57 protein-coding genes and 1 riboswitch (2 of these 58 running past the window's edge) are annotated in these 55,665 nt (G+C 65.3%); of the genes, 27 read left to right on the forward strand and 30 right to left on the reverse strand.

The features are described from left to right. Positions 1-386 carry the 5' portion of a SufE family protein gene (locus tag EPB08_RS16690; RefSeq protein ID WP_130620247.1) on the reverse strand. It extends 49 nt beyond the left edge of the window, so 386 of the gene's 435 nt are visible here — the first part of the coding sequence; the start codon lies at positions 384-386; the stop codon falls past the left edge of the window. Between the two features lie 69 nt (positions 387-455). Then, entirely contained in the window at positions 456-1,841 is a 1,386-nt protein-coding gene (cysS, locus tag EPB08_RS16695; RefSeq protein WP_130620248.1) for a cysteine--tRNA ligase, read from the reverse strand. A 227-nt stretch (positions 1,842-2,068) separates the two neighbouring features. Here cysS and EPB08_RS16700 point away from each other — a divergent pair, with 227 nt between their 5' ends. From EPB08_RS16700 to EPB08_RS16755, 12 genes are all read left to right on the forward strand, one after another. Next, the gene (locus EPB08_RS16700) at positions 2,069-2,608 is read left to right on the forward strand and encodes a glycine zipper 2TM domain-containing protein (RefSeq protein ID WP_130620249.1); all 540 of its coding nucleotides are present in this window, start codon (positions 2,069-2,071) and stop codon (positions 2,606-2,608) included. A 313-nt stretch (positions 2,609-2,921) separates the two neighbouring features. After that, complete coding sequence (locus tag EPB08_RS16705) at positions 2,922-3,929, forward strand: N-acetylornithine carbamoyltransferase (protein WP_130620250.1); 1,008 nt, start codon at positions 2,922-2,924, stop codon at positions 3,927-3,929. Between the two features lie 10 nt (positions 3,930-3,939). Beyond that, positions 3,940-4,566, forward strand: a complete 627-nt coding sequence (locus EPB08_RS16710; protein WP_130620251.1) for an FMN-binding negative transcriptional regulator — start codon at positions 3,940-3,942, stop codon at positions 4,564-4,566. Beyond that, complete coding sequence (locus EPB08_RS16715; protein ID WP_130620252.1) at positions 4,563-5,042, forward strand: OsmC family protein; 480 nt, start codon at positions 4,563-4,565, stop codon at positions 5,040-5,042. The genes EPB08_RS16710 and EPB08_RS16715 overlap by 4 nt, the downstream gene beginning before the upstream one ends. Positions 5,043-5,082: 40 nt before the next feature. Continuing rightward, positions 5,083-6,276 (forward strand): argininosuccinate synthase, encoded by a 1,194-nt coding sequence (locus EPB08_RS16720; RefSeq protein ID WP_130620253.1) that lies wholly within the window; start codon positions 5,083-5,085, stop codon positions 6,274-6,276. A 129-nt stretch (positions 6,277-6,405) separates the two neighbouring features. Next, on the forward strand, positions 6,406-7,503 hold the full coding sequence (locus EPB08_RS16725) for an acetylornithine deacetylase (protein WP_130620254.1): 1,098 nt from the start codon (positions 6,406-6,408) through the stop codon (positions 7,501-7,503). A 3-nt stretch (positions 7,504-7,506) separates the two neighbouring features. Then, positions 7,507-8,823: an acetylglutamate kinase gene (locus EPB08_RS16730; RefSeq protein WP_130620255.1), complete on the forward strand. Its 1,317-nt coding sequence runs from the start codon at positions 7,507-7,509 to the stop codon at positions 8,821-8,823. Positions 8,824-8,826: 3 nt separating this feature from the next. Continuing rightward, positions 8,827-9,783, forward strand: coding sequence for an N-acetyl-gamma-glutamyl-phosphate reductase (gene argC / locus EPB08_RS16735; protein ID WP_130620256.1), 957 nt, complete (start codon positions 8,827-8,829; stop codon positions 9,781-9,783). Between the two features lie 70 nt (positions 9,784-9,853). Beyond that, positions 9,854-11,149 carry an argininosuccinate lyase gene (gene argH, locus EPB08_RS16740; RefSeq protein ID WP_130620257.1) on the forward strand — a complete coding sequence of 432 codons (1,296 nt, stop codon included), beginning with the start codon at positions 9,854-9,856 and terminating at the stop codon, positions 11,147-11,149. 14 nt (positions 11,150-11,163) lie between these two features. Next, a complete protein-coding gene (locus tag EPB08_RS16745) occupies positions 11,164-11,523 on the forward strand; it encodes a cupin domain-containing protein (protein WP_130620258.1) in 360 nt (119 codons plus the stop codon). Continuing rightward, positions 11,520-12,680 carry a glutamate 5-kinase gene (proB, locus tag EPB08_RS16750; RefSeq protein ID WP_130620259.1) on the forward strand — a complete coding sequence of 387 codons (1,161 nt, stop codon included), beginning with the start codon at positions 11,520-11,522 and terminating at the stop codon, positions 12,678-12,680. The genes EPB08_RS16745 and proB overlap by 4 nt, the downstream gene beginning before the upstream one ends. Further along, a complete protein-coding gene (locus tag EPB08_RS16755) occupies positions 12,677-13,942 on the forward strand; it encodes a glutamate-5-semialdehyde dehydrogenase (protein ID WP_130620260.1) in 1,266 nt (421 codons plus the stop codon). Before proB ends, EPB08_RS16755 begins: the two co-directional genes overlap by 4 nt. A gap of 75 nt (positions 13,943-14,017) precedes the next feature. Here the strand turns inward: EPB08_RS16755 and EPB08_RS16760 are convergent, their stop codons facing one another. The 4 genes from EPB08_RS16760 to EPB08_RS16775 all read right to left on the reverse strand — a co-directional run bounded on the left by EPB08_RS16760 (position 14,018) and on the right by EPB08_RS16775 (position 17,562). Next, positions 14,018-14,512 carry a nuclear transport factor 2 family protein gene (locus tag EPB08_RS16760; RefSeq protein WP_229238382.1) on the reverse strand — a complete coding sequence of 165 codons (495 nt, stop codon included), beginning with the start codon at positions 14,510-14,512 and terminating at the stop codon, positions 14,018-14,020. A gap of 155 nt (positions 14,513-14,667) precedes the next feature. Then, positions 14,668-15,948 carry a kynureninase gene (kynU, locus tag EPB08_RS16765; protein WP_130620261.1) on the reverse strand — a complete coding sequence of 427 codons (1,281 nt, stop codon included), beginning with the start codon at positions 15,946-15,948 and terminating at the stop codon, positions 14,668-14,670. A gap of 52 nt (positions 15,949-16,000) precedes the next feature. Further along, positions 16,001-16,507, reverse strand: a complete 507-nt coding sequence (locus tag EPB08_RS16770) for a hypothetical protein (protein WP_130620262.1) — start codon at positions 16,505-16,507, stop codon at positions 16,001-16,003. Then, on the reverse strand, positions 16,504-17,562 hold the full coding sequence (locus EPB08_RS16775) for an amidohydrolase family protein (RefSeq protein ID WP_229238383.1): 1,059 nt from the start codon (positions 17,560-17,562) through the stop codon (positions 16,504-16,506). Before EPB08_RS16775 ends, EPB08_RS16770 begins: the two co-directional genes overlap by 4 nt. Before the next feature lie 115 nt (positions 17,563-17,677). On the opposite strand from EPB08_RS16775, the gene EPB08_RS16780 reads away from it, so the two are divergent. Beyond that, complete coding sequence (locus EPB08_RS16780) at positions 17,678-18,052, forward strand: YciI family protein (protein ID WP_130620263.1); 375 nt, start codon at positions 17,678-17,680, stop codon at positions 18,050-18,052. A 40-nt stretch (positions 18,053-18,092) separates the two neighbouring features. Here EPB08_RS16780 and EPB08_RS16785 read toward each other — a convergent pair whose 3' ends face one another. Together EPB08_RS16785 and EPB08_RS16790 are read right to left on the reverse strand one after the other, a co-directional pair. Then, a complete protein-coding gene (locus tag EPB08_RS16785; protein ID WP_130620264.1) occupies positions 18,093-19,307 on the reverse strand; it encodes a beta-ketoacyl-[acyl-carrier-protein] synthase family protein in 1,215 nt (404 codons plus the stop codon). Positions 19,308-19,326: 19 nt separating this feature from the next. Then, complete coding sequence (locus tag EPB08_RS16790) at positions 19,327-19,581, reverse strand: acyl carrier protein (RefSeq protein WP_130620265.1); 255 nt, start codon at positions 19,579-19,581, stop codon at positions 19,327-19,329. Positions 19,582-19,809: 228 nt separating this feature from the next. On the opposite strand from EPB08_RS16790, the gene EPB08_RS16795 reads away from it, so the two are divergent. From EPB08_RS16795 to EPB08_RS16805, 3 genes are all read left to right on the forward strand, one after another. Beyond that, on the forward strand, positions 19,810-20,868 hold the full coding sequence (locus EPB08_RS16795) for a GNAT family N-acetyltransferase (protein WP_130620266.1): 1,059 nt from the start codon (positions 19,810-19,812) through the stop codon (positions 20,866-20,868). Further along, on the forward strand, positions 20,855-21,730 hold the full coding sequence (locus EPB08_RS16800) for an arginase family protein (protein WP_130620267.1): 876 nt from the start codon (positions 20,855-20,857) through the stop codon (positions 21,728-21,730). The genes EPB08_RS16795 and EPB08_RS16800 overlap by 14 nt, the downstream gene beginning before the upstream one ends. Before the next feature lie 102 nt (positions 21,731-21,832). Continuing rightward, complete coding sequence (locus EPB08_RS16805) at positions 21,833-22,666, forward strand: CPBP family intramembrane glutamic endopeptidase (RefSeq protein WP_130620268.1); 834 nt, start codon at positions 21,833-21,835, stop codon at positions 22,664-22,666. On the opposite strand, the gene EPB08_RS16810 is transcribed toward EPB08_RS16805, so the two are convergent. The 11 genes from EPB08_RS16810 to crcB form a co-directional block, all read right to left on the reverse strand. Beyond that, complete coding sequence (locus EPB08_RS16810) at positions 22,663-23,862, reverse strand: DegT/DnrJ/EryC1/StrS family aminotransferase (protein WP_130620269.1); 1,200 nt, start codon at positions 23,860-23,862, stop codon at positions 22,663-22,665. The two genes, EPB08_RS16805 and EPB08_RS16810, sit on opposite strands and share 4 nt — an antisense overlap. A gap of 1 nt (position 23,863) precedes the next feature. Beyond that, positions 23,864-24,301 (reverse strand): DMT family transporter, encoded by a 438-nt coding sequence (locus EPB08_RS16815; protein WP_130620270.1) that lies wholly within the window; start codon positions 24,299-24,301, stop codon positions 23,864-23,866. Between the two features lie 4 nt (positions 24,302-24,305). Continuing rightward, complete coding sequence (locus EPB08_RS16820) at positions 24,306-24,671, reverse strand: EamA family transporter (RefSeq protein WP_130620271.1); 366 nt, start codon at positions 24,669-24,671, stop codon at positions 24,306-24,308. 9 nt (positions 24,672-24,680) lie between these two features. Further along, entirely contained in the window at positions 24,681-25,520 is an 840-nt protein-coding gene (locus tag EPB08_RS16825) for an alpha/beta hydrolase (RefSeq protein ID WP_130620272.1), read from the reverse strand. A 221-nt stretch (positions 25,521-25,741) separates the two neighbouring features. Continuing rightward, positions 25,742-26,257: a hypothetical protein gene (locus EPB08_RS16830; RefSeq protein ID WP_130620273.1), complete on the reverse strand. Its 516-nt coding sequence runs from the start codon at positions 26,255-26,257 to the stop codon at positions 25,742-25,744. A gap of 259 nt (positions 26,258-26,516) precedes the next feature. Further along, complete coding sequence (gene parC, locus EPB08_RS16835) at positions 26,517-28,754, reverse strand: DNA topoisomerase IV subunit A (protein ID WP_130620274.1); 2,238 nt, start codon at positions 28,752-28,754, stop codon at positions 26,517-26,519. 264 nt (positions 28,755-29,018) lie between these two features. Continuing rightward, positions 29,019-29,894, reverse strand: coding sequence for a TraB/GumN family protein (locus EPB08_RS16840; protein ID WP_130620275.1), 876 nt, complete (start codon positions 29,892-29,894; stop codon positions 29,019-29,021). Between the two features lie 20 nt (positions 29,895-29,914). After that, on the reverse strand, positions 29,915-30,958 hold the full coding sequence (locus tag EPB08_RS16845; RefSeq protein WP_130620276.1) for a proline iminopeptidase-family hydrolase: 1,044 nt from the start codon (positions 30,956-30,958) through the stop codon (positions 29,915-29,917). 63 nt (positions 30,959-31,021) lie between these two features. Next, on the reverse strand, positions 31,022-32,140 hold the full coding sequence (gene cfa, locus EPB08_RS16850) for a cyclopropane fatty acyl phospholipid synthase (protein ID WP_130620277.1): 1,119 nt from the start codon (positions 32,138-32,140) through the stop codon (positions 31,022-31,024). Between the two features lie 88 nt (positions 32,141-32,228). Further along, positions 32,229-32,567 carry a DUF190 domain-containing protein gene (locus EPB08_RS16855; RefSeq protein WP_130620278.1) on the reverse strand — a complete coding sequence of 113 codons (339 nt, stop codon included), beginning with the start codon at positions 32,565-32,567 and terminating at the stop codon, positions 32,229-32,231. 8 nt (positions 32,568-32,575) lie between these two features. Then, positions 32,576-32,962, reverse strand: a complete 387-nt coding sequence (crcB, locus tag EPB08_RS16860) for a fluoride efflux transporter CrcB (protein ID WP_130620279.1) — start codon at positions 32,960-32,962, stop codon at positions 32,576-32,578. 64 nt (positions 32,963-33,026) lie between these two features. Continuing rightward, a riboswitch (Fluoride riboswitch) is annotated at positions 33,027-33,109 on the reverse strand. 89 nt (positions 33,110-33,198) lie between these two features. On the opposite strand from crcB, the gene EPB08_RS16865 reads away from it, so the two are divergent. Then, the gene (locus EPB08_RS16865) at positions 33,199-34,464 is read left to right on the forward strand and encodes a multidrug effflux MFS transporter (protein ID WP_130620280.1); all 1,266 of its coding nucleotides are present in this window, start codon (positions 33,199-33,201) and stop codon (positions 34,462-34,464) included. Positions 34,465-34,530: 66 nt separating this feature from the next. On the opposite strand, the gene EPB08_RS16870 is transcribed toward EPB08_RS16865, so the two are convergent. Beyond that, entirely contained in the window at positions 34,531-36,537 is a 2,007-nt protein-coding gene (locus tag EPB08_RS16870; RefSeq protein WP_130620281.1) for a S1 family peptidase, read from the reverse strand. A 192-nt stretch (positions 36,538-36,729) separates the two neighbouring features. Between EPB08_RS16870 and EPB08_RS16875 the strand changes: the two genes are divergently transcribed. The 3 genes from EPB08_RS16875 to EPB08_RS16885 all read left to right on the forward strand — a co-directional run bounded on the left by EPB08_RS16875 (position 36,730) and on the right by EPB08_RS16885 (position 39,517). Beyond that, entirely contained in the window at positions 36,730-37,608 is an 879-nt protein-coding gene (locus tag EPB08_RS16875; protein ID WP_130620282.1) for a pseudouridine synthase, read from the forward strand. Positions 37,609-37,736: 128 nt separating this feature from the next. Continuing rightward, entirely contained in the window at positions 37,737-38,807 is a 1,071-nt protein-coding gene (locus EPB08_RS16880) for a class I SAM-dependent methyltransferase (RefSeq protein WP_130620283.1), read from the forward strand. After that, entirely contained in the window at positions 38,804-39,517 is a 714-nt protein-coding gene (locus EPB08_RS16885; protein ID WP_130620284.1) for a pseudouridine synthase, read from the forward strand. Before EPB08_RS16880 ends, EPB08_RS16885 begins: the two co-directional genes overlap by 4 nt. A gap of 22 nt (positions 39,518-39,539) precedes the next feature. Here EPB08_RS16885 and EPB08_RS16890 read toward each other — a convergent pair whose 3' ends face one another. Continuing rightward, positions 39,540-39,737 carry a hypothetical protein gene (locus tag EPB08_RS16890; protein ID WP_130620285.1) on the reverse strand — a complete coding sequence of 66 codons (198 nt, stop codon included), beginning with the start codon at positions 39,735-39,737 and terminating at the stop codon, positions 39,540-39,542. Between the two features lie 240 nt (positions 39,738-39,977). Between EPB08_RS16890 and EPB08_RS16895 the strand changes: the two genes are divergently transcribed. Then, entirely contained in the window at positions 39,978-41,537 is a 1,560-nt protein-coding gene (locus tag EPB08_RS16895; RefSeq protein WP_130620286.1) for a protein adenylyltransferase SelO, read from the forward strand. A gap of 10 nt (positions 41,538-41,547) precedes the next feature. Here the strand turns inward: EPB08_RS16895 and trxC are convergent, their stop codons facing one another. Next, complete coding sequence (trxC, locus tag EPB08_RS16900; protein ID WP_130620287.1) at positions 41,548-41,985, reverse strand: thioredoxin TrxC; 438 nt, start codon at positions 41,983-41,985, stop codon at positions 41,548-41,550. A gap of 77 nt (positions 41,986-42,062) precedes the next feature. Here trxC and EPB08_RS16905 point away from each other — a divergent pair, with 77 nt between their 5' ends. Continuing rightward, positions 42,063-42,530: a hypothetical protein gene (locus EPB08_RS16905; protein WP_130620288.1), complete on the forward strand. Its 468-nt coding sequence runs from the start codon at positions 42,063-42,065 to the stop codon at positions 42,528-42,530. Between the two features lie 7 nt (positions 42,531-42,537). On the opposite strand, the gene EPB08_RS16910 is transcribed toward EPB08_RS16905, so the two are convergent. From EPB08_RS16910 to EPB08_RS16925, 4 genes are all read right to left on the reverse strand, one after another. Next, positions 42,538-43,950: a tetratricopeptide repeat protein gene (locus EPB08_RS16910; protein WP_130620289.1), complete on the reverse strand. Its 1,413-nt coding sequence runs from the start codon at positions 43,948-43,950 to the stop codon at positions 42,538-42,540. Beyond that, positions 43,947-45,347 (reverse strand): glycosyltransferase family 2 protein, encoded by a 1,401-nt coding sequence (locus EPB08_RS16915; protein ID WP_205746379.1) that lies wholly within the window; start codon positions 45,345-45,347, stop codon positions 43,947-43,949. The genes EPB08_RS16910 and EPB08_RS16915 overlap by 4 nt, the downstream gene beginning before the upstream one ends. A 352-nt stretch (positions 45,348-45,699) precedes the next feature. Then, the gene (locus EPB08_RS16920) at positions 45,700-46,497 is read right to left on the reverse strand and encodes an SH3 domain-containing protein (protein WP_130620290.1); all 798 of its coding nucleotides are present in this window, start codon (positions 46,495-46,497) and stop codon (positions 45,700-45,702) included. 122 nt (positions 46,498-46,619) lie between these two features. Then, positions 46,620-48,491: a DEAD/DEAH box helicase gene (locus EPB08_RS16925; protein ID WP_130620291.1), complete on the reverse strand. Its 1,872-nt coding sequence runs from the start codon at positions 48,489-48,491 to the stop codon at positions 46,620-46,622. A 150-nt stretch (positions 48,492-48,641) separates the two neighbouring features. On the opposite strand from EPB08_RS16925, the gene EPB08_RS16930 reads away from it, so the two are divergent. Next, positions 48,642-49,109 (forward strand): VOC family protein, encoded by a 468-nt coding sequence (locus EPB08_RS16930; RefSeq protein ID WP_130620292.1) that lies wholly within the window; start codon positions 48,642-48,644, stop codon positions 49,107-49,109. On the opposite strand, the gene EPB08_RS16935 is transcribed toward EPB08_RS16930, so the two are convergent. Then, the gene (locus EPB08_RS16935) at positions 49,106-50,035 is read right to left on the reverse strand and encodes an oxygenase MpaB family protein (protein ID WP_130620293.1); all 930 of its coding nucleotides are present in this window, start codon (positions 50,033-50,035) and stop codon (positions 49,106-49,108) included. The genes EPB08_RS16930 and EPB08_RS16935 overlap by 4 nt on opposite strands. 247 nt (positions 50,036-50,282) lie before the next feature. Between EPB08_RS16935 and EPB08_RS16940 the strand changes: the two genes are divergently transcribed. Beyond that, positions 50,283-51,380, forward strand: a complete 1,098-nt coding sequence (locus EPB08_RS16940; protein WP_130620294.1) for a 3-deoxy-7-phosphoheptulonate synthase — start codon at positions 50,283-50,285, stop codon at positions 51,378-51,380. 37 nt (positions 51,381-51,417) lie between these two features. Here EPB08_RS16940 and EPB08_RS21170 read toward each other — a convergent pair whose 3' ends face one another. Together EPB08_RS21170 and EPB08_RS16955 are read right to left on the reverse strand one after the other, a co-directional pair. Beyond that, entirely contained in the window at positions 51,418-52,266 is an 849-nt protein-coding gene (locus tag EPB08_RS21170) for an intradiol ring-cleavage dioxygenase (protein ID WP_205746380.1), read from the reverse strand. Between the two features lie 111 nt (positions 52,267-52,377). After that, the gene (locus tag EPB08_RS16955) at positions 52,378-52,803 is read right to left on the reverse strand and encodes an OsmC family protein (protein ID WP_130620295.1); all 426 of its coding nucleotides are present in this window, start codon (positions 52,801-52,803) and stop codon (positions 52,378-52,380) included. Positions 52,804-52,956: 153 nt separating this feature from the next. Here EPB08_RS16955 and EPB08_RS16960 point away from each other — a divergent pair, with 153 nt between their 5' ends. Beyond that, complete coding sequence (locus tag EPB08_RS16960) at positions 52,957-53,232, forward strand: GNAT family N-acetyltransferase (protein ID WP_130620296.1); 276 nt, start codon at positions 52,957-52,959, stop codon at positions 53,230-53,232. A 99-nt stretch (positions 53,233-53,331) separates the two neighbouring features. Continuing rightward, positions 53,332-54,018 (forward strand): DUF1345 domain-containing protein, encoded by a 687-nt coding sequence (locus tag EPB08_RS16965; RefSeq protein WP_130620297.1) that lies wholly within the window; start codon positions 53,332-53,334, stop codon positions 54,016-54,018. 47 nt (positions 54,019-54,065) lie between these two features. Here the strand turns inward: EPB08_RS16965 and EPB08_RS16970 are convergent, their stop codons facing one another. Next, positions 54,066-54,548, reverse strand: coding sequence for a YajQ family cyclic di-GMP-binding protein (locus EPB08_RS16970; RefSeq protein WP_130620298.1), 483 nt, complete (start codon positions 54,546-54,548; stop codon positions 54,066-54,068). A 106-nt stretch (positions 54,549-54,654) separates the two neighbouring features. Between EPB08_RS16970 and EPB08_RS16975 the strand changes: the two genes are divergently transcribed. Beyond that, positions 54,655-55,665: the 5' portion of a BaiN/RdsA family NAD(P)/FAD-dependent oxidoreductase gene (locus tag EPB08_RS16975; protein WP_130620299.1), read on the forward strand. It continues 168 nt past the right edge of the window; 1,011 of the gene's 1,179 nt are visible here — the first part of the coding sequence; it begins with the start codon at positions 54,655-54,657; its stop codon lies beyond the right edge, outside the window.

The raw sequence follows: 55,665 nt of genomic DNA on the forward strand, positions 1-55,665 counted from the left end.
GCGGCGAGGCCGTTCGAGCGCGTAGGCGACAGGTGCTTGGCAAGGCCAATGGCTTCGATGAAACGCGGCTCGGTGGCGACGATCTCGCGCGCCGATCGATCTGAATAGACGCGCAGTACGAGCGCGATGAGGCCCGAGACGATGGCCGAGTCGCTGGCCGCCTGGAAGTGCAGCTTGTCCGCGTTGCCGCTGGGGATCAGCCAGACCATCGACTGGCATCCGTGCACGCGGTAGTCCTCGGTCTTCAGTTCCTCGGGCAAGGGCGGCAACTGCTTGCCCAGGTCGATCAGGTACTGGTAACGCTCGGTCCAGTCACCAAAGAAGGCGAATTCGTCGACGATGTCCTGCTGCGCCTGCTCGGCGCTGGATGTGGCAATAGCATTCATATCGTCATTATCGCGCGTTTTGCCGAATGGCCGCTGATGCCCCCCGCCGTCGGCGAGAGGGTACGTGGCTCAGCCCTTGGCGACGCTCCACCGCGTTCCCTGCGCGCCGTCTTCGATGACGATGCCCATGGCCGTGAGTTCTTCGCGGATTTCGTCGGCTCGCTTGAAGTCACGGGCGGCTCGCGCGGCGCGGCGTTCTTCCAGCAGGGCTTCGACACGCGCCTCGTCGACGGCCTCGTCGCCCGATGCCTGCTTGAACCAGGCTTCTGGATCGTGCTGTAGCAGGCCGAGCAGGGCACCCGCACCCAGCAGCGCGGATTTCGCGGCGCGGCGGGCTTCGGCGTCGCTGGCCTGGCGTGCCGTGTCGGCGAGCTGGGACAGTTCGGCCAGGGCTTGTGGCGTATTGAGGTCATCGCACAGCGCGGCCTCGACGGTCGCCGGCACGGGCAGAGTCGCGTCCGCTTCGACATCCGTCAGATCACGCAGCACGCGGTACCAGCCGTCCAGCGTGCTGATGGCCTGGGTGATGGCGCCTTCGGACCAGTCCAGCGGCTGGCGGTAGTGGCCGCGCAGCAGCAGCAGGCGCAGCGCCTCCGGCGGATGCGCCTTGAGCAGTTCATGCACCAGCATCACGTTGCCCAGCGACTTGGACATCTTGCGACCGCTGAAGGTCAGCATGCCGTTGTGCAGCCAGTAGCGCGCGAACACCTTGCCGCCATGGGCGCAGGTGGACTGGGCGATCTCGTTCTCGTGGTGCGGGAACTGCAGGTCCACGCCGCCGGCGTGGATGTCGATGGTCTCGCCCAGGTGGGCCGCGCTCATCGCCGAGCACTCGATATGCCAACCGGGGCGCCCGCGGCCCCAGGGGCTGTCCCAGCCCGGCAGTTCCGGCGTAGAGGGCTTCCACAGCACGAAATCGCCAGGGCTCTTCTTGTACGGCGCCACTTCGACGCGTGCGCCGGCCAGCAGTTCTTCCGGATCGCGGCCCGACAGGGCGCCATACGACGGAAACGAATCGACCTCGAACAGCACATGGCCTTCCGCCGCGTAGGCATGCCCACCGGCGATCAGCTGTTCGATCATCGTGATGATCTGCGGGATATGCGTGGTGGCATGCGGCTCCACGTCCGGCGGGGCGATGCCCAGCGCCGCCATGTCTTCGCGGTAGGCCTCGGTATAGCGCCCGGTGATGCTTTCGATGCCCACGCCCAGTTGGATGGCAGCGGTGTTGATCTTGTCGTCCACGTCCGTGATGTTGCGGGCGTACACCACATGCGGGTAATGACGGCGCAGCAGCCGTACCAGCACGTCGAAGACCACCGGGCCGCGCGCGTTGCCGATATGCACGTAGTTGTAGACCGTGGGTCCACACAGGTACATCGTCACCCGGTTCGGATCGAGCGGGGCGAACGGTTCGACGCGGCGCGTCAGGCTGTTGTGGAGCGAAATGGGCATCGGTCGGGAGGTCCGGACGGTGGAAGCAGGCGCGAGGCAGCGCAAGCCGGTCGCGCATCTTAACAAGCCGCCGGGCTGGCCGCGTGCGTTTTCCAGCCCATCAGGCGAAGTACGGCCGGCAACTGCCCGACTTTAGGCAGGGTTCTAAGCGTCGATTCAGAGTGAATTTGCTGCAATGGATGCTAGTGGTGCAAAGATGCGCCCGATTGCCGTAAGCGGAGGCCGAAGTGACCCGATGGTTGTTCCCCGCGCTGGTGCTGTCCTTGGTGACCGCCGGCGTGTCTGCACAGGATGCGAGGTACCAGCAGTACCAGAATGACGACAACACCCATTACGGGTGGGCCGATGTGCTGCGTGTCGATCCTGTGTATGGCGTGGCCCGTACCGAGGTACCGCGCCAGGAATGCTATGACCAGCAGGTGGTGCGCTCGGCGCCGCCGCAGGGCAGTGCGGCCGGGACCATCCTGGGCGCCGTGGTCGGTGGCGTGCTGGGCAGCACCGTCGGCAAGGGTGATGGCCGCACGGCCGCCACGGTGGCCGGTGCCGTCGCGGGTGGCGCCGTGGGCAACAGTGTGTCCCGCACGGGCGGTGGCGAGTACGAGAGCACCGAGACCCATTGCCGCCAGGTCAGCGCGGTGAGCGAGCAGCGCCGGATCATGGGTTACGACGTGGAATACCGCTATCGCGGCGAAGTCTACGTATCCCGCCTCAACTACGACCCGGGCGAGCGCCTGAGGGTGCGGGTGAGCGTTTCTCCCGCCGACTGAGATTGCAGAACGCCGCCCTCGGGCGGCGTTTTTTCATGGCTGCCCCACATCTTGTTGCATGGCAGCGAAAATCCCGTCATGATTAAGGTTCTACCACCCGGAACACCCATGTCCGCAGCCGTCTATACCGCTACTGTCCTTACCAGTGCCCGCATGGCCGCTGGGATGACGTCGCGTGCTCGCCGACCGCTGGTCCGACATCTGGCCGGGTAGGCTGTCGCACGCGTTTCATGTGTATCGACGACAAAACCCGGCCTGCAGCCGGGTTTTTTTGTTTCCGGAATCCGAAGTTTCGACCAGGACACTCACCAACATGACCCTCCGCCACTTTTTGACCACCCAGGACTACAGCCGCGCCGAGATCGATGCGTTGCTTGAACAGGCCGCCGCCTTCAAGCGCTCGCCTCGCGGCCAGCAGCTGGCCGGCAAGTCGGTGGCGCTGATGTTCTTCAACCCGTCGATGCGCACGCGCACCAGCTTCGAGCTGGGTGCGTTCCATATGGGTGGCCACGCCATCGTGCTGGCGCCGGGCAAGGACGCGTGGCCGATCGAGTTCGAGGTCGGTACCGTGATGGACGGCGATACCGAAGAGCACATCGCCGAAGTGGCGCGCGTGCTGTCGCGCTATGTGGACCTGATCGCCGTGCGCGCCTTCCCGAAGTTCCAGGACTGGTCGGTGGATCGCCAGGACAACGTGATCAAGGCGTTCGCCAAGTACGCCACGGTACCGGTGATCAACATGGAAACCATCACCCATCCGTGCCAGGAACTCGCGCACGCCATGGCGATGAAGGAACACCTGGGCAGCCTGCAGAACAAGAAGTACGTGCTGACCTGGACCTATCACCCGAAGCCGCTCAACACCGCTGTGGCCAACTCGGCGTTGCTGATCGCCACCAAGATGGGCATGGACGTGACCTTGCTGTGCCCGACGCCGGACTACGTGCTCGATGAGCGCTACATGGAGTTTGGCTACCAGAACGCCAAGGAAAACGGCGGCTCGCTGAAGGTCAGCCACAACATCGAAGAGGCCTACAGCGGCGCCGACGTGGTCTATGCGAAGAGCTGGGGCGCGCTGCCGTTCTTCGGTCGCTGGGATCAGGAAAAGCCGATCCGTGACGCGCACAAGCACTTCATCGTCGACGAACAGAAGATGGCGTTGACCAACAACGGCCTGTTCAGCCACTGCCTGCCGCTGCGCCGCAATGTGAAGGCCACCGATGCGGTGATGGATTCGCCCGCCTGCATCGCCATCGACGAAGCCGAGAACCGCCTGCACGTGCAGAAGGCGGTGATGGCGTCGCTGATCGGCCAGCGCTGAGCCCGGCGCCATGTACCTGCCCACGCACTTCAAGGAAACGCGCAGCGAGATGTTGCACGCGCTGATGCGTGAGTACCCGTTCGCCACCGTGATCGCGCAGGGCGAGCGTGGTGTATCCGCCAACCACCTGCCGCTGGAACTGGTGAGCGACACGCAGCTGCACGGACACGTAGCGCGTGGCAACGAACTGGCGAAGCTCGACGGTGCCGAGGTGCTGGTGATTTTTCGCGGTCCGGACGGCTACGTGAGTCCGAACTGGTACCCCAGCAAGCGCGAAACCCATCGCGAGGTGCCGACCTGGAACTACGCGGTGGTGCATGTCCATGGCCGCCTGCGCATGACCAACGATGCCGTATGGCTGCGCCGCCTGCTGGAGCGCCTGACCGATCGCCATGAGGCCGGGCAAGCGGAGCCATGGCACGTGTCCGACGCGCCGGAAGATCACATCGAGAAGATGCTCAAGGCAATTACCGGCCTGGAGATCGACATCGAGCGCATCGAAGGCAAGTTCAAGCTGAGCCAGAACCACCCGGCGGCCAATCGCGCCGGTGTCGTGGCGGGCCTGCAGGAGCGCGCCCGCCGTGCTGATGCGGAACTCGTCGATCTCATGTCGCAACAGGAAGAGGGCAGGTCATGAGCAGGGCGCACCAGCATAAGTACCAGGTCGAAGTGACCTGGACCGGCAACCAGGGCAACGGCACCAAGACCTATCAGGGCTATGGTCGCGACCACGATATCCGCATCACCGGCAAGCCGGTGCTGGCGGGCTCGTCCGATCCGCTGTTCCGCGGTGACGCCGGCAAGCACAACCCCGAGGACATGCTGGTCACGGCGCTGTCCACCTGCCACATGCTGTCCTACCTGCACCAGGCGGTGCTGGCGGGCGTGGTGGTGACCGGCTACGTCGATCATGCCGAGGGCACCATGGAAACCGACGCCCATGGCGGCCGTTTCCTCGAAGTGGTGCTGCGCCCTGAAGTAACCATCACGGCCGGCAGCGACCCGGCCAAGGCGGAGGCCGCGCATGAACCTGCGCACCACGCCTGCTTCATCGCCAACTCCGTGAACTTCCCCGTGCGCTGCGAACCGCGCATCATTGTCGAATCGGTTTGACCGTCTACCGTTTAGCCATCCAAATCAGGATCTGCAAGCCATGAGCAAAGACATCGTCCTCGCCTTCTCCGGCGGCCTCGACACCAGCTTCTGCGTCCCCTACCTCAAGGAGCGCGGCTGGGCTGTGCATACCGTGTTCGCCGACACCGGCGGCGTGGACGCCGAGGAGCGCGCCTACATCGAGCAGCGCGCCAAGGAGCTGGGCGTGGCCAGCCACGTCACCGTGGACGGTGGCCCGGCGATCTGGGCTGGCTTCGTGAAGCCCTTCGTGCAGGCCGGCGAGGCCTACCAGGGCCAGTACCCGCTGCTGGTATCCGATCGCTACCTGATCGTGGACGCCGCCATCGCGCGCGCCAAGGAACTGGGCACCAAGGCCATCGCCCACGGCTGCACCGGCATGGGCAACGACCAGGTGCGTTTTGACCTGGCGGTGAAGGCGCTGGGCGACTATGAGATCGTCGCGCCGATCCGCGAGATCCAGAAAGAGCACACCCAGACGCGTGCCTACGAGCAGGCCTACCTGGAAGAGCGCGGCTTCGAAGTGCGCGCCAAGCAGAAGAGCTACACCATCAACGAGAACCTGCTGGGCGTGACGCTTTCCGGCGGCGAGATCGACCATTGGAAGACGCCGGGCGAAGGCGCCCGCGGCTGGTGCAAGCCACGCGCCGAATGGCCGTCCGAGAAGCTGTCGGTGACGATCGGCTTCGAGCAGGGCGAGGCGGTTTCGCTCAACGGCGAGAAGCTGCCGGGCGCCAAGCTGCTGGCCAAGCTCAACGAGCTGTTCGCGCCGTACGGCGTGGGCCGCGGCATGTACACCGGCGACACCACCATCGGCCTCAAGGGGCGCATCGTGTATGAAGCGCCGGGCCTGATCTCGCTGCTCGCCGCACACCGTGCGCTGGAAGAAGCCGTGCTGACCAAGCAGCAGAACCGCTTCAAGCCGGAAGTGGCGCGCAAGTGGGTGGAGGTTGTGTACGAAGGTTTCTACCACGACCCGATCAAGACCGACCTCGAGGCGTTCCTCGCTTCCAGCCAGTCCTGCGTGAACGGTGAAGTGGTGCTGGAAACCAGCGGCGCCATGGTCACCGCGGTGGAAGTGCGTTCCCCGCACATCCTCAACGCCAAGGGCGCGACGTACGCGCAGTCGGCCGACTGGGGCGTGGCCGAGGCCGAGGGCTTCATCAAGCTGTTCGGCATGAGCAGCACGCTGTGGGCCGAGGTCAACCGCAGCTGACGCCCGTCATCCCGGCGGAGGCCGGGATTCAGTGACTTTCGCCGCAAGGTGCAAAGGTGCTGGATTCCTGCTTCTGCGGGAATGACGCACAACGAAAGCCTGAGGCAATCACCCCACCAGACGGATCGCATGAGCGCACTACTGGACGACACCCTTCGACATCTTCGCGCGCTGGTCAGCCATGACACGCGCAATCCGCCGCGCGAGATCGGCACGGGCGGTATTTTCGATTACCTGCGGGACAACCTGCCGGGTTTCGACGTCAGCGTGACCGATTACGGCGCGGGCGCCGTAACGCTTTACGCCGTGCGCGGCAATCCCAAGGTGCTGTTCAACGTGCACCTGGACACCGTGCCGGACTCGCCGCACTGGACGGCCAGTCCGCACGAGCTGCGCGTGACCGAAGACCGGGCCATCGGCTTGGGCGCCTGCGATATCAAGGGCGCCGCCGCTGCGCTGGTGGCCGTGGCCAACGTCACCGACGGTGACATGGCGCTGCTGCTGTCCACGGACGAAGAGGCGAACGATCCGCGTTGCATCGCCGGCTTCCTCAAGGACAAGCCGGCCTACGACGCCGTGATCGTGGCCGAGCCCACCAAGGGCGAGGCGGTGCTGGCGCATCGCGGCATCCATTCGGTGCACATGCGCTTCAAGGGCAGTGCAGGGCACGCTTCGGGCGAGCAGAAGCCGAGCGACAGCGCGGTCCATCAGGCCATTCGCTGGGGCGGCGCCGCACTCGATTACGTCGAGAAGCAGGCGCATGAACGCTTCGGGGGGCTGACCGGCCTGCGCTTCAACATCGGCCGCGTGGACGGTGGCATCAAGGCCAACATGATCGCGCCCGCGGCGGAGGTCCGTTTCGGCTTCCGTCCGCTGCCCACCATGCATCCCGACCAGTTGCTGGAGACCTTCCGCACGCTGGTGGAGCCGCAGCCTGTCGAGTTCGCCGAGCTGTTCCGCGGCGATTCGCTGCCGGCCGGCGATACGGCCACGGCCGAGGCACGCCGGCTCGCGGCGCGTGACCTTGCCGACGAATTGAACATCCCGATCGGCAACGCCGTCGACTTCTGGACCGAGGCGGCGCTGTTCTCGGCCGCGGGCTACATCTGCTTCGTCTACGGCCCCGGCGACATCGCGCAGGCGCACACCGCCGACGAGTGGGTCTCGCTCGAACAACTGAAGCATTACGCAGAAACCATTTACCGCATCATCGACAAGAGCAAGTAAAACGTGGAAGCCCACAAGCACACCAGGAAAACCATCGTCCGCCTGCTTTCGAGCATGGGTAGCGCGAAGGAGATCCAGCAATACCTCAAGCGTTTCTCGCAGCTGGACGCCAAGCGCTTTGCCGTGGTGAAGGTCGGTGGCGCGGTGCTGCGCGATGACCTGCCGGCACTGACCTCGTCGTTGACCTTCCTGCAACAGGTGGGCCTCACGCCGATCGTGCTGCACGGCGCCGGTCCGCAGCTGGACGAAGAGCTGTCCGCCGCCGGCATCGAAAAGCACACGGTGAACGGCCTGCGCGTGACCACGCCTCAGGCGCTGGCGATCGTGCGCAAGGTGTTCCAGGAGCAGAACCTGCGCCTGGTCGAGGCGCTGCAATCCATGGACACGCGCGCCACCTCGGTGCTGTCGGGCGTGTTCACGTCGACCTATCTGGATCGCGATACCTACGGCCTGGTGGGCAAGGTCAGCAGCATCAACCTGGCACCGATCGAGGCGAGCCTGCGCGCGGGCTCGATCCCGGTGATCGCCAGCATGGGCGAGACGGAAGAGGGCCAGATCCTCAACGTCAACGCCGACTTCGCCGCCAACGAACTGGTACGCGTGCTGCAGCCGTACAAGATTGTGTTCCTCACCGGCACGGGTGGCCTGCTGGATGACCAGGGCCGCATCATCGACTCGATCAACCTCAGCACCGAGTTCGAACATCTCATGTCGCAGCCGTGGATCAACGGCGGCATGCGCGTGAAGATCGAACAGATCGCCGATCTCCTGAACGACCTGCCGCTTACCTCGTCGGTGTCGATCACCCAGCCATCGGAGCTGGCCAAGGAGCTGTTCACTCACAAGGGTTCGGGCACGCTCGTGCGCCGTGGCGAGAAAGTGAAGCGCTTCGAGTCGTGGGAAGGCATCGACCTGGCGCGCATGCGCGAGCTGATCGAGTCGAGCTTCGGCCGCACGCTGGTGCCGGACTACTTCGAGCGCACCAAGCCGTTCCGCGTGTATGTGAGCGAGAACTATCGCACGGCGATGATCCTCACCCTGGAAGACGGGCTGCCCTACCTGGACAAGTTCGCCGTGCTGGACGACGCGCAGGGCGAAGGCCTGGGTCGCGCCGTGTGGCAGGTGATGCGCGAGGAGAATCCGCAGCTGTTCTGGCGGTCGCGCCACGGCAACAACGTCAACCATTTCTACTATGCCGAATCCGATGGCTGCCTCAAGCAGCCGCGCTGGAAGGTGTTCTGGTACGGCATCGAAGACTTCGAGACGATCACGCGCTGCGTGGCGCATTGCGCCCAGCGCCAGCCGACCCTGGTGGATTGAATCATGAGCACGACCAAGCATCGCATCGGCATCGTCGGCGCACGCGGCCATACGGGCGCCGAAGTGATCCGGCTGGTGGCAGCGCATCCGGCGCTGGAACTGGCCTTCGTTTCCTCGCGTGAGCTCAACGGGCAGCGCGTGGCCGACCAGGTGGAAGGCTTCCAGGGCGAGTTGCGCTACGCCAGCCTCGATCCCGAGGCCGTGGCGGCGCAGAGCGCCGACGTGGTGGTGCTGGCCCTGCCGAACGGCAAGGCGGAGCCGTACGTGGAAGCGATCGACAAGGCCAAGCCGGAGACGCTGGTCGTCGATCTGTCCGCCGACTATCGCTTCAACGAGAAGTGGTACTACGGCTTGCCCGAGCTCACCCGCGGACGCTGGCGTGGCGAGAAGCGCATCAGCAATCCAGGTTGCTATGCCACGGCGATCCAGCTATCCATCGCTCCGCTGAAGGACTTGCTGGCGGCGCCCCCGGTGAGCTTCGGCGTGTCGGGCTACTCGGGCGCGGGCACCACCCCCTCGGACAAGAACGACCCGGAAAAGCTGCGCGACAATTTGATGCCGTATTCGCTCACGGGGCACATGCACGAGAAGGAAGCGAGTCGCCATCTCGGCGTGCCGGTGGAGTTCATGCCGCACGTGGCACCGCATTTCCGCGGCCTTACGGTCACCACCAACCTGTATCTGTCGCGCCCGGTGAAGCGTGAGGACATCGTCAGCCGCTTCCATGGTGCCTATGACGGCGAGAAGCTGGTGCGTGTCGTCGACGAGGCGCCCTGGGTGAGCCAGATCGCGCACAAGCACCATGTCGACATCGGCGGTTTCGCCGTATCCAACGACGGCAAGCGCGTGGTGGTGGTGGCGACGCTGGACAACCTGCTGAAGGGTGCTGCGACGCAGGCCATGCAGAACATCAACCGCGCCATCGGCGTGGACGAGTACACCGCGATTCCGCTTGCCTGATCGTCATCTCTGCTTTCGCAGGGATGACGAGCTCAAATCCGGCGCTCTATTCCATTTGTAGGGAACCCAAATGACCCAGCCTCTCTGGCAAAAATCCAACATCAAGATCGATGCCCGCATCATGAAGTTCCTCGCGGGCGACGACGTGCTGCTGGATCGCGAGTTCTTCCTGCACGACATCACCGCCAGCAAGGCGCATGTCGAAGGCCTCGCCAACATCGGCGTGGTCAGCGTGGACGAAGCGGCCGCGCTGAAGCGCGAGCTCGACGTGCTGGCCGAGGACTTTCGTGCCGGCAGCTTCGTGCTGGACGAGCGTTATGAAGACGGCCACTCGGCGATCGAGGCGCGCCTGACCGAGCGTCTGGGCGATGCCGGGCGCCGCGTGCACACGGGTCGCAGCCGCAACGATCAGATCCTGGTTGCCACGCGCCTGTGGCTGAAGGAGCAGCTGGCGGCGCTGGAGCAGCACTGCAAGGCCATCGCCCAGGTCTGCCTCGACCGTGCAGCGCAGCCACCGATTCCGCTGCCGGGCTATACGCACCTGCAGCGCGCAGTGGTGTCGTCCACGGGCATGTGGTTTGCCGGCTTCGCCGAGGGCTTCATCGACAACGCTTTGCGCGCGCGGCAGACCGCTGCGCTGATCGATGCCAATCCGCTGGGTACCGCCGCGGGTTATGGCGTCAACCTGAAGCTCGACCGCGAACACACCACTGAGGCGCTGGGTTTCGCGCGCATGCAGGTGTCACCGATCTATGCCCAGCTCTCGCGCGGCAAGTTCGAGATGGCCGTGCTGGAGGCGATCGCGGGCGCGCTGCTGGATGTTCGCCGTCTGGCCTGGGATCTCTCGTTGTTCACCACGGCCGAATTCGATTTCGTGAAGCTGCCGTCCGAGTACACCACCGGCAGCTCGATCATGCCGAACAAGCGCAACCCCGACGTGGTGGAACTGCTGCGTGCCAGCTACGCCAGCGTGGCCGCAGCGCGCACCGAGATCGAGCAGCTGCTGTCGCTGCCCTCGGGCTACCAGCGCGACCTGCAGTTCTCCAAGGGCTCACTGTTCCACGGCTGCCGTCACGGCCTGGCCGCACTCGAACTGGTCCCGGACCTGCTTGCCCGCCTGGCCTGGAACGAGCCGGCCATGCGCGCCGCGATCGAGCCGGCCATGTATGCCACCGATGTGGCGATCGAGCAGGCTGCGGCGGGCGTGCCTTTCCGCGACGCCTACCGTGCAGCGGCGGACGCCGCGGCATCGGCCAGCGAAGGACGTACACCCGAGGGCAGCCTTGAGGCCCGCGTCTCACCCGGTTCGGGCAACGACCTTCGCCTGGGTGACCTGCGCGATCGACTAAGCCGTCTGGACGGCTAAACAGGAGTTTCGGCATGGGGACTGTCAGTACAGGGAATGCCGAACACTACACATGGGGACAAGGTTGCGATGGTTGGCACCTGCTGGCCAGTAGCGACCTCAGCGTGATCGAGGAGCGCATGCCGGTCGGCACGGCCGAGCGCCGCCACCTGCATGCCCATGCACGCCAGTTCTTCTACGTGCTCGAAGGCGAGCTCGCGATCGAGCTGGAGGGCGAGACGTACCGGTTGCGGGTAAGGGAGGGATTGCATGTTCCTCCCGGCATGGCCCATCAGGTCCGAAACGATGCGGCTGTCGATGCGCGGATGCTGGTGGTCTCCTCGCCGCGTAGCCATGGCGATCGAATCGACGCACCGGTTGAGGTCGCCACATGAGCCCCGCAGCGATCGCGACCCAGGCCTTGCCCTCGTGGCGTCGTGCCGTGCTCAAGGTGGGAAGCAACCTGCTGGCCGCCGATGGTGGCGGTCTCACGGCGCGCTATGCCGAGGCGATAGCGGCATTCATCAGTGCCAGTCGGGCGTCGGGTCGGCAGGTCGTACTCGTCTCTTCCGGTGCCGTGGCGGCGGGCCGGGCACAACTGCGCGCGCATGCCCCCTCGGGCGGCGACCTGGCGGCACGGCAGGCGCTCGCGGCGTTGGGACAGGCGCCGATGATCGCGCTCTGGCAGTCGCTCAGTCCGCGTCCGGTGGCGCAGGTGCTGCTCACCCATGACGACCTGCGCAATCGCCGCCGGTATCTCAACGCACGCGCCACGCTGCGCGAGCTTCTCGCGCTCGATGTGCTGCCCGTGGTGAACGAGAACGACACCGTGGCGGTGGACGAGCTGAAGCTCGGCGACAACGACAACCTGGCCGCCATCGTGGCAGCGCTGGTGGATGCCGACCTGCTGCTGATCGCTTCGGATATCGATGCGCTGTACAGCGCCGATCCGAGGCGCGATTCGGGCGCTGTGCCTATCGCGCGGGTGGATGCGCTGACGCCTGAGGTGCTCGCCATGGCCGGCGGCAGCGGTAGCGCAGTCGGCACCGGTGGCATGCATACCAAGCTGGAGGCGGCGGCCAAGGCGGCCGCTGCCGGTATCCCCACGGCGTTGTTCAGTGGCCGGGAACAGGCCGCTGTCGGTCTGCTTGGGCAGAACCAGCTTCGCGGCACGCTGTTCGCTTCCGGGCGCAGCCGTATGCAGGCTCGAAAATACTGGTTGCGGCACGCACCGGCCGCACCTGGGCGCATCCATGTGGATGCCGGTGCCGTACGGGCCCTGGTCGGTGGGCGGGCCTCGCTGTTGCCGGGTGGCGTGCTCGAGGTCAGTGGCGATTTCCATCGCGGCGATCTGGTCGAGATCGTCGATGACGCCGGAAGGCACGTCGCTCGCGGCCTCAGCCAATACGGCTTTGCCGAAGCCCGCCGACTGGCGGGGAAGCACAGCCGCGAGATCGAATCCTTGCTTGGTTACAGCTATGGCGCGGAGATCGTCCATCGAGACGATCTGGCGGCCGTGGCCGACTTTGAAACAGGAGAGAGTGACGCATGAGCGACATCCGTTCGCTGGCCATGGCTTGCCGTGAAGCCGCACCTGTCGTGGCCATGCTGGGCACTGACGCCAAACGTGCCTTGCTGCGCGGCATGGCCTCGTCGCTGGAGCATGGCATGGCGTCGATCCTCGAGGCGAATGCGTTGGACATGCGCGCCGCTGCCGAGAAAGGTGTGCAGGGCGCCATGCTTGACCGCCTGCGGCTCGACGAATTGCGCGTCGCAGTCATCGCACAGGCGTTGCGCGATGTAGCGGAGCTCCCAGACCCGGTCGGCATAGTGACGCGCCGAGAGACCCGGCCGAACGGCATCACCGTCGAGCGCGTTCGCATTCCCTTGGGCGTCGTGGCGATGATCTACGAGGCGCGGCCCAATGTAACCGCTGATGCAGCAGCCCTGTGCCTGATGGCAGGCAACGCCGTGATCCTGCGTGGTGGATCCGAAGCCATCCATTCCAATCGCGCGATCGCGGCAGCATTACACGAGGCGCTCGCATCACACGGATTGCCGAGAGCCGTGGTCACGCTGGTGGAGGATCTCAGCCGCGACACCATGGTCGAGCTGCTGCAGCTCAGTGATATCGTCGACCTGGCCATTCCCCGCGGCGGCGAGGGGTTGATCCGTTTCGTCACGGAGCATGCCCGCGTACCCGTCATCAAGCACTACAAAGGTGTTTGCCACCTGTATGTGGATCGTGCGGCCGATCTCTCGCTGGCGCTCAACTTGTTGGTGGACGGGAAGACTTCGCGCCCCGGCGTATGCAATGCGCTGGAGACGCTTCTTGTCCATCGTGAGGTCGTCGGCGAGTTCCTGTCGCTTGCTGCAGCCCCGCTGAAAGCACGTGGCGTGGAGATCCGTGGCGATGATGCGACGCGTGCCCTCGCGCCTGGCGCGCTCCCTGCGAGCGATGATGACTACGCGGCCGAGTTCCTCGACCTGATTCTGGCCGTACGCGTGGTGGACGACCTCGATGACGCGATCGCGCACATCCGACGTTACGGCTCGGATCACACCGAGGTGATCGCGACCCGTGATGAGGCCACGGCACAACGCTTCGTTCAATCACTGCGCTCGGCCGTAGTGATGGTCAACGTCTCCTCGCGTTTTTCCGATGGCGGGCAGATCGGCCTGGGTGCCGAGATCGGCATCTCGACCACGCGCTTGCATGCTTATGGCCCGATGGGAGCCGAGTCGCTCACCATCGAGCGCTTCGTGGTGCGTGGCGACGGCCAGGTGCGCCATCCGGAGGGCTGCGTCGGCTGATGCGACTTCACCGGTGTGATGCCGGTGCACGGAGACGACAGGGTCGCTCGTGCACCGGTCTTTTGATGCAGCGGATTACTTGACTGGGTTTTCCAGGCTGCGGTGGTCATAGCTCACCACGCGCGTCATCTGCCACTGCCCATCCTTGTAGCGCCAGATGTGGAGAAACTTGCCCTGGCCCTGGCAGCCCTTGCTGCCGATCTCGCAGAAGCGGTGGGTGCCGGCTTCGATCGCGCCGAAGTCCTTGATGGGATATACCTCGAGCTTGCCTACCAGTTCGCGGCGCACCTTGTGGCAGATGTTCCTGCGGGTGGCGTCCACCACGGCGTCCCGTGAGGTCATGAGGCCGCCCTTGTCGTGATAGAACTCCACGTCGTCGGCGAAGTACTTGCCGAACGTGTCGAGGTCACAGGTGTTATAGGCGTCGAAGACCTTCGTATCGAGTTCGTTGACGACGCGCACCAGCGCATCGCCGGTCGGCAGCGGCGCAGGTGACTCGGCATGGGCCATGCCGATGGCGAACAGCGCCGGCAGCAGGCAGGTCAGGCGGGTGTGCAGTACGTTGCGCATGGTCAGTCCTTGGCTGGGTGGTGCCGATCATTACGCAATCGGCGTGCCAGCACGAGGGGCGACGCAAGGTCTTGATCTGCCTTGAGGGTCGCTGCGACGACGGGTGGCCAGGCATGTCCGCGGACAGTATCCGGCCGTCCGGACGTCCGTTTGCCTCAGCCCCGGTTAGCCCAGGCGCGTACGGCCTCGGCAAAGGCCAGGCAGTCGGCGAAACGGTTGTACAGCGGTGCGGGCGAGATCCGGATGACATCCGGTTCGCGCCAGTCGCCGATGATGCCGTGCTCCATCAGGTACTCGAACAGCGAGCGGCCGCGCTCACGGCCGCCCAGCACGCGGATGGAGAGCTGCGCGCCACGGCGTGCCGGATCGCGTGGCGTGACCACGTCCAGTACGTCGCCCAGTTGGCTGTGCACCAGCCATTCCAGGTAGCCGGTGAGGTGCAGCGACTTCTCGCGCAGCCGCTGCATGCCGGCACGACGGAAGATTTCCAGCGACACACGCAGGGGCGCGAGCGCGAGGATCGGCGGATTGCTGAGCTGCCAGCCGTCTGCACCATAGGTGGGTTCGAACTGCGGGCCCATCTGGAAGCGGGTGGTCTTGTCGTGGCCCCACCAGCCTGCGAAGCGGGGCAGGGTGGTGCGTGCGTGACGCTCATGCACGAAGGCGCCGCCGACGGCGCCCGGTCCGCTGTTGAGGTACTTGTAGCTGCACCAGATGGCGAAGTCGGCGCCGCTGTCGTGCAGTTGCAATGGCCGGTTGCCCACGGCGTGCGCGAGGTCGAAGCCCACCATGCAACCGTGGCGATTCGCCAGGCGCGTGATGGCGGCGAGATCGAAGGCCTGGCCGGTGCGGTACTGGATGCCCGGCAACATCACCAGCGCGATGCGGGAGCCGTGCTCGGCCAGCACGCGTTCGATCGCTGCCATCGAGAGGGTGCCGTTCGGCTCGTCGCTTTCCAGCTCGATCAAGGCGGTGGCGGGATCGAAACCATGGAAGCGGACCTGCGACTCCATCGCATAGCGATCGGTCGGGAACGAGCCCGCTTCGATCAGGATCGCGTAGCGCTCGGGCGTCGGGCGATAGAAGCTCACCATCATCAGGTGCAGGTTCACGCCCAGCGTGTTCATCGCCACGACTTCATGGGGCTGTGCGCCCACGACAGCGGCGAGGTCGTCGCGCACGAATTCGTGGTAGTCCATCCACGGCAGGCGGCCCTTGAAATGGCCTTCCACGCCCAGCTCGCCCCAGTAGTCGAGTTCCGCGCTCAGCGCGGGACGCACGGCACGCGGCTGCAGGCCCAGCGAATTGCCACAGAAGTAGTGGCTGTCGCGATCTTCGTGCGGAGGAATCAGGAACTCGTCGCGGAAGGCACGCAGCGGATCGGCGGCATCCTGGGCCTGGGCCCAGGCGAGGGTGGCTTCGTAGCCTGCGGACATGGCAACTCTCTTCTTTGCGCCGCGCCGGGTGGCGCGGCGAGAAGAAGGCAGCTTACTTCAGTCGTGCGGCAATGGCATCGCAGCCCTTGTCGAAGGCGGCCTTCCACTGGGCGCCCGCCTGGCTCTGCGAGGGACGCACGCAGCGCAGCTGGATGGCGTGGTTGTCCTTGAACCAGTAACGCTCGCTGTAGCTGTACGGGGCGCCGTTTTCCTGCGCCGTGTACACGAAGCTGTCAGCACCCTGGCCGGTGGCCGCCTGGTAGCCGGTCAGCGACTTGGCCTTGCTCATGGCGCCGCTCACGTATTGCTGGAATGCGCTGACGTCGGCCACCTGCTTCACCGTCACCGTCACGCGGGCGAGGCTGGTGCTGCCCGTTGCCGACGGATCGGGCACCTGGAATACGCGCACTTCCGGATCGCCCTGGGTTTCCATGATGCCCACCCACTGGTCGGGCGTACTGAAGTTGACGCTGCCGCCTGCCATGCTGATGTCAGTGGCGTGCGACGCGCCAGCCAACACGAGGGCAGCGACGAAAACCGTGGTGCGGAAGAAACTCATGCCTGCTCCTGTGGGACGGCGTTGGGTTCGAATCGGTGGAGCGGCAGCCCCAGCCATTCCAGGGCGGTGCCATGGAAGAGCTGCGCACGGGCGACATCATCCAGGCCCAAGGCCTCGATGCCACTGCCAGGATGCTGTTCCCCCAAGGGGAAAGGATAATCGGTCCCCAGCATCACGCGCTCGACCCCGGTCACATCCAGGAGATAGCGCAGGGCGTGCGGGTCGTGCACGCAGGAGTCGAAATACAGCCGTTGCAGGTACTCGCGTGGGTTGCGCGGGTTATCGGTGGCCACCAGGTCCGGGCGCATGCGGTAGCCGTGCTCGATGCGGCCGATGCTCCAGGGGAAACTGCCGCCGCCGTGGGCCAGCATCACGCGCAACTTCGGCAGACGTTCCAGCACGCCGCCGAACACCAGGCAGCAGCCGGCACGCGACTGCTCGGCCGGCATGCCCACCAGCCAGGGCAGCCAGTACTTGGGCATGCTGGCGGCGCCCATCATGTCCCAGGGGTGCACCATCACCGCGGCGCCGAGGTCGGCAGCGGCTTCGAAGAACGGGAACAGCTCCGGCGCATCCAGGTTCCAGTCGTTGCAATGCGAGCCAACCTGCACGCCCTGCAGACCCAGTTCGTCGATGCAGCGTTCCAGCTCGCGGATGGCGAGTTCCGGTGATTGCAGCGGCACGGTGCCGATACCGGCGTAGTGGCGTGGATGCGCATTGCACAGCGCCGCCATGTCGTCGTTGAGATGGCGATGCAGCTCCAGCGCCTGATAGCCGGGTGCCCAGTAGGAGAACAGCACCGGCACGGTCGATACGACCTGCACGTCCACGCCGAAGCGTGCGTAATCGTCGATGCGCTGTTGCGCGTCGAAGGCCGAATCCCACACCTCGCGGAAGAACTTTCCGTCCTTGTAGATGCGGTGGCGTCCATCGTTGTGGATCATCACCGGAAAGCGCTCGTCGCCGTACTTGGCCGCCAGGTTGGGCCAGTCGCGGGGCAGGATATGGGCGTGGGTATCGATCTTGAGCATACGCCGAGTGTAGGCCTTCGGCATGACCGCGTCGTGCCGCGGTCGCACATTGGCCTGGGACGCCCCTGAACGTGCATCCGTCGCCCGATGGCGGCATCATGGACGGCGCGCTGACGCCGCGCTCGCCATGGGAGGCAGCATGAAGTTCCTGGTCATGATCTACAACGACGACGCCCTGCTCGATGCGCTGCCGCAAGGCGAGTTCGACACCATGATGAAGGGCTGTTTCGAGAAGGCCGACGCGCTGCGTGCGGAAGGTTGCCTGCTCGATTCCATGCAGCTCGAATCGCCCGCACAGGCCAAGTCGTTGCGCATGCGCGACAACAAGATGAGCGTGATGGACGGGCCGTTTGCCGAAGCCAAGGAGTATCTCGGCGGCTTCAACCTGATCGAAGCCCGGGACATGGACGACGCCCTGCGCATCGCCAGTTTATTTCCCTGGGCGAGCATGGGCCGGATCGAGGTGCGCCCGGTGCGCGATATGGATGCGGTGAGGCGACGGGTCGGGGCCTGAAGCATCCTCTCCCGCGTTGGGAGAGGACCCATGCCTCCGCTTACGGTGCGCGGCGAACCGCCACCACCGCGTTGAGGCCGCCGAACGCGAACGAGTTGCTGATCGCGACATCCACCTTGCGCTCTCGCGCTTCGTTCGGCACGTAGTCGAGATCGCAGGCCGGATCGGGACCGAGGTAGTTCAGCGTGGGTGGCACGATGCCATCGTGGATGGCGCCGATGGTCGCCACCAGTTCCAGTGCACCGCCTGCACCCAGGGCATGGCCATGCATGGGCTTGGTCGAGGAGATCCACAGCTCACGTGCATGCTCGCCGAAGACGCGATGGATGGCGCGCGTCTCGGTGCTGTCATTCGCTACGGTGCCGGTGCCGTGCGCGTTGATGTAGTCCACCTGGTCGGGAGAAAGGCCACCGTCGCGCAACGCCATGTTCATCGCAGCCGCCGCGCCGATGTCCGACGGTGCGGCGATGTCGCCCGCATCGGAGCTCATGCCGGTACCGACCAGTTCGCAGATGATCTCCGCGCCGCGCTGCTGAGCGGACTCCAGCGTTTCGATGACGTACATCGCCGCGCCTTCGCCCAGCACCAGGCCGCGACGGCCCTGGCTGAAGGGGCGGCAGGTATCGGGGGCCAGCACGCGCATGGCTTCCCAGGCGCGCAAGGTACCCAAGGTAATACAAGCTTCGGTGCCGCCCACCACGGCCGCATCGACCAGGCCGCTGCGGATCATCATGGCGGCCTGCGCGAAGGCATGGTTCGACGAGGCGCAGGCGCTGGCCACCACGAACGAGGGCCCGGTGATGCCGTGCACCATGCTCACCTGGCTGGCCGGTGCGTTCATCATCATGCGCACGATGCCCAGCGGATGGAAACGCCCCTGGTGCTCGCCATAGAGGCGCTCGTAGAGGTCATCGCGCGTCGTTTCGCCACCGACACCCGTGCCGATCACCACCGCCGTGCGCGAAGCCGCCTCGCCCTCGAAGCTGATGCCCGATTGCTGGATGGCTTCCCTGGCGGCAATCAGCGCGTATTCGCTGAAGGGATCGAGCAGCGAGCGGCGTGCTTCGTCGAAGAAGTTGGCCGGATCGTAGTTGACCACTTCTGCCGCGATACCGCCGTTGCGCAACTGGCCCGGCTGGATGTGATGGATGGGACCGATGCCGGAACGGCCTTCGGTCATCGCCTTCCAGACGGAAGGCGCATCGTGGCCAAGGGCGCAGATCGCGCCCATGCCGGTGATGACGATACGACGCATGGTTGAGCAGGCTCTTTGCTTAGCCCTCGGCGGACTTCAGGGCGATCTGGCGTTCGATCGCCTCGACAAGCTGGCCGACGGTGCCGTTGTCGAAGTCGGTGTCTTCGTTGGGCAGGTTGATGTTGAAGTGTTCTTCCAGGTCGAACAGCACTTCGATGGCGTCCAGCGAGGCGATGCCAAGGTCCTTGAGGGTGGACTCGGGCTTGATCGTGGCGATGTCGATCTTGGCCTGCTTCGCAATGATGTCGAAGGTTTCCTGCTGAACTGTGCTCATGTGTGCTTTCCTGGTTTCCATGGCGCCGGGGTGGTGCGGCATCGCTCGGATGCCTCCTGTTAAAGCCTGACCAACCGCCACGGCAAAGTCCAGAACGCCGGTGCATACGGAACGGTACGTAGACATCGTGCCGCGCCTGCCTTTCACGAACCTTTGGCCGGGGGCGGGCCTGCCGCAAGGGCGCGCGGGGCCTTATGCTATGCGGTCTGTATCCCATGGAAGTGCCGTGTGCGGTATCTGAACCAGCTTGAGCCGGATGCCCTGGTCGCCCGCTTCGCCGAGCATCCCCCCATCGGTTTCAGCGTGCTCGAGGCGGCGGGTACGCCGGCCTTCGTGGCACCCTTCGACCTGCTCACCACGGCGGATGCCGAGGCGCGCGACAAGGTCATGCACGCACCCGGCTACGGCTGGTGGGGGAAGCTGCTGCGCTGGCGCACGGCGTTCGTGGGCACCACGGTGTCGGAGTACGCGTTGTTTCCGCATGGTGTCGATCCTTCCGCCCTGGCGCGCTCACTGCGCGACGAGCTGGGCCGCCGGCAACGGTTGCTGATCGTCAAGGACGTACCCCAGGCCTCGCCGCTGTTCGACGCCGATGCGGCCGAATGGTGCCGCCGCTTTGCCGACGCGTGTGCCGACAACGGCTTCGTGCTGCTGGAAGGGCAGGCCTTGGCCTATGTGCCGATCGATTTTGCCAGTGAAGACGAATACCTCTCGCGCCTTTCTTCCGGTCGCCGCAAGGACATCCGGCGCAAGCTGCGCAAACGCGACGACGTGGCAGTGGAGGCGGTGCGCTGCGGTGATGCGGCGTTTGCCGACGATGCCGTTGTCGACGCGTACTACGCGCTCTACGAGAACGTGTATGCGCAGAGCGAAATCCACTTCGACAAGCTGAGCCGCGACTTCTTCGCGGCGGTGCTGCGCGATGCGGCCAACGGTGGCGTAGTGTTCGTCTACCGGCACGAAGGCGCGATGATCGGCTGGAACCTGTGCTTCGTGGTGGAAGGCAAGCTGATCGACAAATACGTCGGTTTCGCTTACCCGCAGGCACGCGAACAGAACCTTTATTTCACGAGTTGGTTCCACAATCTGGCTTTCGCACGTGAGCAAGGGCTCACCCATTACGTGGCAGGCTGGACGGATCCTGAAATCAAGTCCTATCTGGGTGCAAAATTCACCCTGACCCGGCACGCGATCTACCTGCGCAACCCGTTGTTGCGCATGTTGGCGCGCAGGCTGGGTCGGTTCTTCGAAAGCGACAGCCAATGGGCAACGCATGAACAAGCGTGAACCACTGATCCTGGACTTCGACAGCTCGGTAGGCGAGATACCGGGCGCGACGACGATCGCCCTGTCGGACTGGCAGGAGGCGATCCGTTTCGGCTGCACGCTGCGCACCTTCAACCGCCTGCGTACCAAGCTCGACGCACAGGCGCCCGCCAGCTACGGCACGGTGCTGATGGGCTCGGGGGACTATCACCACCTCACCTGGCCGCTGGTGGAACGCCAGCGCGCGCGTGGGCCGTTCCAGCTGGTGGTGTTCGACAACCATCCGGACAACATGCGGTTCCCATGGGGCATCCATTGCGGTTCGTGGGTGCGCCGGGTTGCCATGCTGCCGTACGTCACGCATGTGCACGTGGTGGGTATCACCTCGGGCGACATCGGTGCGAAGCACGCATGGGAGAACTACCTGCGCCCCCTTAAGGCCGGCAAGCTCAGTTACTGGTGCATGGACGTGAACGTGGACTGGGCTGCGAAGCTGGGCCTTTCCGACGCGTTTCGCCGTTTCGACGACCCGGACGAGCTCACCGGTGCGTTCATCCAGCAGTTGCGCCAGGCGCCGCAGGCTACCTACCTCTCGATCGACAAGGACGCATTCAGCGTCGACACCGCGCGCACCAACTGGGACCAGGGTCGCCTGGAAGAAGAGCACGCGATGGCCATCATCGAGGCTTTGCGTGGACGCATTGTGGCGAGCGACATCAATGGCGAGGTTTCCGCGTACCGGTACAGCACGTGGTGGAAGCGGCTGTTGAGCGGCATGGACGGGCAGGAGCCGATTCCGCAAAGCGAGCTGGATGCCTGGCAGGCGCAGCAGCGGGCCTTCAATACCCGTCTGCTAGCTGCGATCGCCGAAAGCAGTGTGTAAGCCGGCGTATCGACTCTCCTGACGGCAGGAGAGTGGCTCAGGGCAATACAGCGTAACGGAGTGCCGGCTCATTCCGGTGACCGTTTGGACGATGTGTTCGTTATGGCCGAGCTCGTTCACTTGCGTCGTCGTGCGAAGGTCTTCCTCGCGTTCGCCTTTGGCATCAGCTGGTGCGCGTGGGGCACCTTGATCCTGCTGGCGCAAGCCCAGGCGACGGCTTACGGCGAATGGCCGTTCATGACGCTGTACGCGCTCGGAGGCCTGGGGCCGACCATCGCGGCCTATGTCTCCGTCTGTCTCACCCGGAGGGAAGCGCCGCTGCGCGAATTCAATCAGCGCGTGTTGCGATGGCGCGTGCGTCCCGTGTGGTACGTGGTGGCGATCGGTTTGCCGATTGCGCTGGCCTTTGTTGCCGTAGGGATCGCCGTCGCGCTGCATCTGGCCGTGTCGAGCCAGCTGGCCATCAAGCCCTGGTATGTGTTCCCGCTGCTGTTTGCCATGACCATCATCGGTGGTGGGCTGGAGGAGTTTGGCTGGCGTGGCGTGACCCAGGATGCATGGGGTCCGATCCTGGGGCAGGCGCGCGCTGCGTTGATGATCGGCCCGATCTGGGCGATATGGCATCTGCCGCTGTTCTTTCTGCCCGGAGTCAGCCAGTACCACGGACAGTTCGGTCCGTTCCTGGTCGGTGTGGTGGGCAACGCCTTGCTGTTCGGCTGGCTCTACAGCCGGACGCGCAGCATCCTGTTGTGCGTGTTCATGCATGCCGCGACCAACGCCATCGTGATGCTTGGCGTGGTGGTGCCGGCCGAGCACGGGATGTCGTTGATCAGCCCGTGCGTGGTGCTGGCGGTGGGAGCGTTGCTCTTTCTGTCGTTCGGCAAGCGCGGCTCGCCAGCGATTGCCGAGGCGCCCGGCGCGGGCCAGCAGGACTAGCCCGTCGCCTGTTCCAGCACCGAGCAGATCGACTCGAACGTCGCATCGTCCAGCCAGGGGCTGTTGGTGATGGTGAGCGAGCGTGCGGCGAAGTCCCGGGCGTTGGGTAACGCCGCATCGGGCACGACGTCACGCAGGTAGCCGTAGTCGGGCAGGGCATGGATGAACAGGCGGCTGACACCGAGGCCCGCCGTCCAGAGCGTTCGCAGCGCCTTGTCGCGCTGGGCCTGGGTGGGAAGCGTCAACAGCAGGAACGGCCACACGCCACGCTGACCGGGAACATCGTCGAACACAGTGATGCCGGCGATGCGCCGCAGGCGCGACACGCGCGGCAGCGCCTGCGTCCGCGTGGCCTCCAGGAAGGCCGGCAGGCGTTCCAGTGCGCGTGCACCGACTGCCTGTCGCCAGTCACTCACGGTGTGCAGCGGAATATCCGGCCCGAAATCGTCGCCGACGGCGGCGACCGGGTCGCCCTCGGCAAGCGCCTTGCGCAACGGGCGGCCATAAGCCAGCGACAGCAGCGAAGGACGATAGGCCAGCGTGTAGCCGATCAGCTCCAGCGCGCGCTGCCAGTCCATCCGCGCATCGGGCCTGATGGTGGCGTCGTGGCTTGCGGCAAAGGCGTCGCGCAGTACCACATCGCGCGTCAGCAGCAGGCCACCTTCGAACAGGGTGAGACCCTTACCTACGGCGAGGCTGAAGAAAGCGGCATCGCCCAGCAGGCCGACACTGCGGCCGTCCTGCATCGCGCCCAGGGCCTGGGCCGCGTCCTCCAGCACATACGCACCCACGCGATGGGCGATGTCGAGGGACGCATTCACGTCGGCGATGCGGCCGGCGAGATGGGTGGGAACGATGGCGAGCGTCTTCGCATTCGCCTGCGTCGCCAGCTGCGCGAGGTCCATGTCGAAATGGTTCGGCGAGAGATCGCACAGGCGCGGCTTGAGGCCGGCGCGATGGATCGCCAGCGCCACCAACGGGCACGTCCAGGCGGGAACGATCACTTCATCGCGTTGCGGGCGCAGGCGATGCATCGCACGCAGCGCCACCACCATCGCGGCAGTACCGGAACATTCGAGCTGCAGGTGCGACACGCCAAGCCAGGCGGCCACGCGTTCGGCGAACGGAGCGCGTCCCGGCCACAGGTCGTTGAGGCGGAGCGGCAGTCCAGCAGTGGGCGGCAGCTCGCGCGTCACGTCAATCGCCCGCAGTAACGCCCAACGCACCCTTGGCTTCGGTGGGCGCGTCGTTTTCGGGATGGGCGCCGCTTTCGGCGAAGGCGAGGCAGACGATGCCGGCGACGATGGTTGCCGCACCGATGATGCGAGGCCACGTCAGCGGTTCATGGAACAGCCACATGGAGAACACCATCACGCTGACCACTTCGAGGTGCGTGACGGCGAAGGCCGGGCCGATGGGCGCGTGCTTGAGCAGCGTCATCCAGGTGAAGAAGTTGCCGACGTAGCCGATCACCGCGACATAGATCCACGGATGACCGAACACGCGCACGATCCACGCCCAGTTCGCTTCGGGCGGAAAGGCGTGGTTGCCGGCGTACTTGAAGCTCAGCTGCACCAGGGTGTCGAACAGCACCAGGATGGTGAAGCCGATGGCGTAGAAGCGGGTGCGACTCATGCGATCAACCTCCGCCAGCCACGCCGACGATGGCCACGCCGGCGGTCACCAGCAGGATGCCGGTCACGCGCAGCGGGGTCAGCTTTTCTTTGAACAGGATGCGGCCGGCGATCATGATCACCACGATGTTGATCGAGCCTAGCAGCACGCCTTCGGACAGATCGACCAGCGAGAGGAAGGCGATCCACACCAGGAATTCGACGACGTAGGACACCACGCCGATCCAGATCCACGGGCGCGCTGCCATGTACTTCCAGCGCGCGACGCCGTCGCCCGCACGCGGATCGCCGGCTGCCGCCTTGAAGGCAAGCTGGCCGACGGTGTCGAGGGTGACGTTCAACAGCCACAGTGCAACGACCAGGGGAGTCATGCGACTTCCTTAGGCGGCAGCGCGGGCGGCGGGTTCGTAGGTGGCGGCGATCTGCTGGAAGAACGCGGCGGAGCGATCGATCAGCACGCGACGTTCGCGGTCGATGGTGATCATGTGATAGCTGTCTTCCAGCCACAGCGTTTCCACCGGACCGGATACCGAGCGCTCCACCAGGTAGGCATTCTCGATGCTGGCGATGTCGTCTTCGGTGGCGTGCGCGATCAGGCAGGGCGCATTGACCCTGGGCAGGTCGCGACGCACCACGGCGGCCATCTTGTACATCTCGGCCAGCGACGGCCACGGGTTGCCTGGCAGGCCGGCCGCGGCGCTGTCGCCGCCCAGCATCAGCGAGCTGATCTGCTGGCGCAGGCGCTCGTCGCGCAGGCCATAGGGCTCTTCCTCGTGCACCATCCAGTTGCGGCCGATGCCGAGCTTGTCGATCAGCGGCAGCAGGAAGGAGAACTTGCCGTACCACGGCGTGGCCCAGCCGTCGTACTTGAAGGTGGCGCCATAGACGCCCACGCCCTTCACCCAGTCGGGATGATCCGCAGCGAGCTTGAGCGCGAGCACCGCGCCCATCGACAGGCCGGCCACGAACAGGTGGTCCACCTCATGGCGGAACTGCTCGGCAGCCTTCTCGACGCTGGCGTACCAGTCCTGCCAGTTGGTGGCGAGCAGGTCCTTCGCATCACCGCAGTGACCCGCCAGCTGCATGCCGTACACGCTGAAGCCGGCGCGGTTCAGGCCCTTGCCGACCAGGCGCATCTCGGCCGGCGTGCCGGTGAGACCGTGAATGAGCAGCACACCGCTGCGACCGCCTTCGAAGCGGAACTCGACGTTCTGGATCACTGGGGAGCTCCGGTGCAGCAGGACGGGGACGTGAGGCTAAGCGACTGGCGCTTGGGGACATTGCAGGAAACCATGGAGCCAGTCTGGAGGCCCCGCCTTTCCAAGAACTTTCGCCCCCCGGAGGCCGCAACAGCGCTCGTTTTCGGCGTATCCGGAGCCTTCAACGTGAACGGTCCCCGACGCCGGAATTCGCGGCATCGGGCGCCGGGGCAGGGCCGGGCTCAGTGGCCGTAATGCGAGTTGCCGCCGCTCACCGAAATGCTCATGCCGCCGGTGGGATGCTGGCAGCTGCCAAAGGCCTGGCTGAGCGTGACACCGCCGGCGGTATAGCTGCCGCTGGTATGGCTGCCCGACATGACGCCCGTGCTGACCGCGCCATGTACCTGGGGCTGGTTGTAGGTGGCGTCGTCGCAGGTGACGGCAGGTGGCTGGCTGATGGCGGCCTGTGAATCGCCCAGCCGACCGCTGGTGTCGCCGTAGTAGGTGCCCGGCGGATCCTTGGCGTAGGCGCTGTTGCCGGGACTGGCCTGGTTGGCCTGGTTCGTGGGTGCCGCGGTGGTCGTGCTGGCCGCGACAGCCCGGCTCGCGTCCGTCTCTACGGGCGTCGCCGTACTGGCGGGCGCGGCCGGTACGTTGGCGGGAATCTTCAGATTCAGCGGCGAGCTGCTGCTTTGCGCCCAGGCGGTCGCGGAAAGCAGGCTGGCAGCGAGGAAGGCGATGGTGCAGGCGGTCTTCATGGAAAAACTCCGGGGACGTACGACCTCTAACGCGCAACCGTCGCCGGTGTGCACACGTTTACGTTCGATCCCGGATGCAGGGCTGAAGTTCCTGCATCCGCCTGCTGCCATGTAGGAGCGCACCCAGTGCGCGAAAAGCCAACAAGGCGGAAACGCGGTAACGGCCATGTCTGACAGGTTCTCACCCAGTGCGCGAACGTGGCGCATCGGAGCGCCGCGGTCGCGCACTGGGTGCGCTCCTACAGGAGGAGCGTACGCGTCAGCCGGTGGTCTCGATACGCTCGACGCGACGCAGCCCCTGCGGCAACAGGCCGCCGCGGGTGGCGCGGTTGCCGCCGTACTCGACCAGGTCCGACCACTTCAGCGTGAGCTTGCGCTGGCCGGCGAAGAGCGTCACCTGGCCCTTGCCCTCGGCGACCACGGCAACACCGACGACCTTGATGCCCGCCGTGAGCTTGGCCTTGGGCACGTCGATCAGCTTGTTGCCCTTGCCCTTGTCCAGTTCCGGCAGCTCGGCCACCGAGAACATCAGCAGATGGCCTTCGGTGGTGACCACCACGATGCGGTCGCGCGCCGGATCGGCACTGACCTGCGGTGCGAGCACCTTGGCGCCATCGCCCAACGTGATGATCTGCTTGCCCGCCTTGTTGCGGCCGGTGAGCGCCTCGAAGCGGGTCACGAAGCCGTAGCCATGGTCGGTGGCGAGGATCAGGCGGGTGTCGTTGTCGCCGGCGGCCAGCGCGTCGAAGCTGGCGCCCGACGGCGGGCTGAAACGGCCGGTCAGCGGGTCGCCATTGCCGCGTGCGGACGGCAGCGTGTGTGCCGGCGTCGAGTAGCTGCGGCCGGTGGAGTCGATCACCGCGATCTGCTGTGTGGTGCGTGCCTTCACGGCGGCGAGCAGGCTGTCGCCTTCGCGATAGTTGAGGCCGTCGGCGTCGATGTCGTGGCCCTTGGCGGCGCGGATCCAGCCCTTCTGGCTGAGCACCACGGTCACCGGTTCGCTGGCGACCAGCGCGCTTTCGTCCAGCGCCTGTGCGGCTACACGCTGCACCAGCGGCGAGCGGCGGTCGTCACCGAACTTGGCGGCGTCGGCGCGCAGTTCTTCCTTGATCAGGCCCTTGAGCTTGGCCGGCGACTTCAGCAGCACATTGATGCGCGCGCGTTCCTCTTCCAATTGGTCGCGCTCGGCATTGATCTTCATTTCCTCGAGGCGGGCCAACTGGCGCAGCCTGGTCTCGAGGATGTAGTCGGTCTGTTCCTCGCTAAGGCGGAAGCGCGCCATCAGCACCTGCTTGGGCTCGTCCTCGGTGCGGACGATGCGGATCACCTCGTCGAGGTTGAGGTAGGCGATGCGCAAACCTTCCAACAGGTGCAGGCGGCGCTCGACCTTGGCCAGGCGATGCTCCAGGCGGCGCGTCACCGTGGTGGTGCGGAACTGCAGCCACTCGCCGAGGATGCGCTTGAGATCCTTCACCTGCGGACGGCCGTCCAGGCCGATCATGTTGAGATTGATGCGGAAGCTCTTCTCCATGTCCGTGGTGGCGAACAGGTGCTGCATCACCTCGGCCGCGTCGATGCGGTTGGAGCGCGGCACCACCACCAGGCGGATCGGATTCTCGTGGTCGGACTCGTCGCGCAGGTCCTCCACCATCGGCAGCTTCTTCGCACGCATCTGCGCGGCGATCTGCTCGAGGATCTTGGACGGGCTCACCTGGTGCGGCAGCGCCGTGATGACGATGTTGCCGTCGTCCATATGGTAGACGGCGCGGGCGCGCACGGTGCCGGTGCCGCCCTGGTACATCGCCAGCAGCTCGTTGCGCGGGGTGATGATCTCCGCTTCGGTCGGGTAGTCCGGACCCTGGATGTGCTCGCACAGGTCGGCGACGGTAGCGTCCGGATCATCCAGCAGGCGGATGCAGGCGCTCACCACTTCGCGCAGGTTGTGCGGCGGGATGTCGGTGGCCATGCCCACGGCGATGCCCATCGAACCGTTGAGCAGCACGTGCGGCACGCGCGCCGGCAGCCAGCTGGGTTCTTCCAGCGTGCCGTCGAAGTTCGGCACCCAGTCCACCGTGCCCTGGCCGAGTTCGCCCAGCAGGGCTTCGGCGATCGGGCTCAGGCGCGACTCGGTGTAGCGCATCGCGGCGAAGCTCTTCGGGTCGTCCGGCGAGCCGAAGTTGCCCTGGCCGTCGACCAGCGGGTAGCGGTACGAGAACGGCTGGGCCATCAGCACCATCGCCTCGTAGCACGAGGTGTCGCCGTGCGGATGGAACTTGCCGATCACGTCGCCGATGGTGCGGGCGGACTTCTTCGGCTTGGCCGTGGCGGCCAGGCCCAGCTCGCTCATGGCGTACACGATGCGCCGCTGCACCGGCTTCAGGCCATCGCCCACGAAGGGCAGGGCGCGGTCCAGCACCACGTACATCGAGTAGTCGAGATACGCCCGCTCGGCGTACTCCTTGAGCGGGATCTGTTCGAAATTGGCTTGCAGATTCATGCGGTTACGTCGTTCGCCTGCGCGCGGGCGGCGCGCTTAACCGGGGGATGGTGCCAGAAAGGGGGGATGGGGGGCGAGGGGGGGGTGTGGGCCGACCTATCGACGTCACCCTGTAGGAGCGCACCCAGTGCGCGAAAAGCCAACAGGGCGGAAATGCGGGATCGGCTGGTCCCTAAGGGGGGGGCTCCCCATCTGCGCGGCCGCGGCGTATCGGGGCGCTGCGGTCGCGCACAGGGTGCGCTCCCACAAGGGAAGGCTGGGGCTTCAGTCGCGGATGCGGCTGCTCTCGACGCCCAGCTTGCGCAGCTGTGCCTGCACGCTGTCCGGCCCGGCCAGATGACCGGCGCCGACCGCGATGAAGCTCACCCCGGGTTGCTTGAGGCGTTCGGCGATGGTCCTGGCCCAGGCTTCGTTACGCTCGACGATCAGGCGCTGGTACAGCATCGGGCTCTCCTTGCGCAGGTCCTCGTCCTCGACCTTGGCGATGGCGTCGGTGTCGCCACGACGCCAGGCGTCGACCAGCTCGCGCAGCTTGGCAGGGCCGTCGGCCACTTCCTTGAACGACTGGCGCAGGAAGTCCAGCTGCATGGCCTCGGGCAGGTCGGCCAGCATGAGGATCTGCTTCTCGGAGGTTTCCAGCCCGTCGACCGGCTTGCCGGCCTGCTGCATGCGCGCCTTGAGCTGCTTGTCCACGCCCTGGCTGGGGTCCATGCCGGACTGCACCAGTGGCGCCACGGTAAGCGTCAGCGCGGCCAGCCAGGGTCGCATCGGCTGCAGCGAGGCCACGCCACCAGGCACCTTGGCATCGGTGGCGGCCTTTTCCAGGCGATGCATGTCGCGATCGTCGAGCTTGGTCGACAGCGGGTGGCTGAAGTCCACGCCGTGCTGCATCACCAGTGCCTGCATCGCCGGGCTGTCGTCGTCGACGATCTCGATGCTCAGCCGCTGGCTGTCGGCGAGCGCCTTGTCCAGCGAGGGCGAGCCCCAGTTCGTATCCGACGGCAGCAGGTGCACGGTGCCGAACAGGTAGATCGTGGCCTCGCCCTGCTTGACGACCCACAGGCCGGGCTGGGCGAACGCCGTGGCGACCAGCAGCAGGTTGAGGACGAGGGCAGTGCCAAGACGGACGAGCAATTTCACTACGACTCCTGTGGCGCGCCTCACGGCGAGGCGGCCGGCTGGTTCTCGACGGCGAGCAGGAAGCGCGTCAGGCCGTCGAAATAGGTTTGCTGGTCATCGTACATCGCCATGTGGCTGCCCTTGGGGCAGAGCAGGAACTGACCGTGCGGCAAACTGGCCGCCATCGCCTTCATGTAGCGAGGGTCCATGGTGTCGTACTTCGCGCCGATCACCAGGGTGGGCACGGTGATCCTGTGCAGGTCCTTGCTGCGGTCCCAGTGCTCCAGCCTGCCGCTCGCGCCCAGTTCGCTGGGGCCCTGCATCAGTGCGTAGATCTGATCATTCATGTGAGCGAAGGCGCGATTGACCGGGTCGGGCCACTGCGCCTGCGGCATGCGCAGCACGTGCTGCTCGTAGTGCATGGGCCCAAGAATGGCCATGTAGCGCGGATCGTCGGTATGCCCGCTGGCCTCCATCTGCTTCACCTCGGCCAGCTGCTTCGGGTCCATCGCCGGTTCCAGCACGTCGCGGGCGTAGGCGTTGTAGGCGGGAATGGAGTCCATCATGTTGGAGATGACCAGGCACTTGAGGTGCTGCTGGTACTTCAGCGCGTATTCGATCGCGAGCACGCCGCCCCAGGAATGGCCGAGCAGGCAGAAGTTGTCCTTGTCCAGGTGCAGTGCCTGGCGGACCTGTTCCACTTCATCGACGAAGCGATCCGTCGTCCACAGCGACTCGTCCTTGGGCTGGTCGCTATAGGCCGAGCCAAGCTGGTCGTAGTAGTAGTACTCGATGCCTTCCTTCGGGAAATAGCTGTCGAAGGCCTCGAAATACTCGTGCGTGGCGCCGGGGCCACCATGCAGCAGCAACACCTTGAGCTTCGGGTTGTTGCCCACGCGCTTGGTCCAGACGTGGAACTTGCCCTTGGGCGTGCTGATCTCGATCTGCTTGACGCCGCCGCCGAGCACGTCGTCGTGGCCCGTGCGGTCGAAATAGGAGGCCAGCGTTGGCGGCGTCTGAGCGGCCAGGCCCAGGCCTGACCATGCGCAACCGATCACGAACAGCAGGAGCAGGCGTGCCTTCATGAGTACTTTCCCCCCGGAACAGTTTGCGCACTATCGTCCGCGGTCACCGGAGGTGCAAGCCGATCAGCGAGGCACGCGATAGCCGCCCGGTATGCCGTGCGGACTCAGCGTGAGCTGCCAGAGCTGGTCGCGGCGGCTGCGGAATATGGCGGCGGATACCGACAGGTAGAAATGCCACATGCGGCGAAAGCGGCCGTCATAGTTTTTGGAAAGCTCCGGCCAGGCGGCGTCGAAGTTGGCGCGCCATGCGGTGAGCGTGCGGTCGTAGTCCGCGCCGAAGTTGTGCCAGTCCTCCACCACGAACAGGTCCTGCAGCGCGGCGGTTACCTGTGAGGCAGCGGGGATCATCGAGTTCTGGAAGATGTATTTCTCGATCCACGGGTCGGGGCGGCTTGGTGTGCCGTTGCTGCCGATGCAGTGAAGCAGGAACAGGCCGTCGTCGCGGATGCAGCGGCGCGCCACTTCGAAGTAGGTGCGGTAGTTCAGGGCACCGACGTGTTCGAACATGCCGATGGAGAAGACCGCGTCGAAAGGTTCATCGAGTTCGCGGTAGTCCTGCAGGCGGATATCCACCGGCAGTCCGGTGCACAGCTCGCGGGCAAACTCGGCCTGCTCCTGCGACACGGTGACACCGACGCCCTTCACGCCGTAGTTTTCCACGGCGTACTTGAGCGCCTCGCCCCAGCCACAGCCGATGTCCAGCACGCGTTGGCCGGGCTGCAGCCGCAGCTTGCGGCAGATCAGGTCGAGCTTGGCGACCTGTGCATCGTCCAGGTTGTTCGCTTCGGCCCAGTAGCCGCAGGAATACACCAGCCGCTTGCCCAGCATGGCCTGGAAGAGGTCGTTGCCGCGGTCGTAGTGGGTCTTGCCGATCTCGAACGCGTGTTCGCCACGCTGCAGGTTGATGAAGCGTGCCTTGAGATGGGCGAGCAGCGTGTCCAGCGACTTCAGCTCGGTATCCAGGCGGGCACCGAGCATGCGGGTGAACATGCCCGCCAGGTCATCGGCGTCCCACCAGCCATCCATGTAGCTTTCGCCCAGGCCCAGGGAGCCGTGGGCGAAAACGCGTGCATAGAGGCGCTTGTCGTGCACTCGCATGTCGGTCGGTGCGGAGCCGTCGAGGCGGATGCCGGCGTGCTCAAGCAGGGTGGCAGCGCGTGATTTGAGTGAATCCTGGCTCATGCGTTCCTCGTGTAGCGTGACGAAGAAGTAGCTGGCGTGAATTCAGTCCGTCACCCCGAAACTCACCCGGGCGGCGGGCAGGGCTTCATCATGCCGTGCTACCGGGCTTACCCAACGTACCGAAGCTCGCGGGGCTGATGGCGTAAACCGCATCGATGCCGACAGCACGTACGGTATCGAGCAAGGACTTGGCCTGCTGTGTGCCGAGCATAAATTCCACTTTCACGGTGAGGTCATCGGCGAGCTCGAAGAACTGCTCCTCGTGCAACACCCCATGCCTTCCGTATCCACAGATCGCCCGGAAAGCCGACCCGCCGCCGATGCCATGCTTCTTCGCATGTTCCAGCAGCCATTCGTAAACGAGCTTGCCTTCGTGCCGGGCACGCGTATGGCAGTAGAAGCTGATCAGGACGCCTTGGGTTTCCATGCTTCCTCCTAGCTGCGCAACACGGCGCGGGTGAGGGCAATGCCGGAGATGGTCATCGCGATGGAACCGACCAGGTGCAAGGCCAGGTGCCCACCGAACCAAAGATACTGCTGGCGCAGCAGCAGGGTGGTGGACTCGGCCGAGAACGTGGAGAACGTGGTAAGGCCGCCGAGGAAACCGGTTGCCGCGAACAGGCGCAGCTCCGGCGGCAGGGTCTGGAAGTGATCGAAGATGCCCAGCACGACACCCATCAGCAGTCCGCCGATCAGGTTGGCGGCCAGGGTGCCCAGCGGCACCGTGGGAAAGACGGGGTTGAACAGCACGCCGAGGGTCCAGCGCAGCCAGCAGCCCAGCGCTCCCCCGATGCCAACAGCCACAAAACCGGTAAAGCCCACGTTCGTCTCCTCAAGTCATGGGGACTTCCCGGAAACAGGCACGCGCCTGCGCCCCGGGAGATCCGGCGGTGCAGGCATCATCAACCCTAAGGTGGTTTGCCCCGTGCGCATGGCCGGAGCGGGAGGCATGCCATCTCCCTGCGGCCCATGCTAGCGGATGATTGGCCGAACGTCATGGCTCGGGCCGACGGGCGGCGCAGCTATACTTCGCGTTCCTCGCTCGCCTGCGCCTTGCCATGACTTCTACCCCGCGCCCCGTCCGGCGCAGCCTGCCTTGGCTGCTGGCGGGACTGTCGATGATCGGCCCGTTCTCGATCGACGCCGTGTTCCCGGCGTTTCCGCTGATCGGCAGCCACTTCGGGGTGGACAGCACGCAACTGCAGCAGATGATCAGCATGTACCTGATCACGTATGCGGTGATGAGCCTCTTCCACGGCGCCATTGCCGATGCTATCGGGCGCAAGCCGGTCATCGTGGCGGGCATGGTGGTCTACTCACTGGCGTCGGCCGGCGCGGCGATGTCCACTTCCTACACCATGCTGCTGTCCTGCCGTGCGCTGCAGGGCGTGTGCGCGGGTGCGGGCCTGGTGGTGGGCCGCGCCGTCGTGCGCGACAGCCTGGAGGGCGCGGCGGCCCAGCAGCTGATGTCGCGCGTGATGATGATCTTCAGCGTGGCGCCGGTGATCGCGCCCATCGTCGGCGCGCAGCTGCTGTTCCTCAACGGCTGGCACGGCATCTTCTGGGTGTTGATGGGCTTCACCCTGGTGCTGGCGGTGGCGCTGGTGTTGTTCCTGGAAGAGACGCATCCGCCGTCGGCGCGCACGTCCTTTCACCTTGGGGACCTGGTACGCGGCTATATGAGCTTTGGGCAGGACCGCGTGTTCTGGCCGTTGCTGATCTCGCTGTCGGTGAACTTCGCCGGGCTGTTCCTCTACATCTCCTCGGCGCCGCATATCGTGCGCGACCTGCTGCATCTGTCTGCGCAGGGGTTCCCGTGGCTGTTCCTGCCGGTGGTGGGTGGCCTGGTGCTGGGTGCGTGGCTGTCGGGGCGCCTGGCCAGCCGGCGCAGCGTGGTGTACACGGTCAACCTCGGCTATGCGGCGCTGCTGTCGGCGTGTGCGTTGCACGTACTGATCGCGCTGGTGACCACCGATCCGGTGCTGCCGTGGTCGGTGCTGCCATTGGTGTTGCATGGCGTGGGCGTCCAGCTGGCGTTCCCGACGCTGACGTTGCTGTTGCTCGATCGTTTCCCGCACCGGCGCGGCGGCGCATCGTCCGTCCAGGCGTTCTGCAGCCTGCTGCTGTGCGCGTTCATTGCGGGCGTGATGTCGCCCTTGCTGTCGAGCCGCATGCTCTACCTCGCATTGGGTGCCAGCACGCTCACCCTGATCGGCTGGTGGGCATGGCGCTGGTACCAGCGCGTGACGCCCCGGTCGCCACCGGCCTCGCGCGTGCCGACGCTGGAAACGGAACTGCAGGCCGAAGTCGCCGAGTCCCACTGAGCTTCCCGGCGCGTTGCGTCATCAGCCGGGAGACAGGCGCTCATGCCAGGTCTCCCGGACGCAGCCTCAGTGCTCGCTGATCTGCACGTCCTTCATCAGCAGGTCGAGCTTGCCCTTCATGGTGTCTTGCGGGCGCGGGCCGTCCACGCCGTAGAACGCCGTATACAGGACCCCCGGTTGTGCCGGCGCCGATACCTGCGTGCCGCCCACGGTGCCGATATAGGTCATGTCGTTTTCGCTGTAGGGCACGCCGTCATCGGGGTGACTGCGCTGGACGATCTTGCCCCAGGAGTTGCGATAACTGTCGTCGAGATCCTCGGAGGGGGCGATGTGGCGGTTGAAGCTGATCTGTTCGGCGTTGTCGATGTTGGACTTCACCACCACGTTGCTGACGTCCCAAACCACCTTGCCGTGATCCTCGAAGTAGGACATGCCCAGCACCAGCTCGCTGTTCTGGTCGATCTTCTGCAGATCCGGCGTATAGGCAAAGCCCAGGCGCCTTGAGCGGTAGTGGAAGTCGTTGCCATAGTCGAAGCGGATCGCGATGTCCGACAGCACGGCGGGCAGCAGGTCGGTGTTGGCCAGGTATTCCTTCCACTGCGCCAGCGTGCCGCTGTAGGCGAGATAGGTGAAATCGGTGAGCGCCTTGAGATCGCCCATTTCCTCGTGTTCATTCTTGGCGGGAGCGATGCGCATCATCGCGGCGTAACCATCGGGTACCGGGAGCAGGAAGGCGATCAGCACGGAGTTGTCGTAGGCGATCGGCCACTCGCGCACCTGCCAGCGACGCTGGTACGCGTCGGTGAACTGGCGTTCGACCGAAGGCTTGCCCAGCGAGGTCACCTTCACCTGCTCGGCCCCCACGTGGCGCTGCAGCGGAGCAGCCTTGAGCAGCAGATCCATGAACAGTTTCGAATCGCCGTAGAGCTGCTTGCTGGTGACGTCGTCGGGCTTGCGCATGTGGAACATCAACTGGCTGCCGACCACCGCCTTGGCCACGTAGCCGTTGTGCGCGAGAGAACTCTTGGTCTCGTTGGTGCCGGCGATCACCCAGATGCCGTTGCTGCCGCGATGGAGCAGGGTGGGAAAGGTGTCGAGGTTGGAGCCGGTATGCAGCAGGCGGCTGGAACCCGGGCCCTTGGGGAACATGGTGGTGACGTTTTCCACCAGCAGGTCGTGCAGCTGCTGGTCGGCACTTGCGTTGTAGGCCTTCTGGAACGCCGTGCTGAAGTCGGCAAAGCTCTTGGGCAGCGCGAATTCGGTCTTGAAACGTCCGGACTGCTTGCTGTCGATCACATCGAGCTGATACAGGCCGCGCGTGTCTGCCACCGCGAGGTTGGCCGGGGCCTTGAGCACCAGGTCGATCGGCAGCGCGTAGTTGAGGTTTTCGTCGGGCGACTTCATCAGCACCACGCCGATGACCTTGCCGTCCTTGTCCAGCAACGGGCCGCCGCTGTTGCCCGGCGAGGCGGCCGCGGAAAAGCGCATCCATTGCCAGCGGCCGTCTTCTTCCTCCGGTGTCTGGGAGGTGTAGAGGCCGTCGCGGATCACGATGCCGGTGCCCAGGGCGTTGCCTACCGCGTAGACCACGTCGTTCATGGACGCATGGGTGTTCGGTTCCAGCGGCGTCACCTTCGGCGGGTCCTTGAGCGTGAACTCGACGAAATCCTGTTGCAGCGAGAAGCGCGTGACCGTGTCGATCGCGAACACGTGGCCGCTGGCATCGCGCAGCGCGGGCTCGCCCATCAGATTGTCGATGCCCAGCGAGAGCACATGGCCGGCGGTCACGAAATGGTTGTCGCCCAGCGCAAAGGCCGTGCCGACCGAGTAGTACTTGTCGTTGCGCTGCTGGAACGGCAGCTGGTCGAACGGCAGCGGCCTTTCGTAGGTCAGTGGATCGTTCACCGGCTTGGGGATCACCACTTCGAACGTGGCCGCCTGGACGCGCGGCAGTTCGGAGGGATCGAGCGTGGCGGCACGCAGCACCGGCGCGATGAAGAGCCAGGCGAGCAGGGCGCCGGTCCGGAGGCTGGTTGCCGCGACGTGCCGAAGGCGGGTGGTCCGCTGATCCATGTGTTCCCCTCGATGTTGCTGGCGCTCGGGTGGCGCCGATCCCAGACCGGAGTGTAGCGAAGGTCCGGTGCGGCGAAAGGGTGCACGGATGACGGTCATGACGGCGTCTGTTTCATGCCGCCTGACGGCCATGTCGGGTATCCCGCCGGGCACCGCTGGCACTAAGCTCGCTCCACCGCCAGGGAGCGATACATGCCCGATCCGATCGCCGCCAGCACGCTGCAATTGCCGCCCGGTCCCTGGGCGACGGTGCTGGATGCGCTGTGCGCGCATTTTCCGCAGATCGGCCGCGAGCGATGGGTGGATCGTTTTGCCCGAGGGCGCGTGCAGGATGAGACCGGCGTGCCGCTGGCGCCGGATGCACCGCACCGGGTTGGCCTGTGCGTGCGCTATTTCCGCGAGGTGCCGGACGAGGCGCCCATTCCTTTCCGCGAAATCCTGCTGCATGTCGACCGGCACCTGGTGGTGGTCGACAAGCCGCACTTCCTGCCGGTGACACCCGCGGGCGGCTTCGTGCTGGAGACGCTGTTGAACCGGTTGGTGCGCAAGCTCGGCAACCCGGACCTGGTGCCGCTGCATCGCATCGATCGCCACACGGCTGGGTTGGTGCTGTTCTCCGCGAACCCCGCCAGCCGTGCTGCCTATCAGTCGCTGTTTCCCGAGCGCCGTATCGAAAAGGATTACGAAGCCTGGGCGCCGCCGTTGCCCGGGCTGACGTTCCCGCTCGTGCGCCGTTCGAAGATCGAGCCAGGCGAGCCATTCTTCCGCATGCGCGAAGCCGGGGGCGAGCCGAACAGCGAGACACGGATCGACGTGATCGAGCGCGCGGACCACCTCTGGCGTTATGCGCTGCAACCGGTGACGGGGCGAAAGCATCAGTTGCGCGTGCACATGGCCGGGCTGGGTGCGCCGATTCTCAACGATCCGTTCTATCCCGAGCTGCCCGACTCGGCACAGGACGACTACGCGCGGCCACTGCAACTGCTGGCGAAACGGCTGTCCTTCATCGATCCGCTGGACGGCAAGGCGCGGGAGTTCGTCAGCGAGCAGACCTTGCTGCGGCCCGAGTAAGCCTTCCTGCAAGCAGCCATTCCAGCGGTGCCCGACCTCGCGCCTGGGATAGGCGTGTCCGGGATCGGGCGCAAAGCCGTTGCCAGGCCGCTAAAATAGGCCTCTGCCATTGCCGGGACTCTCCCTACGTGACATCCGCCGCGTTCTCTACGGCCGCCCCTGATGCGGCGCTGGAGGCCTTGTTCGTGCCGTTCGAAGCGGGCGCATTGCGCCTGCCGGCGGATGGGCGCGTACTGTTCCTGCGAGCGCGCGACGGTTTCCGCTTGCGCGAAATGGCGCGTCCGGGCTGGGTCTGTGAGCAGAGCTTCAAGCCGTTCGCGGAAGCGCTGCAGCGCAGTGGCCTGCGGGTCGGGGAGCAGGGCAGCACCGAACGGTTTCCACTTGTGGTGTTGCTGCCGCCCCGGCAGCGGGACGAAGCGCGCGCCTTGTTCGCCCAGGCGGTGGCTCGCGTTGCGCCGGGCGGCGTCGTGCTGGCCGCGGTACCCAACGCGGAAGGCGCCAAGTCCGCTGAAAGTGATCTCGCCCGCCTGGCGGGTCCACTGGAGCAGCTCTCCAAGCACAAGTGCAGGGTGTTCTGGGCATCGCCCACGAGCGACGGCGTGGATGCAGGCTTGCAGGCTGACTGGCTCGCGCTCGACGAACCGCGGCGCAACGAGGCGGGCTACCTGAGCCGGCCCGGATTGTTCGCCTGGGATCGCGTGGATGCGGCATCGGCATTGCTGGCGACCCATCTGCCTGCCGATCTGGCGGGTCGGGTTGGCGATCTTGGCGCCGGTTACGGCTATCTCTCGACGCAGGTGATCAGCCGCTGCGCCGGCGTCACCGCGCTGGACCTTTACGAGGCCGAAGCGCGAGCGCTGGAGCCGGCGCGGCTCAATCTCGAGAAAGCGCAAGGCGAAAGCGGCAGGCGCGTCGACGTCGCATTGCACTGGCACGACGTGACCCAGGGGCTGTCGCAGCGCTTTGACGCCATCGTCAGCAATCCACCGTTTCATCAGGGGCGCGAAGACCTGCCGCAACTTGGTCGCGCCTTCATCCATGCGGCGGCCGATGCATTGCTGCCACACGGGCGTTTCTGGCTGGTGGCGAACCGGCATCTTCCCTACGAGGCCGCGCTGGCTTCTCGTTTCAACGAAGTGCGCACCGTGACGGTGCAGGAAGGATTCAAGGTGATCGAAGCTCGCGGAGTACACGCATGAAACTGGTGAAGCTGATCGCCAACCTTGGCTATGGCAGCCGCAAGGACGTGGCCATGATGTTCCGCGAAGGCCGCGTCACCGACCCGGACGGCGAAGTGCTGTATGCCGATGACAAGGTGCCTCACGAGCACATCCGCATCGACGACGAACCGCTCGATCCGCCGACAGGCCTCGCGCTGATGATGAACAAGCCGCTGGGTGCCACGTGTTCGCGCAAGGACCAGGGGCGCGTGGTCTATGACCTGCTGCCGCCGCGCTACCGCGTAAGGGATCCTGCGCTGTCCACCGTGGGGCGGCTTGATCGCGACACTTCAGGACTGTTGCTGTTCACCGACGACGGCGGCTTGCTGCATCGGATCATTTCGCCCCGTGCGCAGGTAGCCAAGGTGTACGAGGCGACCCTGGGGCAGGACCTGCGCGGCGATGAAGCGGCCGTATTCGCCAGCGGCACGTTGATGCTCGAATCGGAGAAAGATCCGCTGGAGCCGGCGGTGCTCGATGTGCTTGAGCCGCGCCGTGCCCGACTCACGCTGACGGAAGGTCGCTATCACCAGGTGCGACGCATGTTCGCTGCGGTTGGCAACCACGTCGAAACGCTCACGCGTGTTTCGGTGGGCGCGTTGACCCTGGGGGATCTTGCGGCAGGGGAGTGGCGGGCGCTCGGTCAGGACGATGTGGCGCGCATCTTTGCGTCGCCGTCGCGCGATTGATCGCGACGGCGAGGCGGTGTGATCAGCCGAGCTGTTGTTCGCGACGGCGCGCGAGCTCGTCTTCCCTGCGCGACTGCGCGCCGGGTTGCCAGGAGACCAGCGTGAAGCTGGCGTCGTCCCGGGTGGGCTTTTTTCGTGCGTCCTGCGTGTCCCGATGAAGCATCCCTGCTACCAGCTGCATTCCGCGCTCGATGGCGGAACGGGCAAGAAGCATGTGCATGTTGTATGGACTCCCGGCTGCCCCTGTGCAGCCGTTGAGTGCATCTAATCAGCTTCACGTGCGATACACAAATGCCAATGGTCACTGAATTTCACCGTAAAAATGCGGGATTACTGTCACATTCTTCACATACGTGAAGGTCCGGCGCTAGCGCCCATGCCAGGCAAGGACTTGCAAGGCGAACCTCGCGCGCCGATATAGCTTCAGTCAGCCTTCCGATCCAAAAAATTCCCGCTACAGATGCGATCTCTCCATTTCGACAACGCCTTCATTCGCGAGCTACCTGGCGATCAGGAGCAAGGTTCGCGACAGCGTCAGGTGCTTGGCGCCCTGTATTCGTCGGTGCAGCCCTCGCCGGTAACCGCGCCTCGCGTGGTCGCATGGTCGCGCGAGATGGCACACACGCTCGGATTAAGCGAGGTGGACATCGCGAGCGGTGAGTTCGCCCAGGTGTTCGGCGGCAACGCGCTGCTCGAAGGGATGGCCCCCTATGCCGCCAATTACGGCGGCCATCAGTTCGGCGTGTGGGCGGATCAGCTCGGTGACGGACGGGCGATTTCGCTGGGCGAGCTGCTCGATGAGGATGGGCTCCGCTGGGAACTGCAGTTGAAAGGGGCAGGGCGCACACCTTATTCGCGCGGGGCCGATGGTCGAGCCGTGCTGCGCTCTTCGGTCCGCGAATTCCTCTGCAGCGAGGCGATGCATCACCTCGGCGTGCCCACGACACGCGCGTTGAGCCTGGTCGTCACCGGTGACTCGATCGTGCGCGACATGTTCTACGACGGCCACCCGCAGGAAGAACCCGGTGCCATCGTGTGCCGCGTGGCGCCTTCGTTCATCCGCTTCGGCAACTTCGAACTTCCGGCGGCGCGGGGCGACGTGGCGCTGTTGCGCCAGCTGGTGGACTTCACCATCGCGCGTGACTATCCCGGGCTGCACGGGGAGGGTGAAGCGCTTTACGCCGAGTGGTTCGCGCAGATCTGCGAACGCACCGCGATCATGGTGGCCCACTGGATGCGCGTCGGGTTCGTACACGGCGTGATGAACACCGACAACATGTCCATCCTCGGCCTCACCATCGACTACGGTCCCTATGGCTGGATCGACAACTTCGATCCGGAGTGGACGCCCAACACCACCGACGCGGGACGGCGCCGTTACCGCTTCGGCCAGCAACCGAACGTGGCGTGGTGGAACCTGAGCCGCCTGGCGATGGCGCTGTCGCCGCTGTTTGAGGGCGTCGAGCTGCTGCAGGCCGGGTTGGATCGCTATGCCGCCGCGTACGCCGCTGCCGATCGGGATTCGATCGCCGCCAAGCTGGGTTTCGCCGCTTGCCGCGATGACGACGTGGACCTGATGCGCTCGCTGCATGATTTGCTGGCGGAGGCCGATGTCGACATGACGCTGTTCTTCCGCGCCCTGGCCGATGTCGATCCGCAACAGCCCTCACTGGCGCCGTTGCGAGAGGCGTTCTATGACGACGCGCTGCGTACCACCGCCGAGCCGGCCTTTCTCGCGTGGCTGGCGCGTTACGCGGCGCGTGCGCTGGACGATACGTTGCAAGGGGATGAGCGCCGTGCGCGCATGAATGCGGCCAATCCCCGTTATGTGCTGCGCAACTATCTGGCGCAGGACGCGATCGACCGCGCCACGCAGGGCGACTACAGCGGCATCGACGAACTGCTGGACGTCATGCGCCGCCCCTACGACGAACAACCCGGGCGCGAACGCTTTGCGCAAAAGCGCCCCGAGTGGGCCATGCACAAGGCGGGCTGCTCGATGCTTTCGTGCAGCTCGTAAGTACGCGCTTTTAGTGCAGCGCGTTGGACAGGAACTGGCGCAGCTGCATGGGGTTGAGTGCGCCCGCCTGACGCGCGATTTCACGGCCACCGCGGAAAACCAGCAGCGTGGGAATGCTGCGGATGCCATAACGCTGCGCCAGCGCCGGCTGTGCCTCGGTATCCACCTTGGCCAGTCGCAGCTGCGGCTCCAATGCGCGCGCCGCGTCTGTGAAGACGGGAGCAAAGTTGCGGCAGGGGCCGCACCAGGGGGCCCAGAAATCCACCACCACCGGCAGGTCGCCTCGACCCGCGATCGCGTCGAAATTGGTCGTGGTGAGTTCTGTCGGATGACCTTCGAACAGCGCCTGCTTGCAGCGTCCGCATACCGGATGCTCGCCGATCCGTTCGGATGGCACGCGGTTGAGCGCGCCGCAATGGGGGCAGGGGATATCCAGCGTGGTGGACATGGCGGACCTCGATAACGAACACTCGTTGCCGCGTCAGATGGTGATGACGGCGCCCCGAAACAAGGTGGAGGGCTGGCATGGGTGGCAGTCGCGAGCGCTCGAAGGCAACACGGCTGGCCGTGCTGCTGGGCATCTGCTGGACCTCGCCCAACAGCCTGCTGGGGCTGCTGGCTGGCTTTGCGTGCACGCCGTGGGGAGCGCGTCCGCACTGGCGGCGTGACGAATGCGCGTTGGTATTCCAGCGTATGCCATGGCGTGGCGTGGGCGGCGCGCTCACGCTGGGCAATGTGATCCTGCATACCGGCGACGAACTGGATACGCCCTGCATCACCTACGCCCATCGCGCCGGTGCGGGTGAGGAACCGATCATCTCGCTGGCTGATCACGAGCGCGCCCATGTTTACCAGTACATGGTGCTTGGGCCGCTGTTCCTGCCGTTGTACGCCCTGCATGGCGGCGTCAGCGCGCGCAACCGCTTCGAGCGGGCGGCGGATCGTTACGCGCTTTGCGGTGTTGGTTGGTGGCCCTGGCCGGGCCGCGGCTAGTTCACATTCAAAGCGGGTAGCGCACGGACAGGTTCACGCTGTTGCACCAGTAACCGGAGCCGCCACCGTTCGCCGACGCAGCCGAGCTGCGCCCGACCTGCAGTTCCATTCGCCCGTTGCCGGGCAGTCGGCCGTTGAGGGAGGCGCCGATCGTGTAGACACTGGCGCTGGCGCCATCGGTGACCTGGCGTCCGACCGAGGCCACGCCGCGCACCTTCCATTCCTGGCTGAGGCTGTACACGCCGACCAGGCCCACCTGTGCCGTGCGGTAGTTGGCCGGGTTGAAGTACACGCCGTGGCTGGGCTCGCTGCTGTGGAAGATGCGTGCGGAGAATTCCGCGCCGATCGCGCCGCCGGTATCGGGGATGTCGTACGGGCTCAGCAGGACCTTCAGCGTGCCGCCGTCGCGATGGTTGCCGTCGCTGAAGTCCTGGCGGTAGTAGGTAGGAAGGATGTACCAGCGCGAGGCCGGGCGCAGGCTCGCGCCAAGGCTGTAGACGTCGTAGATGAGGCGGTCGGCGATGGCGGTGTCGGTCGGCACCGGCGCGCGCTCGGCGCCAGTCGACAGGCTGAAGCTGTCGCTGGGCTGCAGCGTCCAGCGAGCCATGCCTTGCAGGTAATCCCAGCTGCCGCTGCGACCCGGACCCAGGTCGAGGTCGATGCGGTTGTTGTCGCCCAGGTGCAGTTCACCGAGCAGCGAAAGATCATTGAGCCGGTAAGCCTGCAGGTCGTCCTCGACATGCGTGGTGCCGGCCGCTACGCCCCAGCGCTGTGTCCAGCCGTCATGGCCGGTGGGCGCGAAGCGATATGCGCCGCCGACGTGCCAGGTATCCAGGCCATCGCTGTCGTGGCTGTAGGCAAAGTCGCCTTCCACCTGCGATGACAGCGCGAGCCGCACGTCGTCGCTGAGCAGGCGGTACTGCGTGGCCAGGTAACCCTGGGTGGTCGGTGCAGGTGCCGCGTCGAGGTAGCTCGCGCTGCGGTCTTCCCAGCCAAGCGATTGGGTGGCACGCATCAGTTCGACGGTGGGTCGCGTTTCGCCCATGGCGATGGGCGCCACCAGGGCGTAGGCCGCGCGCGGATAGTCCTGCGCATTCAGCGCCTGGGCGAGGCCGGTATCGGCGGCCTGCCGTGCACGCGTGTCGGCGGCTTCCTTCTGCGCGACGCGGAACGCGTCGGCTGCTGCCGGGTACTGGCCGAGCCATAGCGTGGACTGCCCCAGCCCCATGGCCGCCGCGTAGCGGTCGTCATTCGAGCCGCCGTCCTGTGCCAGTGCCGCTGCGAACAGCGTGCGCGCACGCTCCGGATGATTGTCGATAAGCGCAGCGCGACCGGCCTGGATATCGCTGGCGATCGAAGCCGTCTGCGCATGTGCTGCAGGCAGCAGCAACAGCGCAAGCAGAGGGAGGCCTCGATTCATTTCGTGCCCCAGCGCTTGCGCATTCTGAATACTTCGGCCACGTAACCCATCACGCACCCGGGTTGCAGCACGACACCGTAGAACAGCGTGTACATCAACAAGCCGAACGGGTTGCGACGTACCTTGAGGTCCTGCGCATGGAACATGCGCGACTGGATCGCGTACATCAGGTAGTTGACCAGGCCGGCCATCGGCAGCACCAGCAGGGTCATCGGACCGGCCAGCCAATAGATGCCGAAGCACGCGAGCAGCATGCCCGGAATGAAGACCAGCGTGTAGACCAGATCCATATAGGGGAACAGCAGGTTCCACCAGATGAAGATCGTGCTCATGCGGCGACGGAACAACAGGCCACCATGCAGCTTGAAAGCTTCGATAAGCCCGCGCGACCAGCGCTGGCGCTGGCGGATGAACTGGCGCAGCGTGGTCGGCGCGTTGGTGAAGGTGATGGCGTCTTCGCAGTAACCCACGCGATGACCATCGCGCAGGATGGCCCAGGTGAGCACGATGTCTTCGCCCACGCACTCCGGCCACCCGCCGACCACGCGCAGGATGTCGGTGCGATACAGCGAGAATGCACCCTGCGCGACCAGCGTGCCCTGGAACAGGCTCTGCAGGCGCTTCACCGCGGCGATGCCGTGGAAGTAGTCCCACTCCTGCATGCGCGTGACCAGGTTGACGCGCGAGTTGCGCACCAGCACGGCGCCGGCGACGGACGCCGTGTTCGGCGGATCGCTCATGTAACGCTCCACCAGCCGGCGCAGCGCATGGCGGTAGAGGTAGGAGTCGGCGTCGAGCGTGATGGTGAGCGGATACGAAGCGTGGCGCAGTCCGACGTTCAGCGCCTTGGCCTTGCCACCGTTGCACTTGAGGTCGATGACGTGCAGCCAGGGGAAGGACACGCTGCGCAGGCGCTCCATGGTGCCGTCGGTCGAGCCGTCGTTGATCACCATGACTTCGATGGGGCCGGGATATTCCTGCTTGGCGATGCTCGCGATGGTGCTGAGGATGGACTCTTCCTCGTTGAACGCGGCCACCAGCACAGTGATGCCGGGCAGGTCGCTATCGGCGAAGCGCGAGCGCGGCGGACGGCGATCCACCAGCAGGCCGACCACCAGGAACGCATTCATGAAACCAGGGAGGATGGCGATACCGAAAATCATCACATGCGCCATCACGCTGCCGACCACGGTGGCGAGTTCATGGATCCAGCGCTGGGCCAGCATGTAGGAGGCCACGCCCCAGGCGATCGAGAGGGTCAGCGTCAGCACGAACTTGAAGCGTACCGACAGGTAGGACCGGCGGTGCACCCTGCTGTCGTTGGCGGCGTCCATCGGCAGCGAAGCGGATTTTGCCTTGGATGGCTGATCCCGCCACGCTTCCGCATTGATGCTCATGAATGCTCCGATCGTCTGATGGCTTGCCGCAGGTACGAGCGGTCCCTGCCCGCCGGATCGTCGTTCCGGTGGGAGAAGTGCTCGTCCGGTGGTTCCGGCTGGGTGACCCTCGCTCACCTGGCGAGTGGTTGGCCCGTAATTCCCTGAGGATTTCAGGGCAAGAGTCGTGCCAGCCGGGCACGGTCGAGGAGTGTCCGGGAATGGCGGGTTTTCCGGGTAAAACCGGCCCCCGCGTCGCCGCTGGCAAGGCTGGGCGGAAGCGGCGCGAGGGGTTCGAGCGACGCCTTGGGTCAATGCGTGACAAAAAAAGCCGCGGCTGGGCCGCGGCTTTTTCGGGAGGACGGGGACGGGATCAGTGCCCGTTGTCGTCCTGCTTCTTCGGCTCCGGATGCGGGGCCGGCTTCTGGCCGCCGTGGTTGTCGCCTTGTGGCGGGCGATGCTCCTGCACCGGCGGATGGGAGCCTCCGCTCGGAGGACGACCCACCGGCTGGCCGTGGCCCTCGGCGGGCTGCGGCGGTCGGTTGGCGGAAGGCGCAGGCCGGTAGGTTGACGACGGTGGGCGATTCTCCGGGCGATTCACCGGCGGACGGTTCTCGGGCGGGCGTGCAGGTTGCGGCCGATAGTTGGCCGAAGGCACGGGCTGGACGCCCGGACCCGGCGGTCGACGAGCTTCCGGCGGCGGCTGGCGGCCCGGGCCCGGAGGCGGTCGATCATGGTCCCCTCCATGCCAACCCGGCGGACGCGGCGCAATAGGGTGGCTGTACCAGCGATCGCGATCCCGATAGAACGGCCGGTCACGGTAGTAGTGGTCCCAGTACACGCCGATGGAGAAGGCGATGATGGGGATGCCGATACGCGGGCCGTAATCGGCCACGATCACCGGTTGGTTGTCGTAGGTGTACTGCACGAACGTACCGGCGACCCAGCCGCGCATGCCCATCGTGATCACGTCGCACCAGGTCCATCCGTCGAGGCAGCCCTGGATGGCCACGGGTGTGCCCGCAGGCAATTGGGCAACGGCGGGATAGCCAATGTCGGGGCCGGAGTAAAGATCGACGTAAGAGGTGACCACGCCACTGGCGCCTTGTGCGGCGGCCGGGCCCGCAAGGACCAACGAAAGCAGAATCGTGCACTGTTGTATGCGTCGCATCGAAGTCTCTTCGTGTGTATGCGACCCGATGAGACCCCCGCCTACGAGAAGACATCGTCAATCCTGTGTAAGCGGACTGGCAAGCCTTCAGGAAGGACAACGCTGGGAAAACGCAGCGAAGATCAGGCGATCTCCGCCAATTGTCCCTGTACCTCGTTGATCGAGTTGCGGATGCGATGGCTGAAGATCGAATCCTCGTGATGGATCATCACCAGCCGCTCGGTGGCACGCGTCATCGCCACATAGAGCAGGCGCGCTTCGTCGGCTTCGTCCTTGCCCGGCTTCGGCAGCGAGCCGAGTCCAGGGATGACCACCAGCGGAAACTCCAGGCCTTTGCTGGAGTGCATGGTGACCAGTTTCACCGTGTCCTCCACCACGAACAGCGAACTCTTGCCGTTGCCTTCCGCCAGGCGGCTGGGAATGCCGGCGCGTTCCAGTGCTTCGTGCAGCTTCTCGCCTTCCCAGCCATTGCGGAAGATCACCGCCATGTCCGACAGGCGCCGGCCATGGCCCTGTTCGTGACGCAGTCGCTCGATGATGGCGGGCAACTGGTCTTCCTGCCGTTCGACGCGGATCAGTTCCGGCAGTGCGCCACGGCGGCCCGCGCTTTGCGGCGCGACCAGCGGCACGCTGTCGTCGTCCTCGCTGCGTTCGAGCAGGAGTTCGTTGGCGAAGCCGCGCGCGACGGAGAGGATTTCCAGCGTGTTGCGGTAGTTGAGCTTGAGGATGGTGGTGCGACCCTGCGCCTGCACGCCCAGGCTTTTCCAGCTGAGTTTCTTGCGGCTGGCCTGGCCGTAGATGTTCTGCGCGTCGTCGTACAGCACCAGCAGGGAGTTGGTGTTGGGATCGATCATCTGCACGATCAGCTTGTACCAGTCCGGCTCGAAGTCGTGACCTTCGTCGATCAGCACCGCGCCGTACTGGAAGCGCGGAATCTGCCCGCGATCCACGCCTTCGATCACCGCCGGCGGCAGCTCTTCCGCGAAGTGCGGACCGTCAGGCGGCAACGGCACGTGGTAGGCCGTGAGCATGCTGCGGCACCACTTGTGGAAGTTGTAGACCTGCACCTTGTCGCTGAGCCCGCGTTCGCCCATCAGCTGTTCCAGGCGCGCGGCCAGCGTCTTGTTGTAGCAGAGCACCAGGATGGGCTTGGACAGTGCGCGCGCCAGTTCCATCGCGCGAAAGCCCAGGATCATCGTCTTGCCCGAGCCGGCCACGCCGTGAATGATGCGGTGCTCGTCGCCCAGCGAGCGCGCCAGAAGTTCCTGCTGCGCGTCCATCACCTTGATGAGGTCGGGCACTTCCACCTTGGTCACGCTGGCGCGATCGCTGGAGGCAAACAGGCCGAACTGGCCTTCGCCCGGTTCCACGCGAATCTCGGGAAACAGGTGCCAGCGCACGCGATCGATCTGCGGCAGCGTGAGCGCGGTGGGAAATACCTGCGGGAACATCGCCCACAGCCGCTCCTGGAACGCTTCCGACTCCACCGTCTCGTACATCTCGTCCTGGCAGATCACCAGATGCGCGGGAATCACCGCGTCGAGTTCCCCCGCCTCGAACTGCTTGCGGCTGATGTTGGCCAGCACCACGCCGTAGCCCCACGGCATCAGCAGCTTGCCTTCGTACATGTGGCCGGGTGGGTGGCGCAGCGCGGGATCGTGCTGCAGAACCTTGTAGATTTCGCTGGCGCAGTCGCGCGCCTGCATCAGCGGGTTGTGCTCCTTCACGCTGCTGCTGCCGGTGAGCAGGGTGAACAGCGTGCGATCGGCCTGCTGGATGGTGCCGGCCTTCCAGTCCTTCACTTCCAGCACCAGCAGGCCGCGGCGAGGATGGAACACGATGAAGTCGGGGCGCCGCTGCCTGGGCCCGACGGGCACGTCGTACCACAGCAGGTAGTCTTCCTCGAGCTTCTGTTCCAGCCGCTCGGACAGGCGCTTCTCGCCGCTGGTCATGCGCGACAGGCAGCTGTTTCGGGAAGGAATGAGTGTCGCCATCGCGGCCCCTGGGCGTTCCGATCCGGCGACGTTAGCGGATCGGGGGCGACTGTCAATCTGGACGGCTCCGGCGCTTGGATTTTCCCCAAGACGCACAGCGGTGGCCGGCGTAGGGTCCATCGCCTGTCTTTACCATCACGGAGCACCCGCATGAGCATGTATCCCGCGCCCATCGTCCATGAACTGTTCCCCTATCTGCGCGTGCGCAATGCCAGTGCCGCCATCGACTACTACCAGCGCGCCTTCGGAGCGAGGCTGCGCTTGCGGCTCGACGAGCCGGGTACGGGACGGGTGGGGCATGCGGAACTCGAACTGGGTACCGCCGTGCTGATGGTGTCCGACGAATATCCCGAGCATGGCATCGTCGGCCCCGAGAGCGTGGGTGGCACCAGCGTCTCCATGCACCTGCACGTGGACAATGCCGACCATGCACTGGCCCGCGCCGTGGCTGCGGGAGGCCAGTTGATACGACCGGCGCAGGACGCGTTCTATGGCGAGCGCAGCGGCACGGTGCGCGATCCGTTCGGCCATGAGTGGCTGATCGGCCACAGCATCGAAGACGTGAGCCCCGAGGAAATGCAGCGTCGCTACGACGAGCTCATGGGCGAGAACTGCTAGCTCCGTGGCCAGTGTTGCAGCGTGTCGGCCGATACGCTGACGCGTGCACAGGCGCGCGCGGCGATGCCGTCATGCAATGCGGCGCGGAAGATCGGCGCCACCGACCACAAGGCCCTCGACGTGAGTCGCGCCTGCGTCCGCTGCAGGGAGGAGCGGCCCAGTAGCGATTCAGCCCATTCCGGCAACAGCGCTGCACCGGCCTGCAGAAAGACGTCGCGCGACAGCCCCGCTACCGGCACCGGAAGCCGCACCCTCGAAAGCACGTCGAGCACTTCGCGCGAACGATGGCTGAACTGCAACTGCGGCCGCACGTCCCGGAAATAGGCAGAGATCTGCGTTTCGGATGAAGGCACATCGCGAGCGCCCAGCGCTTCGGCGACACGACGCACCTCGTCGTAGTACCGGTCCGCGGCATCGGCAGGCAAGGAGGCATGGCTGTAGCGTCGGTAACCCTGAAGGAAACTGTAAGCCTCGGTGACATGCACCCAGGTCAGAAGATGCGGATCGCCCGCAGCGTATGGGCGTCCATCTTCGGCCACGCCTTGCACCTGCGCGTGGATCGTTCTGACCCGCTCGATCAGCATCTGCGCCTGGTCGCGTGGTGCATACGTGGTGCCACTGACGAAAGAAGTGGTGCGACGGAGGCGGCCGATCAGGTCTTCGCGAAAGTTGGAGTGGTCCCACACGCCGGCGAGCGCGAGCGGATGCAAGGTCTGCAGCATCAGGGCCGCGAGTCCACCGGCGAGCATGCCGGGGAAGTCCGCGTGCACGCGCCAGGTCGCACTGTCCGGCCCGAACAGGCCGGCATCACCCACGGGGTGATCGTAGTCGACATGCCCGCCGCCGCCGCGTGGAAATGCACTCAGCACCCAGCGACGAATGGGTTCGCGTGCGGGTCTCGCCAGCAATTTCCATGGAGTGAGCATGGGGCGAGTGTATCGCTTGGTTACAAATGCATCCTTTGCATGCGCGAAAAAGCTGTGTTATTTCTTTTCGCCATGACCTACACCACCGCCCGCCAGTATTTTTGGTTTTACGGCTATCCGATGCCGCTGGCGGAGGGTGGGTCGCGAATGTCTTAAGACTTCGACACCAGAACCCAAAAGGCCGCCAGCCACCACTGGCGGCCTTTTTCTTGGGCCGCGAGTGGAACCCCCCGACCAGGAGACCACCGTGAACCCTTCCACCGACGACCTGCGCATTCGCGCCATCACCCGGCTCAGCACGCCAGCCGAGGTGATGCGCGATTTCCCCATGAGCGGGCGTGCGGCCAGTACCGTGAGCGCATCGCGCGGGGCCTTGCACGACATTCTTTGCGGCCGTGACGACCGCGTGGCGGTGGTCATTGGCCCCTGTTCGATCCATGACACCGCCGCCGCACTCGAATACGCCGAGCGCCTGGCCAAGCTTCGCAAGCACCATGCGGGCGAGCTCGAGATCGTGATGCGTGTGTACTTCGAGAAGCCGCGTACCACCGTGGGCTGGAAGGGGTTGATCAACGATCCGGATCTCGACGGCAGCTTCCAGATCGACAAGGGGCTGCGCATGGCACGTGGCCTGCTGCGCGACATCAACGAGATGGGCGTGCCGGCGGGTTGCGAATTCCTCGACATGATCACGCCGCAATACATCGCCGATCTGGTGGCGTGGGGCGCCATCGGCGCGCGCACGACGGAGAGCCAGGTGCATCGTGAACTCGCTTCAGGCCTGTCCTGTCCGGTCGGCTTCAAGAACGGCACCGATGGCAACGTGAAGATCGCGGTCGATGCCGTGCAGGCCGCATCGCAGCCGCACCATTTCATGGCAGTGACCAAGGACGGCCAGACGGCCATTGCCGCGACCGCTGGCAATGAGGATTGCCATGTCATCCTGCGCGGCGGCAAGACGCCGAACTACGACGCGGCCAACGTCGACGCGGCATGCAAGGCCATCGCCGGAGCGGGCCTCGATGGCCGAGTGATGATCGATGCCAGCCACGCCAACAGCAGCAAGCAACCGGAAAACCAGCCACGCGTGGTGGACGACATCGCCAGCCAGCTGGCCGGCGGCGAACGCCGCATCGTCGGTGTGATGGTGGAGAGCCACCTCGTCGGCGGCCGCCAGGAGCTGGTAGCTAACCAGGCGCTGCGCTATGGCCAGAGCATCACGGACGGTTGCATCGACTGGGATGCTTCCGTCGAGGTGCTGGAGAACCTGGCGCACGCCGTGCGTGTGCGGCGCGCGATGGAGCGTGTACCCATGCGCAGCGCACGCGTCGCGGCCGGCTGCTGAGGATCGGTCTCGACGCGCTTTTCTGAAGGGGAATGCGCTATCTGCGGCCTTCCCGACTCAGGGCACTTGGATCCACGGCGAGCGTGAGGCCAGCCACCTGGATATCGCCTTCCTTGCTCAACGTGGCGATGGAATCGTTGCCGTGCTGGGTGAGGTAGACGTTGTCCTGTTCCAGCGTCGTGCGCTCAAGGCCATGGCGCTGATAGGGCTGGCCAGCCATCGCAGCAAGGCTGTCTGCCTCGGTAAAGAACAATTGCCCGGTGTACACGACCTGGCCGCCGCGATAGTGACCGTCCTGGATCTGGCCACCGATATGCAGCTTCAGGTGGATATGGTTGCAGCGCCCCGCGTAATAGCCGGGAAAAATGGTGTGGAACGCCACCTGGCCACGCGCATCGGCGATCTGAACGCCGCGCAGGAAGGTCAGATCGTCGCTCGCGACACTGCGTGGCGGCGCACCGTGCATGCGATCGCCCGCACCACCCGGTGGAGGTCCGGGCGGCATGCCTGCCGGCGGCGTACCCGGTGGCCTGCCGGGTGGCGGCGGTCCCATGCCCGGGCCGCCAGGCGTCATCGCAGTGAAGCCCGAATACAGGCCCTGTGCATCGCAATGCCAGATTTCCAGCGCGGTGCCGCTCAAGGGGCGACACGTGCGGCTGTCCAGCACATCGAAGCGCAGGGTCAACGGTAACCCTGGCTTGCCTTCGGTGATGTCCTGCCGCAACACGGCGCGATCCAGGTAGTACGGACCTTCGGTCTGCTCCGCGTTGAGGCGGCAGGCGGGGCGGCCATCAGGCAATGCGCGCGCTATGCGGGCGAAGGGTAGTGCGGCGAATCCACTCGCACACAGCTGCAGGAAGTGGCGTCGATTCCAGGTGTCTTTCACTACGAGTCCAGGGATGAGCTGCACTGGGTGGTGCGGTCCATCATCGAACGTTCGTGCGGTGCGATGGATGACAGCGCGGTATCCGAGCAACCGTTGTCTCACCGTCAGAGATCAGGCTTCCAGTCGAGCGTCCAGATGGATCTGCGCCTTCAGCACTTTGGATACAGGACAACCTGCCTTGGTGGCCTGGGCGATTTTGTCGAACGCATCGGTATCGATGCGCCGCACGCGTGCACGGCAGGTCAGGTCGACGGTGGTGATGGCAAACCCTTCGCCATCCTTGTCCAGCGTGACTACGGCCTTGGTCTCGATGTGCGTTGCGGTGAATCCCGCCTGCTCGAGGCACGCGGCGAGCGCCATGCTGAAGCAACCTGCGTGTGCCGCACCGAGCAGCTCTTCCGGATTGGTACCCGGGCCGTCTTCGAAGCGTGAATGAAAACCATAGGGTGCGTCGTGCAGCACGCCAGTGCCGGTGGATACCGTACCGGTGCCTTCCTTCAAGCCGCCGGACCAGGCCGCGGAAGCCGTCTTCTTCATGGGTATCGCCTCGCCTAATGCGCCATTGCTTCGCGAAGTGTGCCCAGGCATCCATGCAAGTAGCGCGAAAGCAATCCTCCTCCTCCTTCACGCGCGGTTCGCCGCCGGATGCATTACGCTTGCGCGCCATCGTTCCATCAGGTGATGTGTTTCATGTCCGCCGAGATCAGCCATAACCCAAGGTCACATCGTTTCGAAGTGAAAGTCGATGGCGTGCCTTGTGTGCTGGACTACACGCTCACCGACGGCATCATGACGATCACCCATACGATCGTGCCTTCAGCCGTGGGCGGCCGAGGCATTGCCTCCAATCTCGTGCGCACGGCGCTGGACATGGCGCGCGCGGAGCACTGGAAGGTCGATCCGGCCTGCTCCTATTCCGAGATATGGATGACGCGCCACCCCGAGTACCAGGACCTGCATATCTGAGGTTCGCGCCAAACGGCATTAAGATGCGCCATGCCCGCCGCGGGCCATGGGAGTAACCGTCTTGATTGCATGCCGTCCTTTGCCCGCCCGGGTGATTGCATGAATACGCCGACCGGAAAAGCGGCGCCCTCGGGACCGAGAATCCATTTCCGCCTGCTGCGCGCGCGCCCGCGCCTGGCCGCTTCCACGGCGGTCTTCGTGGGGACCGTGCTGTCACTGTGGCTGGGCGTCCAGATGAAGCCGACCAAGGCGCTGCTGCTTGGTTTCGATCTGGGCGCACTGGTGTACCTGATCGCGCTGGCGGTGCTGTTCAACCAGTGCACGGCGCCGGAAATGATGCGGAGTCAGGCACGTCGGCAGGACACCGGGCGCTGGGGCGTGTTGTGGACGGCGTTGGGGTTGATTCTCGTGGTGTCGGTAGCGCTTACCACCGAACTCGGCGCCGCGCACGGCGGTGGCGTGAAGGGGCTGGTGGTCGCCGCGAGCAGCATCGTGCTGTCGTGGCTTTTCCTCAACATCATGTTCGCCATGCATTACGCGCACGGGTACTACGGCGATTTCGGCAAGAAGCACGAAGGGCTGCAATTCCCCGAGACGCCGCAGCCCGATTACTGGGACTTTGCCTACTTCGCGATCGTGATCGGCATGACCTTCCAGGTTTCGGATGTGCAGATCACCAGCCGTTACCTGCGCCGCGTGGCCCTGCTACACAGCGTGATCGCGTTCTTCTTCAACGTGTTCATCATCGCTATCAGCGTGAACATCGCGGCAAGCCTGGTGTCCTGATGGCCCCGTCATTCCGGTTGCGGCCGGAATGACGGTCAACGGGCGCGTCAGTCCCGGAAGTTGTCGAACTGCAGCGGCAGTTCCACGTCGGCCTTGCGCAGCACGGCCATGGCCAGCTGCAGGTCGTCGCGCTTCTTGCCGGTGACGCGCAGCTTGTCGCCGTTGATCTGGGCCTCGACCTTGAGCTTGGCCTCTTTCAGCGAGGCGACCAGCTTCTTGGCGATCGGCTGTTCGATGCCCTGCTTGACGGTGACCTTCTGGCGCGAGCCGCCCAGGTTGGTTTCCGGATCGCCCACTTCCAGTGCACGAATGTCGATCTTCCGCGTGGTGAGGCGGCCGCGCAGGATGTCCAGCATCTGCTGGAGCTGGAATTCGCTGGGCGCGCTCTGCGTGATCACGAAGTCGACCAGTTCGAACTTCGCGTCGGTGCCCTTGAAGTCGAAACGGGCGGTCAACTCGCGGTTGGCCTGGTCCACGGCATTGGTCAGCTCGTGCTTGTCGACTTCGGAAACTACGTCAAAAGAGGGCATGGCGGCCGTCCGGTGCGATGGGAAAGCCGAAGTTTAAGCGATATGGCCCCGGCTGGCGGATAATGCGCGGCTTGCGACAGGAGCGGGTCATGACGGCGATGCGGGCGTGAAAGTGGATGTATTGGTCATCGGCGCCGGCGCCGCCGGGCTCATGTGCGCCATGGTGGCCGGCCAGCGCGGTCGCTCCGTGCTGGTGGTGGATCACGCCAACAAGGTGGGCAAGAAGATCCTGATGTCGGGCGGCGGCCGCTGCAATTTCACCAACATGGGTGTGACGCCGGCCTGCTATCTCTCGGCCAATCCGCATTTCGCGAAGTCCGCGCTGGCTCGCTATACGCCGTGGGACTTCATCGCCATGGTGGAGAAGCATCGCATCGCCTACCACGAGAAGGAACTGGGCCAGCTCTTTTGCGACGAGTCGTCCAAGCTGATCGTGCGCATGTTGCTGGACGAGTGCGCCCAGGCGGGCGTGCGCATCGAGACGAGTTGTGGCGTGCAGCGCGTACGTCGCACGGAAGAGGGCTTCAACGTCCTCACCGCGCACGGCGAAGTGCACGCGCAGTCGCTGGTGGTCGCCACGGGCGGGCTGTCCATTCCGAGCATGGGTGCTACGGGTTTCGGCTACGAGCTGGCCCGGCAGTTTGGCCACGACGTGTTGCCTACGCGCGCCGGGCTGGTGCCGCTCACGCTCAGCGGAAAGCACCAGGAGCGGTATCAGGATCTGTCCGGCGTGGCCCTGCCTCTCGTCGAGGCACGCGTAGGCAAGCGTGCATTCCGGGCCGGCATGCTGTTCACGCATCGCGGCATCAGCGGGCCGTCGATCCTGCAGATTTCCTCGTACTGGCAGCCAGGCGACGATCTGCGTATCGATCTGTTGCCCGAGATGGATGCCGGCGCATGGTTGCAGGGGCAGCGTGCCGCGCGACCGGCGGCGGAGCTCAAGAACGTGCTTGCCGACGTGCTGCCGCGACGTCTCGCACAGCGCCTGTGCGAGCTGTGGTTCGAGAGTCGGCCCATGCGCCAGTATCGGGAGGCGGAACTCGCGCAGATCGGCGAGCAGTTGCACGACTGGCCGATCGTCGCCAGCGGCACGGAAGGCTATCGCACGGCGGAAGTC

The sequence above is a fragment of the Dyella amyloliquefaciens genome (assembly GCF_004296575.1).
GTDB lineage: Bacteria > Pseudomonadota > Gammaproteobacteria > Xanthomonadales > Rhodanobacteraceae > Dyella > Dyella amyloliquefaciens.

Coding starts and splice junctions, on each gene's coding strand:
- EPB08_RS16755 (WP_130620260.1), top strand. CDS start 12,677: ATGAGCGACATCCGTTCGCTGGCCATGGCTTGCCGTGAAGCCGCACCT.
- cfa (WP_130620277.1), bottom strand. CDS start 32,140: ATGAGCCAGGATTCACTCAAATCACGCGCTGCCACCCTGCTTGAGCAC.
- EPB08_RS16915 (WP_205746379.1), bottom strand. CDS start 45,347: ATGAGCATCAATGCGGAAGCGTGGCGGGATCAGCCATCCAAGGCAAAA.
- EPB08_RS16725 (WP_130620254.1), top strand. CDS start 6,406: ATGAGCGCACTACTGGACGACACCCTTCGACATCTTCGCGCGCTGGTC.
- EPB08_RS16715 (WP_130620252.1), top strand. CDS start 4,563: ATGAGCAGGGCGCACCAGCATAAGTACCAGGTCGAAGTGACCTGGACC.
- EPB08_RS16870 (WP_130620281.1), bottom strand. CDS start 36,537: ATGGATCAGCGGACCACCCGCCTTCGGCACGTCGCGGCAACCAGCCTC.
- EPB08_RS16910 (WP_130620289.1), bottom strand. CDS start 43,950: ATGAATCGAGGCCTCCCTCTGCTTGCGCTGTTGCTGCTGCCTGCAGCA.
- EPB08_RS16805 (WP_130620268.1), top strand. CDS start 21,833: ATGGCCGAGCTCGTTCACTTGCGTCGTCGTGCGAAGGTCTTCCTCGCG.
- EPB08_RS16705 (WP_130620250.1), top strand. CDS start 2,922: ATGACCCTCCGCCACTTTTTGACCACCCAGGACTACAGCCGCGCCGAG.
- EPB08_RS16920 (WP_130620290.1), bottom strand. CDS start 46,497: ATGCGACGCATACAACAGTGCACGATTCTGCTTTCGTTGGTCCTTGCG.
- EPB08_RS16955 (WP_130620295.1), bottom strand. CDS start 52,803: ATGAAGAAGACGGCTTCCGCGGCCTGGTCCGGCGGCTTGAAGGAAGGC.
- EPB08_RS16820 (WP_130620271.1), bottom strand. CDS start 24,671: ATGACTCCCCTGGTCGTTGCACTGTGGCTGTTGAACGTCACCCTCGAC.
- EPB08_RS16790 (WP_130620265.1), bottom strand. CDS start 19,581: ATGAGCACAGTTCAGCAGGAAACCTTCGACATCATTGCGAAGCAGGCC.
- kynU (WP_130620261.1), bottom strand. CDS start 15,948: ATGTCCGCAGGCTACGAAGCCACCCTCGCCTGGGCCCAGGCCCAGGAT.
- EPB08_RS16815 (WP_130620270.1), bottom strand. CDS start 24,301: ATGAGTCGCACCCGCTTCTACGCCATCGGCTTCACCATCCTGGTGCTG.
- EPB08_RS16770 (WP_130620262.1), bottom strand. CDS start 16,507: ATGAGTTTCTTCCGCACCACGGTTTTCGTCGCTGCCCTCGTGTTGGCT.
- EPB08_RS16875 (WP_130620282.1), top strand. CDS start 36,730: ATGCCCGATCCGATCGCCGCCAGCACGCTGCAATTGCCGCCCGGTCCC.
- EPB08_RS16745 (WP_130620258.1), top strand. CDS start 11,164: ATGGGGACTGTCAGTACAGGGAATGCCGAACACTACACATGGGGACAA.
- parC (WP_130620274.1), bottom strand. CDS start 28,754: ATGAATCTGCAAGCCAATTTCGAACAGATCCCGCTCAAGGAGTACGCC.
- EPB08_RS16885 (WP_130620284.1), top strand. CDS start 38,804: ATGAAACTGGTGAAGCTGATCGCCAACCTTGGCTATGGCAGCCGCAAG.
- EPB08_RS16710 (WP_130620251.1), top strand. CDS start 3,940: ATGTACCTGCCCACGCACTTCAAGGAAACGCGCAGCGAGATGTTGCAC.
- proB (WP_130620259.1), top strand. CDS start 11,520: ATGAGCCCCGCAGCGATCGCGACCCAGGCCTTGCCCTCGTGGCGTCGT.
- EPB08_RS16780 (WP_130620263.1), top strand. CDS start 17,678: ATGAAGTTCCTGGTCATGATCTACAACGACGACGCCCTGCTCGATGCG.
- EPB08_RS16925 (WP_130620291.1), bottom strand. CDS start 48,491: ATGGCGACACTCATTCCTTCCCGAAACAGCTGCCTGTCGCGCATGACC.
- EPB08_RS16965 (WP_130620297.1), top strand. CDS start 53,332: ATGAATACGCCGACCGGAAAAGCGGCGCCCTCGGGACCGAGAATCCAT.
- EPB08_RS16960 (WP_130620296.1), top strand. CDS start 52,957: ATGTCCGCCGAGATCAGCCATAACCCAAGGTCACATCGTTTCGAAGTG.
- EPB08_RS16935 (WP_130620293.1), bottom strand. CDS start 50,035: ATGCTCACTCCATGGAAATTGCTGGCGAGACCCGCACGCGAACCCATT.
- cysS (WP_130620248.1), bottom strand. CDS start 1,841: ATGCCCATTTCGCTCCACAACAGCCTGACGCGCCGCGTCGAACCGTTC.
- EPB08_RS16800 (WP_130620267.1), top strand. CDS start 20,855: ATGAACAAGCGTGAACCACTGATCCTGGACTTCGACAGCTCGGTAGGC.
- argC (WP_130620256.1), top strand. CDS start 8,827: ATGAGCACGACCAAGCATCGCATCGGCATCGTCGGCGCACGCGGCCAT.
- EPB08_RS16775 (WP_229238383.1), bottom strand. CDS start 17,562: ATGCCGAAGGCCTACACTCGGCGTATGCTCAAGATCGATACCCACGCC.
- EPB08_RS16930 (WP_130620292.1), top strand. CDS start 48,642: ATGAGCATGTATCCCGCGCCCATCGTCCATGAACTGTTCCCCTATCTG.
- EPB08_RS16845 (WP_130620276.1), bottom strand. CDS start 30,958: ATGAAGGCACGCCTGCTCCTGCTGTTCGTGATCGGTTGCGCATGGTCA.
- EPB08_RS16760 (WP_229238382.1), bottom strand. CDS start 14,512: ATGCGCAACGTACTGCACACCCGCCTGACCTGCCTGCTGCCGGCGCTG.
- EPB08_RS16720 (WP_130620253.1), top strand. CDS start 5,083: ATGAGCAAAGACATCGTCCTCGCCTTCTCCGGCGGCCTCGACACCAGC.
- EPB08_RS16970 (WP_130620298.1), bottom strand. CDS start 54,548: ATGCCCTCTTTTGACGTAGTTTCCGAAGTCGACAAGCACGAGCTGACC.
- trxC (WP_130620287.1), bottom strand. CDS start 41,985: ATGTCCACCACGCTGGATATCCCCTGCCCCCATTGCGGCGCGCTCAAC.
- EPB08_RS16905 (WP_130620288.1), top strand. CDS start 42,063: ATGGGTGGCAGTCGCGAGCGCTCGAAGGCAACACGGCTGGCCGTGCTG.
- EPB08_RS16890 (WP_130620285.1), bottom strand. CDS start 39,737: ATGCACATGCTTCTTGCCCGTTCCGCCATCGAGCGCGGAATGCAGCTG.
- EPB08_RS16855 (WP_130620278.1), bottom strand. CDS start 32,567: ATGGAAACCCAAGGCGTCCTGATCAGCTTCTACTGCCATACGCGTGCC.
- EPB08_RS16865 (WP_130620280.1), top strand. CDS start 33,199: ATGACTTCTACCCCGCGCCCCGTCCGGCGCAGCCTGCCTTGGCTGCTG.
- EPB08_RS16895 (WP_130620286.1), top strand. CDS start 39,978: ATGCGATCTCTCCATTTCGACAACGCCTTCATTCGCGAGCTACCTGGC.
- argH (WP_130620257.1), top strand. CDS start 9,854: ATGACCCAGCCTCTCTGGCAAAAATCCAACATCAAGATCGATGCCCGC.
- EPB08_RS16785 (WP_130620264.1), bottom strand. CDS start 19,307: ATGCGTCGTATCGTCATCACCGGCATGGGCGCGATCTGCGCCCTTGGC.
- EPB08_RS16830 (WP_130620273.1), bottom strand. CDS start 26,257: ATGAAGACCGCCTGCACCATCGCCTTCCTCGCTGCCAGCCTGCTTTCC.